Here is a 54,184-nt window from a genome sequence, read left to right as displayed (position 1 = left end):
CGAATCAAGAAATAAATGGAATAATTTTAGATATTACTGCTATATTTGTATCACAACTTACAAGATTCTATTTATTCATTTTGCATTTCTTAACACTGTCAAAACTATTTTGAGAAAAAGGCTTGTTTCAACTGGCTTTATTACTTAAAAAACTTCAATAATTGACGGCTATTATTCTGACTGTGGAGAGTTTCAACAGTAGAACCACAAATGGCATATTCAGCTAGAAACAAGAGCATTTAATCTGGATTAATTAATAATTTATTGCGCTTTGGTTTAACAAAATTTGAACAAATTGCTAGCCCAAACAGAGCATCAAATCGGCTATGTTTGGAGCAAATACACCCATCCCACTCCTCGGATCAATCAATTTAAAAAAATAGTAGAATTAACCACGCTTGCAGGGTTGATCGATGACAATAACTTTGAAGTTTTCATTGAACAGTTTTTAGTAGCCCAAGAATAAGCCATTGGGCTATATAAAACTGTCCGGGCCATTGCTCTATAATGGTGACAGATAATATGTTTTGATTTTAATTTTTATTCCAAGGTCTTCTTATGGCAATCGAACTTTCAGGTATAACTTTTCCCGAAAAGGGTGATTTGGTCGTCGGCGTGCCTGGGAAAGAAGAAATACTTAATAATGGCTTCACTAATACTCTTACTGGCAAGGACTTAACCCTTGGTAACAGTGAGAACAGTATCAATAGCACTCCCACAAGGATTAGCGGTTTCTACAACAGCGGGACGTTTAATGCCAGTGATAGTAACGGCTTAATCGTTGCTGCGGCAGACTACGACGACTCAATCCCTGATACTTACGAGTACACGGTTAGCGGCATCCACAACACGGGCACGCTCAATACGGGTGAGGGTAATGACTTAATCCTTGGCATCCGTTACCAACAAGGAAGATACAGGTCGAGAGATCGTGATAGTAATGGCATTTTCAACGAAGGGGGCACCATTGATACGGGTGGTGGTGATGACATAATCACGGGCATTGCCCAGGGGTTTTTGAGCGTAGGAATCGAGCATAACTCAAGCAACCCCAACTTGCAAAGCCCGATCGTCATAAAGACTGGCAACGGTAACGACACAATCGCGGGTACTGGCGAATACATGGGCTTACGTTTTGGTTCCATCAATGGTTCCATCATTGATACTGGGGAAGGGGATGACGTAATCACTGGCACTGGTGATTATTCTGGCACGGTTCTCTACTCCTCTTTTCTCAACACCGGCGAGGGTAACGATACAATCACTGGCATTTCAACTCAGGGCGACGCCCTTGCCAATTCCTCCACCATCAATACCGGGGATGGCAACGATATAATCACTGGCACTAGCACTTACAGCATCGCCATCTCCAATACCGGCACTATAAATACTGGTGACGGCGATGATATAATTCTTGGCATAAGGACTGATTTTCGCTTTGGCGCGACCATCGCCAACAGCGGTACCATTAATACTGGTAAGGGCGCGGACTCCATCATTACTGATAGCGGCTTTTCTAGCTTTGGCAGCATATTTTTAGGAAAAGGTACAGACTATATCAGGGGTTCTGGCTATGCTACTTTCTATGGCGGGAACGACGAAGACTCGCTCGAATTAACGTCAGGAAGTTATACCGTTGAAATATTGGGAACCGTGGTGAGTTTTACGAGTAGTAGCGGCACTATAAAAACTTCCGAATTTGAAAAACTCATAGCTGGTAACACAACCTATGACTTCAGCAGTCTAACTAACGGTCAAACAATTAGTATCGCCTAACAGTCTATTTGAGAAGTAGGGACAGCTAGCTAACAGAAAAGTTTTGCTGTCTGAAATACTCTTTATTCTTTACTGATAACTCTTTTATCAAAATCATCGATCGCCCTCAATCTCCTTCAACTTCCACCTGCAATTCATACACCCTCAAACTCGGATGTTCGCCAATCAGCCGCCAGCCATATCCTTCAACCGTTGGGGTAGGTCGCACTCCTTGGCGGTAGAGAAAGATTGGTTCGTTTCTCATCAATGCGGTGAATATTTCTCGTTCTCTCTCTTTGCCATCATCCCAGATGAGGTGAGCTTTACTGAAGTAGCCCACACCCATCAAACTAGCAAAGAGCCATTCCATGAGAGCTTGCTGCTCGTCTTGGTTAAGCGTGGATTCACCGTAGGTATCGATTATGGGTGTTTTGGATTTTGGCTTGAGTGATGCAATGAGGGCGGTGGCAAGGTTGATGTATTTTTTCATTGGTCGGTGGAGATGCGTATACCAAATATTATGCAATCACAGCGACTTGGAAAAAATCTGGCACCCGCTCAATCTCTACTAAGCATTGAGTTTACAGAAATTAAGTGTAGTGCGTAGATATTGTTGAGTAACATCTGAAACTTCTTTGTGGGGAATCCTAGTAGTTTTACTTCCCGAAAGGTTGTCCCCAATACTGCCAGCATTCTTTGTTGAAAGGCGATCGCCACTTGTAGATAAGCTTCGATTCTAGCTGTAACCGCTTTTTTCGATTGCTCGGCGCTCGTATCCGCTCAATAATTCGGGGTAGCAGAGAAAAAAAGTAAGCAGAGTGCACAAAGTGTCATAAAATAAGACACATGATGCCAAAGATTATTTCACCAGACAAGTCATCCTCCAATATACTGCAAACCATCGACCCCCCAGGGATTGCAGACGAATCCATGCGTCATAAAGTAGAGCTTTTACTGAACCTCATAGAAGAATTACAATTAAAAGTCAAAGACTTGGAGTCAGAGAATCAACGGTTGAAAGATGAAAACAACCGATTGAAGGGAGAACAAGGAAAACCAGACATCAAAGCCAAATCCCAAGGCTTCAAAAGTCAGCACTCATCAGAAAAAGAGCGAAAAACGCCCCTAAAGCACACAAAAGGCAGTAAGAACGCCACGATTAAAATAGATCGAGAACAAATACTAGAATATCCCACAGACCAACTGCCAGCAGACGCAGAATTTAAAGGATACGAACAAGTAATCATCCAAGATATCAGCTTGGCAACCGACAACATATTGTTCCGTAAACAGAAATATTACTCACCTTCACTCCGAAAAACCTATGTAGCAGAATTACCAATAGGCTACGAAGGAGAATTTGGACCAGGAATCAAATCCTTAATCATCAGTTTGTACTATGGCGGTAATATGACGCAAGGCAAACTACTAGATTTTTTAGCCGATCTAGGTATTTCCATGTCAGCCGGTTATTTATCCAACCTGTTAATCAAAAACCACTCGGGTTTTGAAACCGAGAAACAAGAAGTTTATGATTCAGGACTAGCGAGTAGCCCGTGGCAACACTTCGACCAAACAGGCGCATGTGTAGCTGGAGTCAACCATACCACCAATATCATCTGCAACCCTTTATATACAGTATACTTCACAACAGCCAATAAAGACAGACTGACTGTTCTCAAAGGGTTACAGCCGGGACGAGAACTGAAATTTATTCTAAATCCACTCTTCTTCTCACTAATTGAGGACTTCAAAATCCCGATTAAATGGCAAAACGCTCTCAAGCTATTACCTCAAGAAACAGTGTTGGGTGAGGAGGAGTTTAATCACCTACTTAATAAGTATGTACCTTCTCTGGGTTCCCAACAAGTTACCAGGATTAAAGAAGCAGCAGCTATTGTTTTCTATCATCAGCAAACAGATTGTCCAGTCGTACAAACTCTTTGTTGTGATGATGCTCCGCAATTCAAGTTAATCACTGCCGATAGAGCATTATGTTGGGTGCATGAGGGAAGGCATTACAAGAAGTTAAGCCCCGTATTCCATTGCCATCAAGCAATTTTAGGGAAATTTATCAAAGATTTTTGGGATTATTATCGGGAATTATTAGCTTACAAAGAGGCTCCAAGTCCTGAAGCTGCACTGCTTTTAAGGTCGAAATTTCGGCGGCTTTTTGAAACCCCAAGTGGTTATGAATTGTTGGATGAACGCAAACAATTAACTGCGACAAAAGTATCAGAGTTGCTGAGGGTTTTAGAGCATCCTGAATTACCTTTACACAATAATCCCGCTGAGTTAGCTGCCCGAACCATGGTGCAGCGACGTAATATTAGCTATGCAACTCAGACGATTGAGGGTACTCAGGCCTGGGATACTTTTATGTCTCTTGTTGCTACTACTCGTCAGTTGGGAATCAGTTTTTTTGACTATGTGCGTGACCGAATTTCTCAACTTGGAATTATTCCCTCTCTGTCCACTATTATTCGCGAAAAATCTGCTCTTTATCCTTTGGGATTATCTTGGCAACTAGATTAACTGCTACCCCTACTTATTGAGCCGATACCGGCGCTCCATACCAAAATGCTATGGCTACACTCACACCCAGAGAATAACGCCGATGCAATTCGATGTAGTTGGCAATGTACTTATGACAATCATGGTTCATCCATCTTTGTTTGGGAGTGCGGTCAGTTTCTCCTACATACAGCACCAATGGAAGTTCGTTGTCGATGACAAAGTAAAGACAAGTACGATCGCCCCAATCCGGTTTCTCACAGAATGAGAGATTGTGCAGCTCTAAGGTAAACGGGTCAATGCTGTTAGAGTCACAGGGATTGGGTGCGAGCTCGAATAAGTTTCCCTGTAGCGGTTGTTCGGAAGCAGCAGATTGTTGGTGTTCAAAAATGCGCTGTTTCCAACAATGCAGCGCCTCACAACTCATTGTTAACTGAGGAGATTTCGAGATTCTGGGTTTGGGTTTAAATTTAGGGAAAAGTTCGAGTTGCTCCACGGATTTAAAGATTGTTGGACGATCGCTGCTGTAAAGTTCAGCTCAAGGGAATTCTACCAAACACCACGCTTTTGGTAGTAACGTCTCCAAATATGGAACTGCTACTGCCACAATTATACCAAACTGATGACAGCGGTTGTTGAAAATCTCAGCACAATCTTGAGATGCTGTCACAGATTCCTTAGCTTTTCGACGTAAATGAAGGTTTATTTAATCAAGTTTCGGAAACCGTTGCCTTCACGTTGCCTATCTATTCGATCGATTCTTAGCCCTTCATAACAAATCGAACCAAATCACAGCAATTTATAAAGAAATGCTACGTCAGCTTTTGCACTTTTTACGAGCTAACAATCCAGGGCAAAAGAAAACCATTATGCTTCGCTTTGGGGTGATGATGTTTTTGCTCTTTAACTATGAGAATCTATCAGCATATAAAATTGCAGAATCTGTTTAACTACTGACCACTGACCTCTCATTCTACTGGGAGGTCAGAACTCATACTAACCCTAAAACACATGGCAAGAGATTTAAGTGCTTACAATGTACCAGCAAACTGCTGCTATTCCTGTCCGTTTGGTGGGAGAAAACCGATCGACCTCCCCCCAAACGACTTACATACTATTACGATCAACTCCTCAATGGCGGCTCCCAGCACTTATGCCACAGCGCGGAAAAAACTATTTGCCGAGGCGGACGAACTATTCAACTCCGATGGTTTTGTTCTCTCGGTATCATTGAAGAACCCACCGATGAAGCTTTCAATCAAGCTGTTGCAGAAGTTGAATCAAGGAAAAACGATAGAACCAGTGGAAACGATGGAAAAACAGAAAACATCTCAGAAACACATTGATTTGTTTCTGAAACCCAAAGATTGTTTCTTCTTGTACAATCCCTCTAATTGGTGCCCTGGGTGGGCGCTCGGTCAAATTGAGCTTCCTATCCCTACTAGCTATTCCCGTTGCTTGACCTTGGTTCGTGATGCTGAAGGTGGCTGCCATTGGGTTTCTGCTAAAAATGTTGCCATTCGAGGGGGCAATCATCGTCAGACTCATCTTTTCGAGACTTACGCAGCAAATGCTTTCGATTGGGAGAAAATCAACAGGTTTAAGCCAATTGTTTGGTAATTCTATGGAACCTTTAAAAATCACTCAAGAACACATTACTTGGTTTTCAGAACCAAAAGACTGTTTCTTTCACTATGGAAATGTTTGGTGTCCAGGCTGGGCGATTGGTCAAATTGAATTACCGATCGTCCCTTGCTATTCCCGTTCCTTTACCTTAGTTCGAGATTGTAGTGGCGAAAGTCATTGGTTTCCTGCCAACAAGGTTTTGTTTCGCGGTGACAGTCATTTGTTCGACAGTTACAGCGGAAACAGTTTCGATTGGACAAGAATCAACACTTTCAAGTCTCTTGTTTCCTAGTTTCTTACCTGACAGCAGCGGTTTACCAGTTCGCTACTGGTTTTTTTATGTTCAATTCCCCCGTTCCCAACACTAATGCTGATGCTCCTTCTTTGATTCAGTACAGATTTGTTATCTGTTACGCCTATTATTCGATCGGTGCTGCTACCGAATCTGGTACTATCTTGTTCCTAGCTGAACCTAACACTCCTGAATGGAATACTGATTTTGAGGAAGCCTATTTCTTTGATACTAAGGAAAAGGCAGAAAAAGTAGTTGCGACTCTACAAGACAACTTCAAAGTCAATAATTTTCCCAAAGATTCTGTTTCTGTTATTCTAGTCAATTGGTCAGAATCCGATTAACAATTTTGGCTTTTATCTCTATAACAAATGGGCATAAAAGTCAACTTTTTAGTTGATAAACTCAAAAGCAGAAAAGGGGGATAAGCTAAAAATAATTTATTAGTTGATTACTGACATGGTGTTAACAGCAGGACTCGCAACAAAACTACTGCGCCAAACGATCGCCGATTACAATTTCTGGCCTCAATCTGAAGGCGATTCATTGCTGTCCATCAAAAGGGCAAAACAGCCATTTGATGACGCAGCTATTCTCTCCAGAGATGCTTCAATGCGGAGAGCTGCAATCAAGGCGCTCAATCCCGAAGCCCCTACTTACAAACCTCCGGCAAATCGAACAATTTCTAATCAAACCCTTGATGAACTCTTCCAGCCTTTGATTAGAAATGCGCTGACCGAGTTAGCGACAGTTACCCAGAATCAAGGTTTGACGATGGACGGAACTGTTCCGGCAGAGGCGGTTTTTGGCATTTTAATGCCGATCGAAACTATCGAATATCTGACTGAACTTTACCAAGTTTTCAGCCAGTTACAGAATCCCAAAGTTATCCGGGTTTCTGATGATGCTAGTCCCACTCCCGACGCTTACACAAGTCTCATGATTGTGGGAGAGTCAATGGAACTTGAGTTGATTATTGCTCAGACTCTTTTGATTCAAACCTGATTCCCCACTAGACGCGGGATTCTTACGCGCGAAACCCAAACTCTTCTCTCTCAAAGCTAGTTTCAGCCTTGCTTCAGTAATCTCTTTCTTGGTACGCCGATGCCAAGAAAGGGATTGTTTGTCTATCAAATTTTAGGCGGTTTAGCTAATGCCAATTAGAATCACATCTCCCACTCAACCCAGCATTCAAGTCGGAGGATTGCCCTATTCTCTCCCCGTTACGGCAGTCACTGACACTAACACCAATACCGATGTTCGTTTCAAATTGAATGGTGTAGTTGTTGGGACAGATACCACAGCCACAAATGTAGGAACTACTGCTGCACCTATCTATCAATTTGGAATGTCGATTCCAATTAATACCGCAGGTGTTCACCTAATTGAAGTCGAGGATATTTCTGGAACAGCTCCAGTTACAGTTCGATCGACCGCTCAAATCAATTTTGAAGTCAAGGTCAATGCTCCAACAATTGCCTTACGCGCTCCTGTTCTTTACTCAGGACAAACTGTAGTAGTTGCTGATGTAGCATATCCGCCAACTAACTCTTTTGTCCGTTTCACTCTCAATGGCACAATTATCAAAGAATCTCCTTGGATTCCATTCGAGACAGCCATCACACAAAATGGAACTCTACGCGCTGATTTGATGGTTGGCACGAGTGTTGTTGCTACCGCTTCTCGGGATGTTACTCTTATTCCTCCAGAGCCGGCAATTGTAGGGCCACAAGGTCCGATCGGCTTAACCGGCCCGGCTGGCCCGATCGGACCTCAAGGCGTTCCCGGCGAAAAAGGCGATCGCGGTGATATTGGTCAGCCTGGAACTCCCGGCGCAACAGGCGCTCAAGGAGCAACCGGAGCTGCTGGTAGTCCTGGCGCTCAAGGAATTCAGGGAATTCAGGGAAATCCCGGCGCGAATGGTGCGGATGGTATGCCCGGTGCAGCAGGTACACCCGGTGCTACCGGCCCGGCTGGTGCTACCGGCCCGCAGGGTATTAAAGGTGATCCAGGAAATCCCGGCGCGGATGGTCAACCCGGTGCAGTAGGTGCGATCGGGCCGGCTGGTGAAACAGGAGCACCAGGTCAGAAAGGTGATCAAGGAATTGCCGGTGCTGCTGGCGCGACTGGTGCGATCGGTCCGATCGGCCCGAAAGGTGATCAAGGAAATCCCGGTGTTGATGGCTCCGCAGGTTCTCCCGGTGTAGCCGGTGAAAAAGGCGAACCAGGCAGTCAAGGAATTCAAGGCATTCAAGGTTTGACGGGCCCGGCTGGCAATCCTGGCCCTCAAGGAAATCCAGGCATTCAAGGTGAACCGGGCGAACGTGGTTTACCGGGAACTCCCGGTGCAACTGGTGCTGAAGGTTTACAGGGTCAGCCTGGGATTGCCGGCCCGCAAGGTGACAAAGGCGATATTGGTAATCCAGGAATGCAAGGCGTTCCCGGTGAGAAAGGCGATCGAGGCGATCAAGGTCTAGTTGGCGCTACTGGCTCTCAAGGAAATCCAGGCTTAACCGGCCCACAAGGCAGTCCCGGAATTCAAGGTGAACGTGGCGATCAAGGAATTCCCGGTGATATGGGCGCAACCGGCCCGGCAGGTTTAACCGGCCCGCAAGGCGCTCCCGGCATAAAAGGCGATCGAGGTGATCAAGGCATTCCCGGCACAGTCGGCCCTGCTGGTGATCAAGGTTTAACCGGCCCGCAGGGTGCTAAAGGCGATCGTGGTGATCAAGGTTTAGTTGGTGAAGCTGGCGCAACGGGCCCGATCGGTCTAACCGGTCCTCAAGGTTCTAAAGGTGATCGGGGCGATCAAGGTATCGCTGGCGATCTCGGCCCTGTTGGTCCGATCGGTTTAACCGGCCCGCAAGGTTCTAAAGGCGATCGTGGCGATCAAGGAATTCCAGGCGATATTGGCGCGATGGGCCCGATCGGCTTAACCGGTCCGCAAGGTGCTAAAGGTGATCGTGGCGATCAAGGAATTCCGGGCGATGTCGGCGCAACTGGCGCAACTGGCCTGATCGGCTTAACCGGCCCCGCAGGTCAAAAAGGCGATCGCGGTGATCAAGGAATTCCAGGCGAAATGGGTTCGCAAGGTTTGCAAGGTAATCCCGGCACTCCCGGCGAACGTGGAGAGCAAGGAATTCAAGGTACACCGGGTGATATCGGGCCGACTGGTCAAATGGGACCGGCTGGTGCAACAGGGCCACAAGGTGGAACAGGGCCACAAGGTCCTCAAGGGCGACCCGGCTTAATTTGGCGTGGAAATTGGAGCCCAACATTCCAATACGCCATGTTTGATGCGGTTGCCTACAACGGCAGCAGCTACATTGCCAACGCGCCAAGCATAAATTCTGTACCGCCGTCGGCATTCTGGACTTTGGGAGCTAAACAAGGCGATCCAGGTCTTCAAGGACTCCCCGGAGCTAAAGGAGATACTGGAGCTCCAGGCGCAACTGGTTCAACTGGCGCTCAAGGAATTCAAGGCGCAACTGGTTCCGCTGGAGCACAAGGGCCTCAAGGTTTGAAAGGTGATACTGGTTCAGCAGGTGCAACCGGAGCCACTGGTGCAACTGGTGCGATCGGTGCAACTGGAGCGCAAGGAAATCCAGGTGTCGCTGGTGCAACTGGTGCGATCGGTCCTAAAGGTGATGTTGGCGCGACTGGTGCGACTGGTGTTCAGGGAATCAAAGGTGATACTGGAGCGCAAGGAATTCCCGGCGCTGCGGGTGCAACTGGTGCTAGAGGTGAAGCCGGAGCTACTGGTGCAACTGGCGCTGCGGGAGCCACTGGTGCTCAGGGTGTTGCGGGCCCGAAAGGTGATACTGGTGCAGCGGGCGCTCAAGGAATTCAAGGTGTTGCCGGCGCTGTTGGTGCAACTGGTGCAACTGGCGCGATCGGACCGAAAGGAGATACTGGTGCTATTGGTCCAGCCGGGCCAGCCGGAATTGTTTGGTCAGCGCCAATTTCGTTGCCTTTATCGTGGAACGTCACAGGCAACGTAACTTATCAAACCTGTGGGAAATTGGTTCGTCTTAACGTAGATGTGCTGATAAATTATGCCAACATTTCTGGCATGATTATCTGTTCTAATATGCCAGCGACTGTGTTTAATACATGGTTCCATTCCACAGCACTGATTTTCAAACCTGACTTAACAATTGCTGCTACTGGTCAATGGGGATTGATGAGATTCCAACCAAATAACCGAGATTTGGCTCTTATGTTTGACAAAATCGTGAACGAACAAGTCCGATGCGTCAGCAATTTCATCATGGCAGTGAACTAAGAAAAACCATGACTTTTGTAGCAGAAGTACCAAATACTTACAATCCAGCTAAAGAATACATGGTTGGATTCTGGCTAAGCAGTCCTAAACTCAACGGAGTTCGCTGCATTTACACCCGGGACGGCATTTCACGCGGATTAAGAAGCCAGACTTTGACCACGCGATTTGTGGGATTCGATCGACTTGAGTTAGCTTGTCGCGCCATCTGTGACGCTAACAATTTGTCTTTCCTTGACGGTGAGCTGTTCATTCCTGGTAGAACTTTCGAGGAGCTTACGGTATTAATTCGCGATCGAGCCACATACAACCTTGATGAAAAATTTGCTGTTGAATTTCGAGTTTCTGCTGTTGGTGCGGCAACAAATCCCACCTTAACAGCCCAACAAAGGATGAATTTCATGCAACTAATCATTCCGGCACAGGGAATGATTAGTTTGATTCCTCAAAAACTAATTCGGAACACACCTCTAAGCGTTCTGGATGAAGCAACCACCGTTCTTAATTCTGGAGAAACTGAAGGAATCATCCTCAGAAATCTGGACTCAGTTTATTCTGGGGTGCGATCGGACAATCTTCTCAAAGTGAAGGGGATAACAAGCGGAATCTATACTGTAGTTGGGTTTACGCAAAATCCAATAGTGGGTTACGTGAGTTATATGTCCGTTGAAGGCATGGTGAATGGAGTTAATAAAGTTTCTCGTGTTTACGGCTTAAACGACGAAGAGGAACAGGATCTCTGGATGAACAGAGATTCTTATATCGGCAAACAAGTCCAAATAGTTTACATGGGAGTAACAGCTACTGGTAATCTCCGAAGCCCTGCTTTGGGTCGATTTGTTTAATGAGGAGCAACAAAGATGTTACTGCAATTAGCAAATACTTACAGTCCCACCAAAAACTATGGTGTAACTGAATGGCTCAGTAGCCCCAAACTGGATGGAGTGCGCTGTTTGTATGAAAACCCGACCAGTGGATTGAGGAGTCGATCGGGTTTGACTCGATATTCAGGTCTGACCGAAATTGAGCAAATCTGTGAAAGCATCCGGTTAGCCAACAATTTGTCATTTTTGGATGGTGAGCTGTACATCCCCGGAGAGCCTTTCGATAGAATTTCTGGGATTGCTCGATCAACTAAAACTACAGCAACCGTTGTCGAAGCGAAACAGAGGATGGAATTTCGCATTTTTGCGATCGGCTTCACTCAATATCCCAACATCGTGGCAGCAGACGAATATAGCCAGGTTCAGCAAATCTTCCCGGCAATGGCGAAGGTTAGCTACGTTCCTCAGAAGTTGATTGAAAATAAGCCTTTGGTTATCCAAGCTGAAGCTGACTCAATCAAGGCATCAGGACAGTCGGCTGAGGGGATAATGCTGCGGAACCCGAATTCTGTTTATTTCCAGGGTCGATCGATCGCACTTTTGAAGGTCAAGAATTTTGTGAAAGACCGCTTGCCAGTTACCGGGTTTACTAAAGGCTCAGGGAAATATTCTGCGTCGTTGGGCAATCTCTTAGTTGGCGGCACTCTCAACGAGCGAATTGTCAAGGCCAGAGTCGGTACTGGATTTACGGATGCCGAGCGATCGACTATTTGGGCTAACCAAGCTAATTATATGGGCAGAATAGTCGAAGTTATCCATCTCGGCATTACTGCTACTGGAGCTTTGAGACATCCCGTATTTTCTGCTTTTGTTTAAACTTGCTAAGAAATTCTTACAAGTTCTTAGAAATTGTAAGAAACAAGAAACATGAAAAAAACCTGAGCTTGGGTGCAGTCACTCAGGTTTTTTTTGTGCAGTTCGTCGTCAAGTTTAGCGAAAACTATTCTTATTGGACAAGCCCTACAAGTTCAGGAATGCTCCCTGCTAGTTTCCAACCAGTGGCAGCAGAGTAGATTGGAGTATTTGCACCAACTCCCCACTTGGATAGATCCTGGCTTGGAACTTCGATAAAGCTACCGTCTGGGGCTTTGATTTGCCAGATAATTGGTGGTGCCGAAGGAGTAAGCAATTCCACTGGAATTGGAGGAGGCAAAACAGGAGCTGTTGGAGCTGCTACCGGAGCTGCTATGGGAGATGCTGTCGAAGCTGGAGTCGGTGCGGGGCTTGCTACTGAAGCTGTTGCCGAACCTGTTTCAGTCGAAGTTTCCAAAGCACTTGAACCCGCATAAACTCTTTCCAGGAACTTCTTGTCAAACGTAATCTTCGGTCGGCGAGTAGGCTTGTAAATGGTGGGTTTGCCTGTTCTTGGGTTTCGTCCTTCCCGTTCTGGTTTTTCAATCAAAGAGAAAGTGCCAAACCCTTCGATTTTGATATCCTTTCCGCTTTCTAGAGAAGCTACGACACTGGAGATAACTTCTCCAAATGGGAGATTTTCAACAACTGAAGCCATAATTAAAATTTTGATTGAGATAGACGCTTGATTTGATTATGCCCTAGTTTTTTTAAAAGCACAATAAATCACAAACATTTTTCTCATTTTTAGGCATGAAACTGGCAGGAAGTTGGTGGTATTTACGACAAATGGTAAATACCACTCATCATTAATTAGGTGGTAAACCAAAATCTTCAGGGTTATAAAGACCTGCTGGCATTTTGCCATTTAAGAAATCAATCTGTTCTTGACTCAGAGATTGATTAAATAAACGAACTGTTTTGGTAATAGTTCTACCCGCTTCATCCATATATTTGCCATCGGTGTAAATTCTCATTTCACGAGTTTCACCGATCGCCACTTTACTTCGATATTTTTCACCAACCCATCCAAGGGGAAAATAGCCGATATTTTTGGTACTTTCGGGATACCTCATATCGATCGCCAACTCCATCCGCGCGGCTTGCTGACCAGCAGCAGGTTTCATCCGTTGAACAATGCGGATGAGTACATTCTGTCCAGTCCATTCACCTCGGCTCCAGACATTGGGTTCTTGTTTGTGAACGTTAAAGACACCGAAATAGGGCAAAGTATCGGGATTCTCTTGTAGTTCAGTCACGATTTCTTCTCGGAATAAGTTGAACGCTAGGGAGCCAGTGCTAAGTTCGCTAGCACTGGTGTGGACAGCGCGCCAATAAGCAGCAGCCCAAGATTTTTCGGTATAAGCCTGACCCTGGGCATCGGCAAATTGTTCAAGAGCGGAGTTTTTGAGAGCCTGGTATTTAGCGGAGACTTCTCGGAGTTTGGTAGTGTCACCCTCGTTTTCTTCCTTCCATTTAATGGCAGCATTCATCTCAGAGCCATATCCCTTGCGCTGTTCAAACGCAAAATCCATCTGTTCTTGGGCTACCTCAACTCCATCAAAAAGCGCATTGTGAAACGAGTTGATGTCGATGTTCGTTTCCAGAGCTGCGGGCCGCCAATAGCTGTTGACTACTTTGACGAGTCGGGAGATGGTATCGATCGCATCATTGGCAACGGCGCAGGGTCGAGTTAGAAAAGTATCCTTCTCCTTAAAATCTTTGAGCCAAGGAATTTTGCCCGCATCTCCCAAACCGTTGAGGTAGTCGGTAACAGCTTTGAGTCCCACATCATTATTGGGATATGCCGATTTGAGGGAATCAACCGCGATTTGAAGTTCCTGACTCAGAAAATTGATGATTGCCATCTCTTTTGGCTCTGTCTGCATTCCTCCTGGCGGGATGTTGAGGACTATTCCTTCTACTCCCGCTGCTCTGGCGCGACCCAACAAGGAGGCAACTACACCAGTGATGTCGTTCATGCTGTTGATGGCGACTTCTTGGAGTGTTCCCGTCAGCGCCATTTTAGGAAGCTTGTCAACTTCAGGAGGTTTGTCGAAGTTGGCGATCGCATCTCTCAACGCCGGATATTGATGAGAGGCGATGAGCTGAACAAAGTCGCCGTCAAAGTCTCTGCCCAGACTCAGCATGAGCTTGGTGGATGCTGCCATGAGGTTCGTCCCCCGAGTATAAGTGCCTTCAATTCTGTTAATCCACAGTTGGCAGTCTCCCCAATGCCTCATGGGATTGCAGAATACGATGTACTCACCGGGAGCCATACCAGGTGCACAGAAAACTTTCTCGCTAAAAGTGGTTTTTCCGTTATTGTCGGTGCTTTCGTATTTTTGAAAATACTCATCTGGTTGGGACATCAATGACCAGAAACGAACCCCCGCAGCCTTTGCTAAATTCAACCAAACTGCCTGAAGTCTTTCTGCTACCTTACCTGTGATGTAAGGATGAAGCAGAAGTCGTCCTTTGATATCGTATTTAATTATCTCCATTGCAGTATTGACATATTCAGCTTCTGACTGAATACTATCGCCTTGTTCGCGTTCTTGTTCTGCTTCTACTTGATGGATTCTCAACTCTTTAGCCAGAGCTTGAATCGAGTTAGTAGCTGCTGCTAATTTTTCACATTTCGTGCGGAGTCGGCTAATTATTTGGTCTTGTTCTAGTGTTTCAAATTTGAACCATTGGAATAGCATCCAACCAGCTTTAGCCATGCGTTTTTCTCCTTCAAATACCAACCCACAAAGCAGTTTTTCTTTGTAGTTTCCGAGTGCGGGTTTGTTGCCTTTTAGTGAACTCCACGGAATGACTAAATCATAGCCAGACCCATCTAATTCTGGATTGTAGGCGATCGTCCCCTTTGCAACCCACTTCTTAAATGAGGCTATCCGAAATTGGAGTGGAATTCCTTCGTCATTAGGTAAGTGAACATCACCTGTTCCAAGTATAGTAAGAAAATCCTTAGACCCCTTAGCATGGCTGTCTCCGCTGTTCCAGTGTCTACCATTAGTGGGGTCATCTTGGGGATTACCTTGAGCATCACGCCGGGTATCATCTACAATGACAAAGTTAAATTCTTTACCGACTAAGTGCTTGCATCCGGTGTGCATGATACTCCCGTAAATGATGCGTTTCCATTGCTCAGTTCCTTTGCTGCCATAGTAGTTTGAGCCGATTGGAGCCATATTAAAAGTGAATCTCCCGTGGTTACGAGAGCCACTAGCTAAGTCCAGGATATATCGATCGTTCTTATTAGCAATAAAGGGGTCGAGGAGAGCAGCAGTCTTGGTGTTTTCGGGGATTTGTCCAATACAAAATCGCTCTTTACCAGCGTCTTGATGCCAGCCAGAGAGAAGGATATTGCGGAGAGTTACTTTAGGAGTGTTTGACCATTGTTTAAGAACACAATCCCAAACTGACCAAACAGCAGTAGTAGCAATTTGTCCTAAGCTCTCATCAACCCAAGAATATTCAAGGTCGTAATCCGTAGGCATATTAGTCGCCAAAGTAAAATTTTCCTGTTGCTATTTTAGCAACTTTGTCCCCTCCTAATGTGGTAATAATATCGTCCTTGGGAATAAGAATTGGTTCATCGGGATTGGTTAAATCATAGCCAAGAATAAATTCGCGTTTGGCGTTTAATCCAACTCCGATAATTTTCTCGATCGGCACAAGAGCTTTATTTTTTAAACTTCTTGCATTACTCTTCAATTTCTCAAGAATTTCAACTTGATTCGTGTCGTACATATGCGATAACGACAAGTTAAACTTTCTTGGTGTTTTATCACCAATATCTGCGAAAACGTAAAGGAATTCAGCGAGATCGGTTCGGTTTCTCATGGCGGTGGCAATGATAACGGCTGCACCAATTATAGGAGCTGCCCAAGCCATCAAATAAGCCCAACCACTTGCTCGCATTCCTGTGGTTCCAAAGAGGCGAGGCAACAGACTTGCTCCAGCTTTCAAAGCAGATGCCGCTAAATATCTAACCGCTTCAGCACCGCCTGAACTACCTGATAATTTTAGGACGATCGACACCACAGTATTGGTCAACGCTGGTAACAAAACTGCGGGAATATTGAATGATTTCAGGAAAAAACTCCCTAGCAGCCAACTGGCAATGCTTGTGAGCACACCCACAGCCCCTGCAATCGTAGCTGCTCCCCCTACTGCGATCGGCACCAGTGCAGCATTGAGGACGGGCGGACGGCTGTAAATGGAACTGATGGAGTGATTGTAGGTTGAGCTGATGGAGTAAGGGTTGTGAGCAATGATGTTAGGAATCGTGTTCGTAGTCATAGCAATCCGTGCTGCCTCTGCCCGTCGGATACGTGCGCGAGCGTTCCGGCGTGGATTCCCGGTCAGAGATTCGATCGTTGCTAAAATCTCAGCCTTAAGCTGCTCGACTTTAGTAAGAGCTTGTAATTTCCATGTCTCTATTTGAGCTTCGGCTGTGGCTCCCCCTTGCTGAATTGCTCGAATGTCGGCCTCAATCGAGTCGATCGTTACTGATAAATTAGGTAAATTCAACGATTCGTTGTACGCCATCACCGATGCTTCATAAATTATCCTTTCTCTTGTTGATGGAAGGAGACTTGCTAATTCTTGCTGACCTTTGCCGGCTAAGTTTGTGAATGCTTTGCTGTTGTAGGCACGGTTGATACCATTAAGCGTCTCCAAAAATACCAAACTGCAATCAATGACCGTTGTTCCTACATTTTGGGATGCTACTAATAAATCTTTGACACCTGCCATCACTGGATTTGCCATAATAAATTGAATATGGGGCAGGCTAAAATACCAATCTTTCCCGCTACTTACCCCTTGATTGACAGCATCGGCTACTGTCAGAATGGATTTTCCTGCCCATACGTTATCGGCGAGCTGTGTTCGTAAATAATCAAATTGACTCATCGTTTTGCCCTAAATACTGCGCTGAAAGTTAGCTTATTTTAACATACCATAATTGGACATTGTAACTATTAACAATGCCCAATTTGCGATTAAGTTAAGCTAAAATTTAGCTCTCAAGAATTGACAACTTGTTCTTTGGCTAGTCGATCGCATTCACTCAACTCAGGAGTTGAATTCCTCGACAGCCACAGCCATGTGATGTCATGAACTTTTACTAACTTATCAAGTTCTTCCCACAAATCTTGGTTAGCATTACGTTTCCAACATTTAGCCATCGTGTTTACGACGTAGGTTGAATCCGAGAACAGTGTAACTTTGCAAGGTTTCTTGAGAGCTTTCAAAGCTTCAATCGCTGCTGTTAATTCCATACGATTGTTAGTAGTAGTTGTGTCAGATTTACCACTAATCGCTTTTTTATTGGACTTACCTGGAATTGTGAGGATTGCAGCCCAACCACCAGGTCCAGGATTTCCTGAACAAGCACCATCACAATGAATATTAACCACACTTTTTGTTTCAGTTACTGTTGCTGTCATTGACTTAATAAAAAGAACATCAAAACCTAAAAGCGAAGCTACCTGAAACCTTAATTCTTGCTATAATATAACAAATAATTGAGAGTTTTTATGTCAGATAACAGTGATTTATCCAAGGAAAATGAGCGTTTGTTGGCAGAGAATACGGAATTGTTGATCGAGAATACGGAATTAACAAAGTACAATACGGAACTGATAATAGAAAGTCTGAGGGTACAAGCAGAAAATCTGAGACTAACTAAGCGGTTGGAGCAAATGAACTACTTAGCAAAAGCAATGTATCAGGATTTTAAACTCGATCGACCTAATGGAACTTTGACTGAAAATAATAGAGAATCATTAGAGCTGGAGAGTGGCGGGACAATCTATTTAGTTCAGTATGTCGATCGAAAGGGGAAATCGTACATATCAACAGAAGGTCTAACACCAGAAGGTGATATATCTCCTAAGCTTTATTATTTCGGCTACGCTGTGTTTTTCATGGTAGAAGAACTGGTACGACAAGGATTTAGTGGTCTGCCTGACAGATTTTTAAAGTTGTTCGATCAGAATCCCAAGTTTTTAAAGTATGTCGTCAAAGAGTTTGACAGGGTGATGGCAATGGATTATTTATAAGCCCAGCGAAGAAGCTCATGAGCGGTCAAAGAATAGTTAACTCGATGTTTGGTTGAGGAAAAAGCTCTACGTGCTTCATGGACTAAGCGATCGATATCTGGCAGAACCAGAGAATCAAGCTGGTTTTCGTTCATGAAATCCGCAATATAAGCAGACATCAAGTAGGTATTTGCCAGAATTAACTTTTTGGGTTCTTCTTCCAGCATTAAAATTTCGGTTGCTGATGTACCAATCACGTAAACTCCATTAGCAAAGTCAGGATGTTTCGACTTAGTGCTAAAAGTTTTCCACTTGCTAGGAACTTCAATTTCGTTCAGTACAGAATCTGAAGAATAATCAAAGTAATCAGCAACGAGTGCAGCAACGAAAGTCTTAAGAATAAGTTCGTTGCTATGCTTATAACTATAACTGCTATTTTCTAAGATTCTTCTAGCTGCTACGGCTACACTCCAGGCTTTTATTACGGTAGAATGAAGAGAAACTACTGTTAGTTCAATTTCTCCATTTCGATCGATCGCTAAGTAAACTGCATGACCCTCAACACCTTCTAACTGGGCAATAAAACATCGCAGTATCACCTTTTGACACCTATTCATCTCCAGAAACAATTTACGTGTGTTTCTGTTTTTGTTTCTGTTTTTGATTTTCGTTTTCATGATTTTATTAAGCTACAAATTAAGGGACGTTTTACTTATGGACGATCGTAGCAAAGAACGGTTTGAAAAACACATTATTAGCAAGGATAATTGCTGGTTAACAGATTTATGGTGTAATCAGAGAGGTTATGGTCAATTCCATCTAAAAAGAAGCCGGATGAATGCTTCTCGTGCAAGTTTTCTGATATACAACGGGGAAATTCCTGAAGGTATGTTCGTATGTCACAAATGCGATAATCCACCTTGTGTAAATCCTGAGCATTTATTCCTCGGCACTCATACAGAAAATATGAGAGACATGGTAGAAAAAGGACGCTCTAATAGAGGTTCTAAAAACCCTCAGTCGAAATTGACCGAAAAAGAAGTCTTTCAAATCAAAGCTTTGTTAGTTGAAACTAACTTAACGGTTGAAAGAATCAGTATATTATTTGATGTTTCCCAACGAACTATCGCATACATCAAACAAAACGATATCTGGAAACACGTTAATTATATTGCTAACAGCAATTTTAGTAACACCAACACCGATGTAAACAAAAACAGTAACAGAAACAGAAACAAAAACAAACCTTTAGAATGGAAACAATTGAGTTTATTTGACTAACTAAAGCAATCCCATAATTTGCAAATGTCGATAAACTACAATTTCCTCAATCCCCACTTGGCGACCGATTGACTTCATGGATTGCTCATCCATTCTCAAGCTACGGATGCGCTCTCTCAGGGCTTCAATTTCCTCAGCCGATCGAGTAGGTTCTACTTGCTTAGGCTGCAAGTTCCATGCTCTGATACTGCGCTGTACCTTGGCTGCTGTCGTGTTGGTATATTTGGCTATCTGGGAATAAGACAGCCCTTGACGGTACAAACGGATTTGCTCTTCTACATTGCTCATCTCTTTGCAACAATTACTAATGTTGAGGAAGTAAAGAAGCTAGAAACTGGAGACGCATTAAGGGCACAGTGGCTTGGGGGACGCAGATCGACAGACCAGCTAGAGTTACTGCTTCTCGTCTTCCAGGCGTTCTAGGCTTTAATCCAGGACTGACTGGTGGTGGATTCATTCTCCACCAGTAGTCATAATGCACTCCAGCCAAGTATGAGGGAATCCGAGCATCCACAGACAAAGCTCTGGGTTTAGTTTCTGGGTAGCTGATAAACGACCTTGCGATCTCAATTTGCTTTCCAATGTTGTCAGACCAGCAGGTCCACCCTTGCCGTTGCTGGAGCTGTAAGTTGTTGGTGTGGGCAATGACAAACACTCTTTGTCTCTCGTGTGGCGCACCGCACTCCGACGCGCTGACAACTTCAACTTCTGTTTCAAATCCAGCCAGTCGCAAGGCTCCAAGGATTGTTCGCAAGCCTCTATGAATGACTCCTTTTGGGTTTTCAATAATGACAAAATCTGGCTGGGCTTCAACGATGACTCTGTACATTTCCCACCACAATCCTGATTCAGAGCCTGCCAATCCTTGTTTCTTTCCTGCATTTGATGTATTTGTGCAAGGAAATCCGCCAATGACGATCGTAGGAAAGCCGAGTTGTCTGAGCTTGGGTGGATGATACGTGTGGATATCTGACCAGATGGGGATATTAGGGAAGTGCGATTGCAGGACTTTTTGAGCATAAGGATTAATTTCGACAAATTGAAATGTTTGATATCGCTCGCCAAAAACTAATTGTGCTGCCAGTTCAAATCCTCCAATCCCTGAAAATAAACTAATTGCTTGCATAAGATTCACGAAAGTCTAATTATGCCCCTCCCAGTAAGTTTCTTTAGCTTGTGTTTTTTGCCACTTCCTAAGCTCCTATCCTCGCGAACAAGTCAATACATCTGAGCTTCATGTGAGTTTATTTTAATTGTATCATTTGAGCTTCGCTAGGGAGTAATGGTTTTAGCAGAATTAACAGGCTCATGACAAAAATTGTAATGGTTTCGGGCAGTCGATCGATAACAGACATCAGCCTTGGACTCGAATCTTTGAACCGCATAATGCAGCTAAACTTTTCCATAATTGTTGGTGATGCGGGAGGCGTAGACAAGCTAGTCCAAGAATATCTACGTCGATCGAATTACCTCAACGTTAAGGTTTACTTTGCTTTGTGGGACGGTAACGCAAAACCGAGAAACACCACAGGATATGAAACGGTGGGAGTTGCAGGAAGCTATGTCAATCGAGATATAGCAATGTGTTCAATTTGCGATTACGGTTTGGCTCTCTGGGACGGCAACAGTCGGGGAACTAAAGAGAACATCGATCGAACTGGAAAGAAAACCAAAATAATCAGAATTGGAGGTAGTTGAAGTCTGTTGGCAAGGGTCGCTTCGCGATAAGGAAGTGACCTTTCAGCAGTAGCTACTACCATGATTACCGTAGAAAAGTTTGACTTCGACAAATTCACGACTGAAAAAGTTAAGTTTGCGATCGATATTGACCGAGAAGTTTTCAATGTAAGTGAAGGTCTAAACGATCAGTATGACCAACTAGACAATTCTCCGCTTTGGCGAGGCAAGTTTTCTGTTGAGGAATATAGGCAAATGCTATGGCAACAAATCCAGAAGCATTTACCCAGATATTTCAAAGTCAGATTGAAAGGTTTCTATGAGCCTAATTTAGTGCCTGATTCAGATATCTTTCGATCGGTCATGGAATTAGCTCATGCTTATCGGGATACAGGTCGGCTCAAGTTGATTTATATTTCCGATCGTTCTCATGCTGAACTTATTGCTAGATGTGTTGATTATTTAGCAAATCAGATTCTTAATTAGTTCGGCTGTACCAGGAAAGTAGTTAATCACTGCTTTCCTGGTAAGAAGCCGATTTTATCCAGCGATACCAGAGATTATCTGATAAGAAGCTTGATTGAGTCATTGTATCCTACAAACTAACATAATATCAAGGTGAATCATGTCAGAAATTCACATCCATCCAATAAATCTTTTTCCTTACGATGTCAACAGACGGGAGGGAACCTACTTCGATCGTAATGGTAAGCGAGTTGACAAAGACCTTCTTAAAAGTCATTATGCTGTTGCGTATGAAGGCACAGACATTCGTTTAGGAACTTGGTCACGGAAACAGAGCAAACAATTGACCAATTTAGCAACTTACTTTGATGGAGCAACAGTCGAAGAAAAACGTCAAATCATTTGGCAGAAAATCGAAACTCAAACAGTTAATAGACATTTTCTTCGTTTCTGTAAGAGACATAGAAATGAGCCTTTATTTCTGTGGTATGTGAGTTCCTATGACTTGCCTACTGCTCAATTCATCAAAAGATTTCTGGAATGGTATTGGTCAGAATACCCGATAATCAATCATTAAAAGCTGCTATACTCTAGCTAATTTAGTTAGAGTATAGCCTCATGTTTGAAACAAAATCTCTTGATAATTCTGCAATCAAAGTAACAGACATAGCCCCGGATTATGAAGTAAACTATAAAACTGGGTACATAGGATTTCTCAACAAAGGAGCGGACGTAACATCTCTCGGTATCGCTTACTTTACAGGTTGGGACATGATCAGCGATATCCATGTAACTCATACTTTGATTGTCGTAGGTGAGGATCAATGTATTGAAGCAGACATGGTAAATAACACAGTCAAGCTTTGCACTCTCAGCAAATATTTCAATGACCCTAACTGTCAAATTTTCTTCCGCAAACCAATACTTTTCAACGATGCGGTAGGTTTTGCGATCGCACACAAAGCCAGTCTCGAACTCGGCAAGCACTACGATTTTGGCGCAATCTTAACCCAAGGACTCTCAGGCAGTTTCGCGGGGCGGATGCTCGATCGGCTGCTGACCGGAAAGTTGGAGGAACTCTTAAGCAATATGCTTGAGCATCCTGATAAATGGATTTGCAGCGAACTTGTTGCCTACGCTTTGGATGAGCAGTTATTCTACCGAGATAAAGGCATTCTGAAGCGTCCTAACTCTACCATCAGTCCTCAAGAGCTTTTTCAGGATACCGAAATCTTTGCTCCCTGGAAAAAATCTCCACCCTCAGAAACAAAAACAGTAACAGAAACAATCACAGAAACCAAACCAGAAACAGAAACAGGTACAGAAACAGACTTAATTTGCAAGTAACAGTAGCAGAGGTCAATCACAAAGGCGCTTTGCGGTAAGGACATGAGTTCTTACCCAGCGAGTTTTGACATGACGTTAGTTACAGTTACAGAAACAGGAAAGAAGGTAGTCGCCCCAATTTCCCGCCCACACTGGTCTGAGTTTGATTTGCCAATTGGTCAGGATTTGGTTTGGCGAGGCGGTGTCTATATTTGTGTGGATGGTAGGAAGGAATATTATTTTTCTTGCGAACTCCCGCTTTGTGTCAACGGCGATCGCATCCAGGTGGGTTTTGCTTATTTCACTGTCTGCGGGGTAGTTACAGTTAAGTCGCTCGTTCCTTCAGTTACCGTTGCTCAATATTTTGAGTATATTGTGGAAACTGAACAAGGAACTGAAGAAAAACTTCTGTCCTGGGAAATCGACAACCGTGATTTTCTTAATATTTTCTGGTAACTTCTAGCAGAAACAGGAACCCTTCAGCTATGCGGTTCCTGTTTTCCAATGCTCATGTAACGGTCATGTAACGGTCATGTGCGCTACAGGTACAGGTTATGTGTGAGTTGAAGTGAAGAAAGAGTAATAAGAATACTTCGTTTGGGGGAACTGATGTTATTCCCCAAACGAAATGGAAAACTTATTACTGTTTGACTGGATTGTGAAAAACAATTTCCCGGAAGCAGATTTCTGGCTGATTAATAAAAGTAGCAAACATAAATTAGGTGAGCCAGTTAAAGAATTTCAGCCTTACCTCACAGGCATCAAATGTCCAGTTTTAGTTTTGCCAGATTACGGTTTCTATCTGTGTCTGCATCTTCAACAGCAAGGAGTATGGCAAGCATATTCCCAAGGTTCAATCAATCTTCAGCATCTTCGCCTCAAGGATCTCAAAGAGGTTTTCCGATCGATCGGTAATCAGCATAGGATTCAACATCAAGCCCGTTTCAAGTCGTTTGTTCCATCCCCTGTGTCTGCTACTACAACAGACAAAGAAGAGGTGTATGCTTCGCTATAAAGCGTTGAATTGTTGAATTGTTGAATTGTTGAATTACAGGATTAGTGAAATGCAAAAAATCAATTTCGGTGGAATTCAAGCTGAAGTATTGGCGTTGTCCCCGCACCAAAGCTATTTTATCTTTCGGTTATCCGATCGAATTGCTCTCAAAGGCATTTACACAAGCCGATTTACTTGGGATCAAACAACGGACAATCTCGCAGGTTTTCTATCAGAACGGTTTGTCCTATATGTGGGTGTGCACAGCTACGACGAAGCCGAATTTATCAAAGACACAATCACCAAAGCTGGCGGAACTCCGAATGATGATGTCTCTTTTTCCAGGTTCGTCCGTGGCTATCCCCATGAAGTAAGAGCGATCGGGCTTTCTCCTGAATATCTTGTGCAGACTCTACAGCAATATCCTCATCCTCATTCTGCTTAGCTATACCTACCGAAATAGAAACATCAAAAACACTAGCAATCACAGAAACGGAATTAAAAACTGTTTCTAAGGTTGTTAGTGTTTGCTTCGCTTTGAAGTGTTGAGTTGTTTAGTTAGGGACTAAATCATGGACAAAATCAATTTCGCAGGCGTTGACGGTGAAGTTATTGAAACCTCGCCACACGGTAGTTACGTTGTAGTAAGATTGAGCGATCGAATCACGATTGTCGGCACGACCAATAATCAATACAATTGGCAAGAAATGCCGGATGCTGCTTCAGGATTTGAATCTTTCATCACGTACATAGGTCTACGATCGGCAACTGAGGCTACTAAATATCTGGCTGTTGTAGCTAAAGTTGGCGGTTACACAATCAAGAAAGAAGCAGAACCCAGAAAAGCTAAGCGTGTAAAAGCTTTCCCGTTGGAAATTAAAGTACGTGGCTTAACTCCTGAGTTTGTTGCTGAAGTAATTCGTTGTAAGCAAAAATAGCTGTCTACTAAACGTAAGTTTTTCCACTATTTGAGGAGAAACTTACACAATCCAACTCACAGGAATCAAAATGACTGACAGAATAGTTTACGACTTAATCCAACGATTTGAAGTTGTTGATGGTGTACCTCAATTGGTATCCAGCCAAATCCATTGCATCGAAGGCGGGACAAGTTTGTTTTCGATCGCAGAGTCTTGGATAGCAAAGAATACCAAATTAGAGCGATTCAACAAACAGCAGTACGTTGCTTACAAAAACAAAGGTGACAGAAGATATCAACTGGTGCTAACTCCTCGAATGAGTTTTCTTCAGGTATCGTTTGCACCATCAAGTCTCAGTGGCAAAGTGAAGTTTGAAACTGAATGCGATTTGCTATTTCCTTATGCAATCAGGGTGGCGATCGATAACAAAGAAACTCTCATCCAGCTTCTCAATGACCTTTTCTACACCAGTAACCACAAAAGTAACGAGAGGACAAAATAATGATGCAACCAGATGCACAAATTGAAACTGATCAAAAAACTCTACGCCTACGTGATGCCTTCCGGGTGCTCGCATGGGAGGTGTTTGAAACAAATCCTCAGATTCGTGAAGACTTAAACCAGCGTTACACCAGATTCTACAGTCGCTGGAGAAACAGCAAGATTCGATCGATGGATCTAACTGAACTTACTCTATTAGCAACAGAAAGAGGTTTCTCGATCGAACAACTCTTAGCCATCAGAGAATGCTACTACTCCATCGCACAACCTTATCCAGAAAAAAATGCTGATGATTAACGATTAACTTAGATTGATGATGGAGAGTTGATCTTTCCATCATCAATCGCTAGAATTGAAAGAGAAGAACCTACAGGAAGTTATTAGCAAGGGTCGCTTCGCGGTAAGGAAATGATCCCTACTGGTGACTAGCATGAAACGACTAAAGAAACAGATCCCAAACCTTGAGCTTTTTCGCGATTACTGCCGGAGCTTAATCCCACTAATGAAGCCTAGCCATTCAACTTTGACTACTCGGCGGCTAGAACTTTGGCTTTTTAACGAAGTACATCTAGGCAACGGCAAAGTAAAACCAGCTTACTTTGACGATCGGCTCTATAACTTCTGCCAACGAATCTACCCTGGCAGTAACATAGGCTTGCTCACCTACCACGGCTCTGAGAGAGGAGGCAGCAGTGGCTTAATCCGACCTCACAAAGATCACGGCTACGCAATGCCTCACACAGTAAGCATCAACCTTGGCGAAGCTGAATTTGCGATCGATGGCAAGCTTCATAAACTCAATGATGGCGACATCTGCGAATTTAACTGCAAGCTTACCCATTCAGTACCACGAATCCTTACCCCTGAACGCTTTTCCCTGGTACTTTGGACTTTGAACGAGAAGAAAGGCTACAAATCGCAAATGATAGAGCCGATCGAATGGTAGATAAAGGCTGGATAGAAACACATTCTATCCAGCCTTTGTTACTTTCAACAATCAATTCAATTGAAAGAACCTACAGTAGTTTTTCTGTTAGGGTCGCTTCGCGATAGGGAAATGAGATAGGCTTTCGGCTTATTTCCAAAATCACTGTACATTACACCAAAGGAATTTATCATGGCTATCGTTTTCATGTCCAAGACTGCCAAAAAGCGTTCTTTGTTGATTGATGCGCTTCGTATTCTTGCCTGGGAAGAATACAAGTCTACCAACAAAGAAGCACTCAAAGATCTCCAGTATGGCGGTTATGCAGTGTTTGATGCTGAATGGAAAGATGAGAAACTTCATGACATGACGTATGAAGAACTTATCGCTTTCGCCAAAAGTTTAGAGTTTACCGAGGTAGAATTGTTAAGCATTCGATCGACCTATTATGCAAAGAAGAACAATTCTTCTGGTGCTACTACGACTGCTACTACGACTACGGCTAGTGCTACTCCTACTCGGAAAGTCAACGATTCATCTGCTAATACTAATGTTCCTGTTCCTCCCGAAGAATTTGATGTTGGCGATTTGTTTTAGCGTGAGTTAGTTTATCAGCCAATGGTAATATTAAGTTAAATATTTTTGATTCTTTTCGATCGAAAGTATTTGACTTAATCTACTAATCGCTGAATGAACAAACAATGGTGAAATTAAGCATTTTGTAGGGCTTCGCTTTAAGGAATTGAGTTAGATTTTCTGTACTTTACTTTACTTAGAGGTTTATCATGGCTATCAATATCTTGACCAAATCAGAAAAAGAAGCATCCAATTTGAGAGATGCAATTCGTATCTTGGCTTGGAGTCAGTTCAAAGCTGAGAATGATACCGATCTCAAAGGCTTAGATTTGTATGACGTTTTCAAGCGTGACTGGGAAACTTACAAAATTCATACAATGCTTTTGCCAGAAATCCATACGTTTGTTAGTGACCTTGGATATACGCCAGATGAATTGATGCAGATTCGTACTGAATATTATGCAAACAAGAAAGAGTACAACAACAACAACAATAGAACTGATGAGTTCTAATCAAGTAAGTTAGTACCGATCGATACCAAAGAAAAGCCTCAATATCCGTCATGGATGTTGGGGCTTTCAAATTAAGAGAAATGGAAAGAGAAAGAGCGAGGTGAATTTTTTTAGTGAGGGCGCTTCGCGATGAGAGAGTGAGCTGTAGTTAATGCAGCTCACTGTCGTTATTTAGGTATTTCTCATGGCTAACTTAGTTGAAACAATGGTATCTATCGTTATTGCTGGTGAATTAGCAGCGCTTGGTTTGTTAGGCGCAACTGGATTGATTGGTTATGCCAAAGTCACAGCAGCCCATGTCCAGTTAGTTCAGACAGCGAAGCAAAGCAGATATGACGCAATTGTTAATTATGGCGAAGTTAGAAGTGTAGCCATCTATACGGGTAATAAGCCAGCAATTGCAGAGTGTTTGAGCGGAGTTTGTGGAGCTAAAGTTCCATTACCCAGCGGTTTAAACATCAAATCAACTTTTAGAGGTATTGATGCAAAAGTTGCAGGTAAAGCAGGTAGCAATGTAGCAACCTTGATTAGTTGGAGTAGTGAAACCAATAGCGGAATTGGTGGTAGTTACGGCCAGCATGGAACGATAACCATTAGCCATCCCTGGACTAGAAAGAAATTTTGTTTAGTTAGGGGTGGAGCTTATGGCAATCAAGGCGAAGTAGTAATCAAGCAAGATAAGGAGTGTAAATAGCAAAGTTGAAGTAAAAGAAAATCTCTAGCACCAGCTAGGGATTTTTTTTAAACCCTACAAAGATTTCTCATTAACCAAATTTGAATAAACTATGCTGCACCTCAAAAGCTATTTCTCCGTTTCTGAACAACAAGCTTTAGTTGAGCTTACCCGAAATATAGCCAGAGCCAACGGTGGAATAACAATTCCTGTAATGCCATCTGGTCTGAAATTCAACTGTAGCCAAACCAGTTGCGGGATAGTTGGCTGGCTATCCGATCGAAAAGGCTATCGTTACTCCTCCATCAATCCAGTAAATAATCAGCCATTCGCAGCAATGCCGGCAGAGTTGATAGACATTGCTCAAAGTTTAGCCAAATTAGTTGGTGAGTTTGATTACCAGCCCGAAACCTGTCTAATCAACTTTTATCCAGCCACCGCCAAAAGTAAGTTAGGTTTGCATCAAGATAATACCGAGCAGAATCTCAAACCCTGCATCATTTCAATATCTCTCGGTGACGATTGCAGTTTTGTTGTCGGCAGCAGTCGCAATCGCAAAGATCCACTCGACGGCATTCTCTTACGATCGGGCGATGTCCTTATCCTCCACGGTGACAGCCGTTTAGCTTATCACGGAGTCCAAAGAATTCTACCAAAAACGTCAGATTTACTCAAAAATAACGGTCGATTAAACTTGACAATTCGACAAGTTTATTAGCCACATAAATAAGTAATGCTTCGCCATGAGTTTTTGATTCTTTTTCAGATAAACACTCATGGCAGCAAGCAAAATTCCAGCGTTACTTCAACGTGTCGATCGAACTCTCAATCGCGAAAATCAATACACTTTTGAGGAACCATTTGAACCGAAAGAGTACCACACAGCAATGATAACCGGGCATCGTTGGTTTGAGTACGACATTAAAGTTGACAAACTTATCACAATGGCACTCAATCAAGGTGTGAGTAAATTCTTGTGTGGAATGGCACTCGGTACCGACCAAATTGCAGCCGAGATTTTAGTTCGGCGTAAACTGAAATGGACAGCCGTGATTCCTTGCGCTGATCAACACAAACTTTGGAAACCACATCAACAAAGCCGTTACAAAAGATTACTGGAACAAGCTACAGAACAGAGATGCCTTTACCAGACTTATAGCACTGGTGTTATGCACGCTCGAAATCAGTGGATGGTGAGCCGATCGGATATTTGCCTAGCAGTTTTTTCCGGCGACCCTCACGGCGTTGGAGGGGGAACTGCCACAACTTTTAAGATGGCCCGCAACCGCAATCTCCTCATTTATCAGTACATCCCTGCTGAATCTCGGTTCGTAATCATTGAACCCGCTTATCAACAATTGTCACTTTTCTAGCTATTGGGCCATATTCCCCTTAAAAAGGGGGATTGTTCAAAATCACACACTTACCAACGCAAAATCATGAAGAAAAAAGTAATCATGACCCACATTCATGCTCGAATCACGAAACTAGCGAAGGGTGCGATCGAACGTGGAGACATTCTCAGTTGCGATCGCATCTCCGACGGCTCTTACTTAATCAAGCGTTCTGTTCCCAATACAAATGACGGCAAACCACAAACCACCAAATATACTACCGTCGCTGCTGCTAGTCTCCTTTATCTTCTCAATTCCTATGCTTTAGCCAATCCCACATCAGAAACAGTAGCAGAAACAGAAACAGAAACAGTTTAAAAGCTCCAGAAATCAAAAACAAAAGTACCCCTCGTGAAGGCTTCGCCGGGGGGTACTGATTCTCTATCACTCTGTCAAGCAATCTGTCAAAGGTAACAAATATGTCCATCCAATCTTCCACTCTATCACAAACTGTTCAAGAATTAGCAATCGATTCTAATCTTGATTGTGAAACTGTTGAGACTCTAATTCCTAAAAAAGCAGCAGACCAGATGCTTCTAGAAGCGATCGGCAAACTTATCAATTTGAATGAAATCGTCGATCGGCTTCAGGCATTGGATCATCAGCAGTGTAGTTTATTCACTCCTGACCAAGTTAAGTTTGCTTTCCTCAAATGGATTGAGAATCATCTTGAGTCGATCGAAATGCAGCCTGAATGGTTCATTAACCACGATTTCAAGCATTTCGATCGACATCTGCCGTTTAATGATTTACAAGATGTAACAGAGTTACGAGAGTACGATGTTGAAGCTGCTTATGAAGAAATCGGCGCTGCTCATAAAGCTGGATTATTCGATAATTCTAGTCTTGAAGATCAGTTTACTGGTACTGCACAACAAGCAGCAGCAGATGCTTTAACTTGGTAGCTAAATAGTCAACAAAAAAAGCGGTTAGCGTAGGACTAGCCGCTTTTGATTCAGTTTCAGGTATTTTCCACACAACAATTCTATCATGGAACATCTCAAAAGACTTGCCGAAATTCGCAATCAAATTGAAAGATTAAAAGTTGAAGCCGAAGCGATCGAACCTTATGCAATCCTGGAAGGGTTTGACATAATTGAATCTAACAACTCTCGCAAGAACGTTGTCTATAACGACGACAATGCGAAAATCATTATCCAGCTACGAACTCGCTACGATGACAAAAACCTTAGTGTCGTTCGGTTAAATGAGGATATTGCCCGTGAATACGAAAAAGTCTGTCGATCGAACGCAACCGCCATCGAAAATAGCGAATCTTACATCAACGATATCAAAGAAATGCTTGCAGAAGCAGAAACAAAACATGAAGCGCTTCTCACTTCTGTGTACTTAGAAATGTTACGGAAACAGTGGGCGATAGCACTCAATAAAACTGAGCATAAAGTGCCAGGATTAGCGGTTTATGTTCACTACTTAAAACGCTAAAATAAACCTAAAGCGATAGTATTCATTAAAATGCTTCGCTTTAGGTTGTTGATTCTTTCGTAAATTGTAAAATGACAACAATCACAATCAATGAATCCAGTTTTTAGGTAGAACCCTTTGTCCGCTACAAAGAAAATCGAGTCAAGGGACACTTTACTTTAGAAGGTCAAGAATTCTCTTCCCTGAATATGGCGATCGTAAAGATAAATCATCTAACTTTGACGATCGATTCGGTACTTGCGCGGTTGCCAATAACAGAAATATGGGGATTTGTCCTTAATGATTCTGGGGGAACGCTTTCAACTTTCGTCACAGTAAAGCGTGATTTCCTACCGATCGAACCTGGCAAGATTTATGAATTAGGTTTTGTCCCATTTAAGACTGATGTAGGAAAAGGCTTCATGGTAAACGCTTTTCCTCGCAATTCTGTCAATGATATCGAAAAGTATGCTTTAGAAGCTGCTGACGATATCCTCAACTCTGAGATAATTTTTGCCATGATAAAACATTGAATCAGTTAATAATTTAACTTGGCAGTTTGCCATTGCTTTGCCAGTTAAAAGCAATGGTAAACTGCGATAAAGTTAATAGATATACCCAAAGCGATCGTAATGCTTCGCTTTGAGGTTTTGATTCTTTTTTACCATTGGTAGAAACAGAAACAGAAACAAAAACCAAAACAGAAACTCATCTCAAACTTAGTCAGAACTAAAATTATGAACGTAATAATGATGGACGGATTTGCATTCAGAATTCCTGGTATCGCTAGCCGATATCGCGCATCTTGCGGTAAAGATTTCGGTTGCTTCGTAACAGGCGATACCAAAGGCATGAATGTCAGTAAAGCTGAAAAAGCGGGATTGACCCGTGGTGACTTTGTTGAGATGGCAATTTGTGCGATCGATAACAAAACGCTGACATTTGAACCTCATTACATCAATGAGCAATTTACCGAAGTCTGGGGCATCCCAGTCGCGGGTGAAATGAAAACCTTCTTCCATGAGAAATGCAGTGAACTCTCAACTTTCTTGATTCATCGCCAGTCTCAGGACAGGATGAAGGGACTGATTGAGGTATTTAGTCGATCGGCTTTTAATTCCTGGGTTGAGGAGGGGATGCAGGGCGACCACAACGAATATGCGAGGAACAAAGCTTCGGAAGCTTATTTCTCCAATATTTTTCGATTTCAACTGACCCTTACAGAGGGTAAACATGGGCCGTTCCACTATGTGGCAACGACGCTTCGCCCTCCTTCCAGCGCTCTTGATGAAGCAGCTCTGAAAGTTGTCCGTCAGATTCACGAAATGAAACAATCCGGGATAGATTACTGTAGCGACCCTCGCTTAGTTGAAAATCAGCAGATGTGCTTGGGCGGTGCAACAGTTCCAGTTGCAGATATTGCTGTTCCAGTAGCAGAGACTAAGCAGCTCAAAGGTAAATAATTCTGAAAGTTGGGGAGAAATCCCCAGCTTTTTTTAATTCAGTCAAACCAACTAATCAAGGAAAAAATTATGCCTACTAAGATTTCCTGGACGAATGAGACGTGGAATCCAATCGTTGGTTGCGAACAAATTAGTCCTGGTTGCGACAGATGTTATGCAAAAATGCTGGCTCAATCAGCGAGACTGCAACAATTCCCCCAATATCAAGAAGCTGCTAAATGGGACGGTACAATCGTCTTTGTTCCGTCTGCATTACTCAAACCATTTGGATGGAAAAATCCTCAGCTAGTTTTCCCTTCAATGAGTGACCCCGGACATCATAATGTCAAACGAGATGAGCTTGACCAAATTTTTGCAGTAATGTCGATCGCAGCAGAGCATCAGTTTCAGATTTTGAGCAAGCGACCGAAAGCAATCAAGCATTACATCAAAAATCTAACAGCCGATCGTCTCTACTCAGGGGCCAAAAACTTCTGGGATGAAAAGAAAATCCCAAAGAGGATTTTTCGATCGATTCCAAACCTTCGTCACTACTTCGATACTTTGGAATTTCCACTGAAGAATGTTTGGATCGGAAGCAGTGTCGAAAATCAGGATGTAGCCGATCGCATTCTTGATGTCAGAGATACTTCCGCCCACATCCGATTCATTAGTTGCGAACCGTTGTTGGAGCGCGTTAACCTCCGTAAATATCTCGGGATTTGTGTCGGCTGTCAGAGCTGTGAATTTCGCGGTGATCATCGCATAAGCAAACCGATGGTGGATTGGGTGATTTGTGGCGGAGAATCAGCCCGAAAAGCCAGCGATGCCCGAGTTTGCCATTTGGATTGGCTACGATCGATCGTTCAGCAATGTCAAATGGCTGATGTTCCGGTCAGTGTCAAGCAACTAGGTTCAAATCCGATCGATTCTCAAATGTACATTTCTGGAGTTGCGATGACGAGTTTCCAAGTCAAAGTCAAAGACCACACAGATCTTAATGAATTCCCTGAAGAACTGAGATGGCGACAACATCCAGTTTTCTAGATTGATTTGGATGCAGGTTTTTACTCTGAACCTGCATTCATACTTTGGTGAGGGCGCTACGCGATGTGGTATTGATTTTTATAACTAAAACAGTCATGACTCAACCAAATCGACCCGAAATTAAAGTTCGAGAAACCCGTCCGTCTGATGGTCTTTTGTACGATCGCAACTACTTTATTGCTTACTGGATTGAAGAAGGAGATTTAGAAGAGTTTCCCGATTATCCACCAGATGCAATAAATGGGTGCTGCGGTGATACCGAACAAGAAGCTCTTCAAAATGCTGAAAACCATTGGAGAATTCGAGAAGAAAATCATCGAGAAAACCGTGAAAAATTCTATGCCAAATACGGACGCTACCCTGATTGATGCTTAAAGATTTTAGTTTGGGTGCAGCTTCCCAGGCTGCATCCATTACTTGAATTTGCTTCGCTGTCGGGTAGTGACTTTTGGGAATACTTATATGTCACTACCCTACCTCAAGCAAATTCACAATTCAGACTCAGAAACTTCCTCTGATTTGATACATCCTTCAGCTATTCCATAGAATCGACCAGCTCTGAGATTAGCTAACCGACTACACTGGGATAGACTCAATATCGCACCAGAGTTACAAGCATTATTTCGCTATTACCGTAACACCTGTTCTCTTGCAGACAGAACCCAGGGCTTTGAAGCTGCTAAGTCTCCCAAAACTTACGATAAAATAGGTCAATTGCTGGCTAATATGTGGTCAAAGGAACAACTTACAGAAGTCCGAAAACTTAATTATTACAGTCGTGAAGCTTCGCTGTAGAGTGGGAGTCTTTTAGCTAATCGTTGACGAATGAACACTCAAATGTTAGAGTTTTTTGGACAACATACCCAAAAACAATATGTAAATCTGACCTCGAAAGCTTTGTTTGAATCGGAATTTATGGAGCCATATATGGGCCCGATTTTGTTCCCTTACTACAACCATTACTGTCTTATCTCATTTTTCGACATTAACATCTCAGACAAACACTTTGGCATTTTTGATAGCGGTTGTCATGCTGATAATCGGTACGATCGAATTGCTATGCTTCTCAAAAGAATTTAAAAAAGTTCTCAGAAAAAGTGACTGTTGTAGCTCGTTTACAACAGTCAATTCTCTAATTAGTGAAAACACTAAATCAATTATACCCTCATTATGCAAGTATTTCTTACTGGAACCGAAAGACTTGATAAATGAACGCGGAAATGTAAACGCAAACCTGAAACGGATGCCAGTCGAGAAAACTCGAATCATTTTAGTTAAGATTTGAACACCATGAAACCACTAAGTTTTGACCAAAATAACCCTAGCAGAAATAGAAGCCTCAAAATTATCGAGGTAGTTAACAAAGGTTTAATCAAGAAAATTCGAGACGATCGAACTTACAAGATGCCTCCAAATTACATTAATTGGCAGACTTTGAGTGGAGTTATCTCGGTAGCTCTGTCAAGTTGCACTGTTGAATATGTCAAAGTTGATGTTTCTGCATTTATCCATAGTTACCGTACAGCTCTCTGGTTTATTAGCGATGCTCCTATTTATTGCCTTACTGAGGAATTGATAGAAGCATTTGACCAGACTGATGCTCTAAAGAAACCTGGCATCCTTGCAAGTTGGCAACCATCATTACCTACTTTTCTGCTAGTGATACCTAAAGGCTTAATTTACACACCGGACGGCGGTGAAGTGGATTATCTAACAATTTATTGTAGCGATTCTGAACATCCTGAATGGAATTCAGGCAAATGGGGAAGCATTCAAATTCAGCCATTTAACCTGAAACACGATCGGTATTTCCAGATTTGCACCGTAGATTCATTAGAAACTGTTTGGACTTCAGGAACTGCGGTTAAAAGTGACGGTACTTTGCTTTATGATGAAACTGAAAATCTTGGCAGACATATTATCTCAACTGAAGATAAAGCATTTCTTCAACGCATCAGAAATTTGGCAATCAATGTATTGTTGACTTTGGAATTTTTACCGTCATTATTGACGACTGTAACTGACTCTGAAACCAAAACTAAAAGCAAGGGCTTTCAGGTGCTCGATCGGAGTTCTTCTAATGTCAGATATCCCCGCTGGCTGGGTAAGAATTACAAAAATTTCTCGGTAGTATCCGCAGAAAAAAAAACTCATTTCTCTCCGTGTAGTCACTGGAGACAGAAACATTGGAGAGTGTTAGAATCAGGGGAAGGTAAGCGCTGGATAGATAGTAAACGGCTTTGGATTCAACCTGTTTGGGTCGATCCCCAATAGCGGTTAATGAGCCTTAAAAGTAAATTACAATAGATAAAATACTTCTGAGGCTTAACTAATGATTACTCCAGGGACTGCATATAACTGTTTTTCAAAATTTATATTTGATGGTGATACTTTAAATCTAGATTTTCGAGGTACTGATTTAGGAGTAAGACTGCGCTGGATAGATACTCCTGAAGCTCAACGATCGGGAGTAACTAGCACAGACCCCAGAGTTCTTAAACATTGGGAATGGGCGCAAACGGCAAAAACTGCATTGATGAATATGGTGGCAAATAAACCAATTATTGCCATTCCGATCGAGAAAGACCAGTTCGATCGCTGGATATGCGACTGTTACTTTGACAAAATTTCAGCAGCAACAAATATCCAGATTCTTCAATGCAAGAGCGGAATGGGGGTAAGTTTCCTCCCATATAACCGCTTTGCTTACAACACCAGAGAGTTGACTGTACTCCGAGGAATTATTACTGAAACTGCCAGTGCTAACCGTAAAAAATTAGGGCTTTGGTCAGAGCCTGACCTAATTCTTCCTAACGAGTTCAAAAAATTAACCTTATCCTGAAAAACTATGAAATTAGCTGAACGAATTGTCAGATACATGGAAGCCAAGAAATATAGCTTGGCTCGGAAAGAGGGAGAAAAAAACATTATTTATGTAGAAGGGATGAACCCGGACGGAACCCTTAACGCTGATACTCCCAACCATTTCAACGATGCCCGACTGATTTTAGGATTCCGGGATGGACTGCCGACGATCGAAGGCGCTTGGGAAGCGACAACCGAACCAGGCTATTACTACACCGACAATCCCATGAACCCTAATGGAGCTGCCAGAATTGCTTTTGGGCAGTATCGAGCATGGCAAGTCGGACTTCATGGCTACTCTAACCCCCACGAAGCTCTTGTCCAGGTCGGACTTGTCAAAGTGCACCGGGATTGGAACAGGGACATGATGAGAACTGGTGATGAAATCCATGAAGGTTACTTCGGCATTAATCAACATCATGGTTGGGATCATCCAGTCGATAATATTCATACTGCCGGGGCTGGGTGTTTCGTCGGTCGCGATTCTACTGAACACTTTGACTTTATGGATCGAGTCATGTCTGACCCAAGGTACAAACATGACCCTGAATTTATCTATCCAACAACTATTATTGCAGCGGATAAATTGTTTGCTCCTATCTAATTTATGCACAGATGAAACAAGAGACTCTTGACTATATTGCTGCTTCGATCGGAACTGTTGCTATCATTTCTACCTATATTTTTTGGCTAGCTTCTAGACAAATTAAGGATAGTTTAGTTCATAAAATTGAGCAATTTGCCTATGATTTGACTAAAAAGCAAGAGAGCGATCAAATTACTGCTGGATACAAAATGCGACGCTGGCAAGATGTGAACAAACTTCGATTTGTTACTATAGAGTGTAGACTCGAAGCCATTGAACATAAATTAGAAATGGCTGCTTGCAATATTATCCAATCGATCGAAGAACAGCTTGACGATACAGACTCACGATTTTAAACTCAGTCAAAAACGATGAAATTAAGATTTAGAAAACCTACCGTTGATCAGTTAGACCTTATTTCCAGTGTTTTAGGAGCCGTTGCAGGAATCGCTCAATTATGTGCTGCTCGCAAATATATTAGTCTGGAAGATGCTGAATTTGTTGGGGGATTAGCATTAATTGGATGGGGATTTTTCTGTAACAAACCGCCCCGTATTAGTAACAAACAACAACGTTTACTTCATCCTGACTTATTACTGAATGAGCTGAGAGAGTAATACTATCAGCAAAACTCCAATCAATCCGCACAAAATACCAACTAGAAAAATCGTTAACTGATTCATAAATTTCACTCAAAATCTCATAGTAAAATCAACTTAACATGATTTTACTATGAGATTTATTTTTTGGTTATGGATTACGGATTATTCATCTTTTCCGCGATAACCTTCAGAGTTACTGCTGAACCAGCTACTATACCGAGAATTGCTCCAGCGGTAAAACTATCTACTGGATGTACCAACTTTTGCTCGGCGTACAGTTGAGCTGTTTTCTGTGCATCTTCTGCTAATTCTTTGGCAACATCGGGAACAATTTCGACTGTTGCTAATACAGAGGCTGTCAATGTTCCTGCCAAGAATACCGATTCGCCTGGTGTTGGTTTACGCATTTTGTCTCCTAATTCTCTCTTAGTTTTGGTTGACTTATTGTTGAAATTGATTATCGATTGAATAAACGATCGATTCGAGTTAGCTCTTTTCCAAGTAATCCTTGAATTTAGCTATCAGAGAAGGTGTGCCATGTTTCACTACCAGGTATTGAAAACATCTTTTACCTACATCTGAATAACTTTTTGGCTTCCGCCTCCCTTGGGTGAAACCCAAACCAACCTGAATGAGTTTACTTGGACTTTTATATTTATCGGATAATTTCAAAATGCGCTCAAAAAGTGCTGTTTCTGACTCATTTGGTAGTAATCTTGCGAAATCTTCGGCATCCCAGATAACTGGATAATTCTCTCTGTGTAATGGTTCTGGAGTTATCTCAGGTTTGATAACGTTATCTAAAGCTGATAATTTATCACTTGAGTTATCTGCTGAATTATCTGGCAAATTATCTGCGTTAAGAATGCCTTGTGATCGATGTAATTCTATTTGTCGATCGAGTTCTTCAGTGGTTGATTCGGCTAACCAATAATCCCACGAGACAGACTGATTTAATGCCCGATTTAGTTTGTCTATATCCGATTCTATTTCAGGTTCTGTTTGAAATTCTGTTTGAGATTCTGTTTGAAATTCTGCTTCAGGTTCTGTATTTTGCAAGCTAAGATTTACATTTTGGTTAACTGCTGAATTACTAATAACTTTATTGTCAGGTTCTAAACTAAAGCCATTAAATAACTCGTAAACCCATTCAGGACGTATCCAGTTCGGCAGAATAGAAATAGGTAAATCTTTGATGCACTCTCCCTCTTCATCTTTGATACCCGAAATAGTTCCTTTGAAAAGTGGCTGATATTTACTGTCCGATCGTAATTGAAGTTTGATAACTCCTGAGTTGACAGATTTACTGAAACCGTCACCCCCGCCGAAAGCAGCGTTAGTATCATTGTGAGCAATGAAGATAGGCGCTTCTTTGCCTTTGCGAGGGTCGCCAACAACTTTTCGGGTTAGTTTGCTGGCAGGTTCCGCCGTACCTTCTTCAAAGCCATATTGTGTCATCTCATCAAAGATAGATGTCAGCCAATCGTCCTTCAAAGTTCTGACCTTGAATCGATCGTACATAGCGTTAAGTTGTGCGCCAACCTCCTCAAAGTTTTGATTTGCGCCGTAGCCGGGAACGCCTAACTTAACCAGAGTTTTCCAGCATTCATCATAATTTTGGTGAAAGTGAGGGTCAGCGATCGAAATGATTTTGTGACCATATAAATAATGCCGACACAGTGCTAAAAAAGCTGCAAAGTAACTTTTAAAGCTACCCATATCCCCATAAATTAGAATGGGTTTGTGCATCAGTTGTGCAATCCAGCCTCCCTCATGCTCCTCAATCAATTTCAACAGCTTCGATCGGGCAGCAGCTATATATTCCGCTCTCTTCTCTTCTGCTGTTTTCTCTCTGGCCACACCACCAGGCACACTATCAACAACAGAATCAAAAACGGAATCTGTTTCTGTTTCTGACTGAGAATCAGAAGCAGTTTTTGTTTCTGGTATTGGGGGTTGTGAAGTTTTGAGAAGATGATCAAGAATTTCAGGGTGATCGTGAGCCATGACCCGGACATAATTCTGCTGAGTCTCGGCTTTGTAGACCTCAACAGAGGCATTAGCCCGAAGCTTCTCTTTGACCACTACCTCCTCAACCAGGACATCGGTGAGGGCGGAGTTAACAGCAGCATCAAGAGCTAGTTGTTTCAGTCGCTGCTCAAATTGCCAGAGCTCTTCTTGTTCGAGCTGCTCCTTTTTTTTCTGGCTGTTGTGCCAGCCAAAATATCCGCAGCCGATCGCAGCGAGAGAGCTGGCTTGCCGAACTCCCACCCAGCGATCGAAAGGAAGCGGCATCAATGCCAGACCGAGACAACAAAATGCTCCGAAAAATGACCCGATCGTTACCCTGTTACCCATGACTCATGACTCCTATCCTTTACCCAATCCCCAATACCCAAAATCCAATGCCCAATGCCCGATGCCCGATGCGCGCGATTTCCGATCCGATGCGCGAGATACCCGCGCGATGCCCGATGCCCGATGCCCGATGCCCGATGACCGATGACCGATGACTAATGACTAATGACTGATGACTGATGACTGATGACTGATGACTGATGAGTGAGGAGTGATGCCAAGACTTAAATCTCCCTGCTGCTGACTCAAATCATTACAGCCGTAGCAACAGGGAGGTAAGTATTATTTACTACCAGCACCAATGATCCACATAGCGAAGATGATAAAGATTGCGATCGCCAAACCATGCTGCCAGGTCAGGAGATAATACAAATCCCAGAAGCAGAGAATGCCTCCGATCGCCAGTGCTGCACCGCCCGTCCGCCAGAGTCCGAGATAAGTGCGATCGGCTGGCAACATGAAAAACAGACTGAGAGAGCCGATGACGATCGCCACGATTCCTAAGAAAAGATGTGACGGAAAGAGCCGGAATAAATTTGCTATGCCGATGCCGATCGAGAACTTCACTACCAAAAATAGCCAATTGTTGACATTTTTGAGGTGTTTCAGTTGCGCTGACGGCTTAAAAACGAGTGCTTCTTTCGGTGGCTGTGGTTGTTGTACAGCAGGCTTCGGATTTTGTGGTAATTGTGGAGTTTGTAAAAACATGGTTGGTGCATTTATTGAAGGTTTTGCCGTAGAGGAGACAACAATTGGGGCAAATCTCGATATTCTGTATTGCCGAAGCTTCAGCAACTACCAAATATCCGTAACGGTTGGGTACTTTTATCCCCGGTTCATGGTCATCTGTCGTTAACCAGCCTGTGTTTGTCGTAGCAGCAGCACCCTTCTTGTAATCGATCGAGCTGACTACTTTCAAAATTTGACCTTTAGAAATAATCAACTTTCACCTCTCATGAATTTACTAAATCTTGAGAAACCACGATTTATCTGCGAAGCAACACCATTGACTTTGCCTGCCATGTCGCCTGACCAATTCACCGCTACATTGATTGAATCCTTCGCTTTGCCTGTTGCTGAGCGTTGTGTTGTGGTTAAACCTGAAGCTGAAACAAATTGAGGTTGAGAGTAATTGGACTGACTAATTTGGAGTGGAGAAGAAGTCGAACCGCCGAGAGATGGATGGCTCAAGCCATGAGTACCGTATTTCAAACCGTATGCAGCTTGCTTATAGATATTGGTTTCTTCTTCTTTCCATTTTTCTAATTCAGCAGCAAATTCTGGATTTCCTTGCATCCTTAGAGTGGCTGCATCAACTTCGGCAACTTTCTTGGCAAGGGCAGCAATTAACGTGTTGTCCCAGAAAATTTTATCTTGTTCAACTTCCCCTGTGAATTGTTCTTGCTTTTTGGTAAGTCGATAATCTTCGACTTCAACTGTTGCGCCATACTTGGCACGAGCAACGGCAACATCTATCTGAGCTTTCTTAATTTTCTCAGCGCCTTTATAGCCAGCTTCCATCAGCCAGCCTTGGAACTCACGGAAACAGATTTGTGCGTCAATGAGTAGCTTGAATTTCTCTTTGATTTCGGTGATGTGGTCAAGAAACCATTTTGCTTGGATTGCCCGATCGCCGATCGCAGCCCAGCCCTGGGGAGTAAGTTGGTTCAAGTTAGCAGTTGTGATGCCAAAAACCTCATCCAACATTTGCTCACCTTCAGCATCAAGAGCGCCACCGACTAGCGTTGAGAGAAGGTAAGTCAATACATCTTGTTCTTGGTCAAGTAGTTGTTGCATTATTTTTCCTCTTAATCAAATTGTGTTGGATCATTAGGATCTAGATTATCGATCCACTTTATTGCATTAGACAAAGCTGTTTTTGTGTTGTAAGAAACACCTTGTTTTAGTCGATCGTACACACACCAATTCACTTTTGTGTTCAACTCAACCGATTTAAGCTGAATTACTAAGCCTAAATGTTCATATTCTTCAGCATCAGAGTCAGATTCTACAATGCCTCTTCTTTGGAGATTAAGCAAGAGTTTCATAGCTAAGTTGCTGACAGTGCGAGCGGACAACAAATTCAAGAATTTATCTAACATTATTGCTTACCCCTTCTAATTATTCATCGTCATAGTTCATAAAATTGTTAATCCACTGTTTGGCGGCTTTGAGGGAAGAGGTGCAATCGTAGGTCATGCCTTGATCGAGAAACCGATACATACCGTCGTAGACATACCAAATCCATTGTTCGCTCCAGCGTTCATCCCCATCTATGTGAAAGCATCTCAAACGGATAATCAATCCACAATGATCATATTCATCCGATAGTGGAGGATCTATTACCCATTCTGTGATTGCACCTTTGAGTTTTAGGTAAATCAACAACTGTTTGGTGAACGACAGGACGATCGAATCAGGCAACAGATTCAGTATTGGTTTGAAATTTTTACGCATTATTCTGGTAAACCATTCGGTGTTAGGTAAGCTGTAATTTTGACCATTTCTCCCGGTTCTGCTTTAGGAAGTTGGCGCTCAACTTGTTTCATTGCCTGAATAACGCAAATTTCCGCGTCACCGTAAAATGTAAAAATTTGGGTTGGGTGACGGCTGCTGAAAACGTAAATGTTTCGAGAATATTGATTGATGGGTTGAGCTTTGCCTAATAACCAATCAAACATCTATTTCTTCCTCAGCTAAAGTATCAATATCATCGGCTAGAAAGGCATTCGCCCATTTCAGAGCTAGGGCAATGGCATCATTTTCGGTAGTAGCTGTTCCATTTCTTAGGATGTCGGCATTTTGACCATTACAAACGAACCAATACCAGTACCAGTAATTCAACCTTGCACAGGGAACGATTTTGATTTCTAGTCCCATATAATAAAAAGTTTCGCCAGCGGTTTCATTTGGTTCGGGTGTCCAGTGCCGTAACTCATCTCGATCGTGTAAGTTTTCTACGATCGAGCTACCAATACTTTGAAGAAGGTTGACTGGCAGAAAATTCAAAACTTGTTTAAGCATTTCAGTTTCTAGTTGATGAACGTTTGTGATGAATGAAGAAAAGGTCAATATCATCAATTTGTCTTTGAGCAATAAGGAGAGCATCATCTCGACTACCAGCACTTCCTTGTTGAATCACGGTTTCTCGACAATCCCGGATGTACCAGTAACAATGGAATTTATCGTTAATTTTCCAGCTTTGAATACTTATCCATAAACCTAAGTATTCATGGTCTTTGGATTGAATTTCAGTTACTTGAAAATATCCCGGTCTACTCTTCAAATGACTCGATAAAACTTCGGCAACGTGGCTGACGATCGACTCTGGAAACAAGCTCAGTATTTCGTCAAGCATGGCTTATTCCAAATAAGTTTTAATTTCTACTTCCTCTCCCAGTTCAGGTCTGGGTAGCTGGCGTTCGACTTCTTTCAGCGCCCGAATCGCGCAGACTTCAGTGTCGCCGTAAACTGTAAAAACTTTTGTTGGGTGACGGCTGGTTATAACGTAAACTTTTCGAGAATATCTATTGGCAACTTTCGCTGTTCCGAATAACCAATCAAGCATCTATTTGTTCCTTCTGTTTCTAATTAATCTCATCATCCTCGCTCATAAAGTTATTAGTCCATGCCATAGCTAAATCATAGGCATCATTTTCAGTTGTTGCTGTGCCAGTTTTGAGAATGTTGACACCTTCCCCGTCGTAGATAATCCAATCCCAATCCCAATAATCTAGTCGAGCTTTGGGAGTAATTTTGATTTGTACGCCTGAGTAGTAAGATGGTTCCCCTTGCTCTGATTTATTCCACCCAATCATTTCTCGTTGCTGTAAATTTTTTACGACTTCATTATGCAACTGACGAAGAATCTCTATTGGTACTAAGTTCAACATTTTTTGAATCATTGTTAATTTCCTACAACTATTTGAACGATCATCAAAATTATCACAACCACAACCACCAGATAAAGAAAATTGATAGCAATAGCTACCAAATACAGCGATGCCCGCATCTGAATAATTCTCAGGGAATTGACAGCGAACCATTCAGTATATCCATCCAACCCTTGTTTTCTTAAAACATTGTGTTTTTTTAATATTTGGTGCATGACAATTTCGGTCAGCCTCATATTCATTGTCGGTGCGATCGCCTTGATAATTAAATTGCTTTGGTATTCTTCTGAAAGATAGTATCTGCGTCGTTTCGGTGTCCCGCTTAAGCCGACTTTGCACATAGTGATACCCTCTGCTAGCACTGCCAACGGGTCATGGAAAATATAGACAAAACCCGGTCTGTAATAGTTCTGTTTCTTGATTTTCTTCGGTATCCTCTCCCCCCGTAATATTGGCTTTGGTTTGGGTTTTGGCTTTGGTTTCATAATTTTCCTTGCTTTAGTAGAGATATTTGATGATTCAGTAACGCAATCTTTTGCTGACCCAGTTTCGTTGTCCGATTGGCTAACGTTTTAATTTCGTTGTCAGCCTCAATTCGTGTATTAATGTCAGATGATTTTCTCGGTTTTTCTAGTTCCTCACAGCGGGCGTTGTTCGATTCAATTTCTGCTTGGAGTTCATCTATCGACATTTCGACCGCTTTCTTCAATTTGCCTTTTTTGGCTGTACTTTTTTTGCTTTCGTTTCAGGTTCAGGTTTAGGTTCAGGTTTTGGCTTAGAAATTTCATAAAGTTGACCTTTCATTAACACCAGTTGCTGTTTAACTAAGCGTTCATTCCGTCTGGCTAAAGAGAGAATTTGTCTAGTCAGTTCTAGCTGAATTTTGCTGTCAGTCTCTTTTTCCGACTGATTTGCGAGTCGTTGTTTAGCCAAGGTATTTTTTTGATGTTCCTTTTCTAATTCCTCATAAGTCATGTCGGGGATGCTTTTACGTCCCATCTCATCTCCTATTTGTTATGACTGTTGTTATTGTTACTACCGATTGATGGTGCAATTTGATAAATTTTCTGGTTATTAACTGTTTGGTTGCCGTGAACGATCGTCGGTCGCGCTTCATTCACAGCTTCTTTGTACCCAGTTTGATAGCAAACTGCACCGAAACCTACAATAAGGGCTGGAACGGCACCACAAATTAAAGAACCCACCCATATCGAGCCTTTTCCAGATTCTTCAGTAATTTCTGTAGAATCTGTAGAATCTGTGAGTGAATCGTTAGAAAATTGGTCATTCATGATTGTTTAATTCTTGCGACTGTGTGTTCTTGATCATTAGTTGACAGTTCGAGCCAACCTTCATCACCCATATCTTGGACATCGATTTCAACACGCCATTCTTGAATTAGAGTACAGAATGAAATTTCGGGTACACTACCTACTCCAAATTCTTTCAGAAACTCAAGAATGGTTTTCATATCATTCGTTGGCTCCATTCTTCCTCTTGCTGAACTTGATGAACACTAACATTTAGCAAACCCCCGTCATAAATACTGAAGCTGAACTCACAGGATAGGGATTGGCGGGAGCGGTAAAAATTGAAATCAACCACTGAATCATTGCTCTTTCCTCTTGTCTAGATTGAGGTGTAGATTTCTTGGTACAGGAACAGGAACAAGAACAGGAACAAGAACAGGAACAGGAACAGGAAGGGGAACGCAAGCTCGCATAGATAACTAAAGCAGTGAATAGTTTTTCTCTGTGAGCTTGCCTAGCTTGATGCTCCAGAACTAGGCGATCGTTATAAACTTCAGCTAGTTCTCTGCAAGATTCGATTAGCCCCAAAGTCCAGTAATCTGTTTCGATTCCTGTTTTTTTCCCGGTAAACTCCCGCCACGCAAATCTAAAGGAGTCGATCGAATAGAGTCAGTGATTGAACCAAAATTTGCTCGAACTTTAGTTGCTCTGTCTTGAAGTTTGCCCACTACATTTGCGCCCAGGGCAATGCAAAAAGTATCAACTATTTGCTCAGATGCTGCCTCAGCAACATCAGTCATTGCTAAGCTGGCTTCTTGAGTGAGCGATCGAATAGCAAGTACCATTCCATTGGTTTCTTCTTCCGCGTCGCGGTGTTCACTATGATCAACCGCAGTCTCGTCAATATCATCATTTTGAGCTTCCGCTGCGGTGCCTGTCCGTTTGCCAGCTATTTGTAACAGTGCGTCTGCTGGGGACATCATTTGTTCTCGTACCAGTCGGTAATATTCAGTCACTTCGAGAGCATCAGCCTCTAAAACCTGAGAGTTCTGCCAATCTTTCTGACCCAGGGCTTTACGGACATTGGTGATGTCGCTAACTTTGCCCAGGCCAAGTTGAGCTTTGAGTTCGATTCTTGAAATACTCATCTGTGTTGATTCCTATGTTTTGTAAGTAATTGCGGGTTTTGTCGATATCTCGATCGCAGCTCAAAAAGATTTCCTCTAGCTGAACCAGACACCATTTTGAAAAATCCGAGAATTTGCGACTATAGAGCGATCGGTCAATTTCTGGGCATTCTTCCTCAAGCAGCGCCAATCTTCGTTTAAAAGTTGCTTCTGCCATTGGCTTATTCGTTTTGTTGGAAATCTTGCCCAGTTCTGCCCTTAACTCCGATCGCGTCCAGAAATTGCGCCTACCCGATTCTTCTGTAACTTGCGCTGTTATTGTCTTTCGGCGTTTCATCTCTTTGTATGAGCTAATTTAGGGATAGCTGGCGCTGTCTTTCAAGTAGCTCACAGGCATTTAAAAAAAATTATCGTAGCTTGCGGGGCGCGAACGCGCCATCGTCCCGTCCGCTTCCTTTTGGGACTGCTGGTTCCGGGCTTTTAGCTTTGGGGTAAGTTTTCGTTGCGTCCCAGTAGCCATATTCCCGTGCTTGTTCCAAAACTTTGCGAGCTGCTTCTTGAGCCGTTTTGCCGAAACCTCTGACAATGCAGTTGGGGTTGAACGAACGTTCAACCACAACTAGATGCTGTTGCTGTAGTAACATAATGCTGTCTCCTAGTGCCGTGTACCGGCATTGGTAGAAAGTCTGGTGAACGTGTTGACGCACGTTTACCAGGCGTTTTTGCAAATGTAACACTAAATTAGTGTAACGTCAAGAAAAACTTATAAAGTTTCTAAGTTTTCCATTATCCTGATTTGAGTAGTCAAAGGATTTTATGGGATTTTATGGGATTTCATGGCAAAAAGTAGGGATAGTCGCGATCGGATCAGCGTTACATTCGACGTGGGGCAGTTGCGGGAGCGATTAAAAGCTCAGGCGATTGAGCCGAGCCAGTCACTGGCATCGATCGTCAGGATGGCTGTGCTCGAATGGCTTGAGCAACGGGAAGCTGTCCAATCTGAAGAATCTGAAAATTCTGAGAATTCTTAAAAAAAGGATTAAATTGATATATCAGTTATTGAAAATGCTAAAAATCTATATACAGTAAGTATTACAAGTAAAATGAAACTATTTTGAGGTGGCAACTTTGACCCCTCCCTTGCCAAGTACAAGCCCCAGAAACAAGAATCCATTTCTGTTTCTGACCTCTTTGACCACTTTGTCAAGTACAAACGCCTTAAAATCGAGCGTTCTAGTTTGGCTAAATATCTTGGGTTACAAAAACGTGTTTCTGTGTTTTTCAGAAACAAAACGTGTTTTTGTGTTTCTGAGAGAGTAGTATAGAAGTTTAGGGGGTCAGCCGAGACACCCAAAAACTTAAGCAGGGGAAGCCGCAGCCCTGAGATGGCGGCACTGTTCCAGCGAGTGCGTAGCACGGGCGATGCGCTATGCGCCTCGCTTTTCTGTCACCTGTGGGTTGGTGAGACTTTTAACTCTTCTGTAAGTGGGTATGGAGAAAAACGCAATCCGAAAGCTGCCAATAAAGCTTGCAAAAGAAACAGAGATCGAATTGTGCCGCTAATTCCTCGGTTACAACAACTACTTCTCGATCGCATACCTAAAAATTGGCAAACTGAACCGAAAAATAACCCAATTTTTTACCGACTAAATTTTTTACAGTATTTTTTACAGTGTCGAAAGAGGTCGTCGAAAGAAGTACGATCGACGGCAAGAATTTCTGCAATCCCTACTCTTATTTAAGTCACCTCACCTTTGCAATACAGAGTTATAGAGAACTTTTCCACCAGGATTGGGTTCCCAGTGAATGCCTTCTAAAATTTTACTTTGTTGTCTGTACCTGATTACGCTCCTTGTACTATGACCGAATAGGGTCGCCCAGGCGTGTCAAAACCTCTCTTAAAGCCCTTAACACCCTATTTAGAAATGGTGAACTTCGCCACCATGATGATTAATTAAATGTTTAATAACATTATCCTTAATCATGTTTCTCCGAACCATTTCAATGAGCAATATCTGCGCTTCTTCAGCCGAAAGTGATTGAGTCTCATCCGAATAAACTTTGAGTTTAAATTGCTGTTCAAGCGTAAGTTCAGTTGAAAGCTTATTCGATTGATCTTCATCTTCCCCTGTTCTTTCAGTGGTCATAGTCTCTACTGTTTTAAATGTCTGTTTCCTGGTTGTTTTTCGGGTATGTTAGAGAATCCGTGAATAGGGAATCGGTTGAAGAATTGTTATTTTTGAGGGTTATCAATTGATTGATTCGATCGCGAGTCTCCGCACTTTCCCCCTCCAGCCACTGAACTATCACAGCCACGTCGTACTTAGTCCCTGGTGTCTGCCAACCGTACATTTGTGTTAGCAGAGCTTGCATCCGTTCGGGATGGTATTCATTCCACCAAATCAGAGCTATATCTCGCAGTTTCTCTGCATCTTCTTCACTAATTAATTGGTTGGCTACGGGTTCAGGTGTGGTTGGTGTGGGCGCAGAATTTGGTGTTGATGTCGCTTCACTTATAGTTTCGGCTGGCGTGACCGGTATGGATTCCTCTGCGGGTTCCTCTACAGGTTCAGATGTGGGTTCAGATGTTGGTGTGGTTGGTTCGTCTATGGTTTCAGGGGTTTCGGGGGTTTCAGGGGTTTCGGGGGTTTCGGGGGTTTCGGGTTCAGGGGCTGCAAGTAATGCAGTGAAGGTGGCTTTTTCAGCTTCGGTCAGGCTTGCCCAGACTTTTTGGCGATCGGCTGCACCTGCTCCGCAAACTTCCTTCAAAACACTCTGGATATTTCTGGCTAATTCCGGGTCGCCGGCTTCGAGCACTGTCCGAATATATTCGAGTAGGCCAGCTTCTTCTCTTTGTTGCTGAGTTTGCTGATCAACCTCATTTTTTGAAAGATCAACCTCATTTTCGGTAGGTCGATCGGAATCAAAGCCTTGCTCTGTAAGGTTTTGATCGACCCGATCAACCTGATCAACCTTTTCACCCAAACTTTGCAAATCTTCTGCTGCCGTCGCCTCATTTTTCAACTCAGCGCTCGGATCGGAAATCGAATTACCGCTCGAGTTGGAAGTTGGTTCAGAGGTTAGCTCAGAGGTTAGCTCGGAGGTTGGCTCGGAGGTTGGATAAACAGTCTGCTCAGAAATTAGTAAAGTTTGAGAAACAGGATGATCAGGTTGATCAGGTTGATCAAATGCTTCTGTAGCAGGGTGATCAACCTTACGATCGACCTCGTTTTTTTGGTCGATTTTCAAAACTTGAGGTTGATCAGCAGCCTCAACAGGGATTGAATCAACCTCATTTTCACCAACAGCGACGGGTTCGGGAACGGGTTCGGGAACGGGTTCAGGAACGGGTTCGGGAATGGGTTCAGTTTTGCACCAAACTCGAACTCGTTTATTGGATATCGATCGGAACTCTCGCTCCCAGCCAAATTTCTTGAGGATAGCGGTACAGCGCATTTGGTGCGATCGCTCTTGTCTGCTCAGGTCAACTTGGAGATGAGTGAGCAGATCGCTAAGCTGAACATATCCCCGGTGCTCGATAAAATTTTCGATGACATCTTCCCAGGGATCTGATGACTGAAACTCTTGAGCAACGTGCTCGGCAGTCTCTTCATCTTCATAATCGAGGCAAGGTTCTTCGCCAGATTGGTAAGCCAGCATCGCAGCAGCCCAAATATCATCTCGTTCTCTCTTTAACCGTTTGGTATCGATCCGGTGTTGGACCGGGATTACCCAAAATCGCCGGTTGCCTGTTTCATCAGCCAGAAATTCTTGTTTGTTGGTGGTTGCGACAATGATGCTGGGTCGGTTGAAGTCTTCAATATCTCGGCAATATGGCGGTCGAATTTTGTCTGTCCCGGTGGATAAAAAAGCTTTGGTTGCGCTGACATCGCGCCGTCTGAAAATACTTTCTAGTTCTGCCCATTCAACAAACCAAGCTTGGTGCAATTTGAGTCTTTCATCTTTATCAGAGACAGTCCCCAGAGAATCGTCAAAGTATTTGTCTCCCGCAAGTATCTTAAAAAAAGTGGACTTTCTATAGCCCTGCTTCCCTTGCAAAATCAGAACTGTGTCTATTTTGCAGCCTGGCTCAAAAGTCCGCTTGACAGCGCCAATTAATGTTTTGCGGACGAACATTTCATAAATTGGATCGTTAACACCAAAGTATTTTGCAGCCAGACTATCTAAAATCGAAGTATCTGAAGCCACTGGCAGAGAATTTAGATACTCTTGAATAGGTGAATATTGATTTTCCACGGCTATTTCTGTGAGAATGTCTTGGACATCTTCTCTACTCGATCGAGCCAATACTCCGTGTCTGATTGCGAGTTGAAGACGGACTCGATCGAGAGATACTGGTTTCCCATCTATTTCGATTCGTTTGCTGAGTGTGTTTAGCCTGATCCGCTTCCCAAAATGTCTATTCAACTTTTTGTAATCCTGAATCATCTTGTCATCAGAATTGAAAATATTGAAACCCGATGACTTTTGATTTTCTAACTCAGCAACAGAATCAGCAACAGAATCAGGAACAGAATTAGGAAGAGAAGTAGAATCAGATTCCGGTGAGAAACCTAAATCAAAGGGTTGCTGAGCTTTGAGAAAGCGCCAGTATACGCCTTTGATGCAGCTTTCTACTCCATCAGGAATATAGTGTTTGATAGAAGATATGGGGTTGGATTTAAGAGCCGAATCCCACACCTGCTGCCATTCATCCTCATCCCATCCGCCACCGGGTGAACAACGGCGACAAGCATCCAGAAACAATGTATAAGCATCATCATCTGTAAGTTGTCCAAGTCGCTGGAACTCTGTCTGAACTCCAAGTAAATCTCTGGCGAGCATTGCCATTGATGTATTTCTTCGAGTTTCGACGCCATTCAAATAAACCTTAGCCTTGCCCAAAGCGGAATCCAAGGGTATGGCGATCGGCACCGGAACCTTAAGATCCTTAAATTTTATCTTTTTGGTTCCTGGCGCGGGGAGAGTTTCTGTCGGCTTTATAAGTGTTGCTGTTGACGTACTCGGACTTCCTGTACCGTTAGCGGTATTTTCAATACTTATCGGTCTAGAAGAATTGACTAATAAGTCGAGTAAGTTTTGCTGATTTCGCTCCTCCTTTCTTCTTTGCTCAAGTTCCCGGAATAATCTAATGAGACGTTCCCGCAAATCATTGTAATTGTATCGAATACCTGATTCACTGACAATTTCTGACTTGACTGGTTGGCGATCGGGTTTGACGTGCCAACCCCCTGCTAGGCGAAACACCCTACTAGGATTTTTATTACTTTCATCAGCTTCCATGATCTCGATGAGAAGCACTTGCAGTTCGCGCCACTGTTCCGATGTAATAGGCTCCTCAAACAGCCAATACGGCTGCATCGACTTATCACCGCTAAATATGGTGAACGTCGGCTCTACAAAGTTTACAGCACTCCATTTTTCAAATTGTTCAGCCAGCGGTATATCGTCCCATTCGCAGAAAATACCGCAACAACGGGTGATATCAGCATCGGTGTGACCAGTGCCACCAGCGCCGTTAACAACTACATAGACACCGCGATCATCTGTTTGGTATTGTTCAATTTGTTGCCAGTCTAAGCCAGAGAGTTTGCGCCCTTTATCTTTTTTCTTACGATCGTCTGTGGAATAAAAGAAAAATCTCAGAAAAGCTTCACCTGGTGCGTATCCCAGGTAAGTGAGATGTTTTTCTGCTAATTCACGATCGATCACGATTTTATTACTCACGTCTTTGCTACTCCTGATTTTATTCCTGATTTTTCAACTCCAGATTGATTCAAGGAGTTGATAAGAGTCTGCAATTTAAATTGCAAACGGTCTATTTCGGCAGTTAGATGGTTGCGTTCTACCTCCATATCAACAATTTGTTGTTGAAGACAAGTAATTTTCCTGCGATCGGCTGTTTCCTTCTTCTGTTGTGCAGTTTTTTGGAGTGTTTTTTTAGGTTCAGCGGCTGGTTCATTAAGTGATTCAGTAGTTGGTTGAGCAAGTTGGTCGGCTATACATTCACAGCACAAACCGCCAGTCAACTTCGCAAAACGACGTTTACCATCTTTGTGGTAATTGGTACGGCACCATCCGTTTATGGTCATCAGAACCTCTGCTCTATTACATTTCAGTATTTTGTTGAGAGAGATTCTGAGAAAAGTAAAGAACTAGAGCAGCTTCAACTAAAGAACCGACACTAATTCTTTTGTGCGCTGCAAAAACACGAACTTTGTGGTCAATTTCTTCAGAAATTAATAAAGTTCGCTTAGTTTTTTTTACTTTCTCTGGCAAATTGTTGGTATCCGCTAACACAGTTAGCACTGTTGAGCTTAGTGATTCTGTCATCATATAAAAGAAATAGTGAGTAAGAGATTGGTAGCCGTCCACGCTTAAAATTTCCTGACTGCGTGTTATGGTTGCCCGTGCATTGCAAGCAAAATATGCCAAGCTCGAAGAAGAATGATGGAGCTTTGCTAATGTACGGCTAAGTTGTTACGCTAAAGTAAGGCGGACGTAGTACCTGTTTCAATGTCAGGACAGGCTAAGACCGCAAAGCATTTAAGGGTGTGGTGATTGAGAATCCAGAACAGCTCAAAGCAAACTAAGGTTCCGAACAGCTCAGAATGTGATTAACTCAATGTCTCTATGTCTTAAGCTATTACTAGCTTGAGTTTGCTTACCTTTCCCTGTGCTCTGTGCCTTGTACCTGCGAATAGGATGCTTGGTAACTCTCTTACCATGCGTATTTACCACAATAATACCTTATTTACCAAATGGATACCCCATCTCATATCAAATTTCGTTTTTCGGAGGGCGACTATCCAGATGTGGAAAGTGAGTCTTCCCTCCATGTGCAACATCCTCCCAATCCTTCTCAAAATGATTCGGAAAACTCTGAAAGCGACAGCCAGAGAGAACCTCAGCGATATATGATGGATGATCGCGCCAGGAAAAAATTTGCTGAGCTGATCTATGAAATGCGTGCAAATCGGCCATACCGAGCATTTGGTCGCCTGTTGGGCGTAACTCATCCGACCCTAATATCTTGGGAGAAGCTAGAAGGGGTTCCCGACCTGGAAAATTTGGAACGTGTCGCTAAATTCAGAGGTGAAACTCTTGAAGAATTGAAGCTACTCCTTGCGGGGAAGCGCAAACCCACCCCATTGCAAGAACTCGTACAGCAAGTTCGTACTATTTCAAAAGAGGAGCTTGCTGTTGTACTCCAGGTTATTGCCGAGCGGATTGCCTCCTGAATTCTTCTATTTCCCTTATGACTTTTTAATAAATGTATTTACCACTATTGGTAAATGGTGTATATTGGTAAGTAAGTTACCAGCACTATTTACCAATGAGTAGCAATGGCAAAATTACCGACAACGTTTACCAGCCTTGACTTATCGGGTTTTGACTTAGATAATCACAAGAAGCAAAACCCCGGATACACAGGAATTAACCGAGAAATGGTGGATTTTGCCTGTGCTGCACTTCAAAAAAATCGTGTAGGGATTGCAGTCCGGTCAGTGAATGCAGCCCTCAAAGAAATCTACGGTTTTGGAGGCAGTACGGACGCCGTATGCAAACTGGTCAAGGAATGGCGATCAGATAATCTGTCACTCCTCAAGCAAGGAAAATCTGAAAAAGATTTAGCAAGTGCGTTGCTGGAAGCCGTAGATGACGGATTGCTTGATGAATCGGAAGTGCCTGAAGAAATCCTGGCAGTCATGAAGCAAATGGGATTTGCCATTTACCGTCTCGCTTACCAAAAAGCAGATACCGTTATTTCAGGCGATCGAATGAAATCTCTCGCTCAGGAGAACGAAATTCTTCGGCAACAACTCAAGGATTATCCTCAAAATCAGTACGAGTTGAATTTTTACAAAGCGGAGTACGAACGCCAGCGGAATGAGCTCAGGGAAGCGTACATGAATCTCAACAAGCAACAATTGGCAGATTCTGAAGAATTCCGTCAACAGTTAGATTTGATTCAAGCCGATCGCAGCGAATTACAAGCAAAACTTACAGTTTCCGAACAACGTTTGCTGGAAGTTGCTGAATTTGAAACCGCTTCTCGCGAT

74 protein-coding genes (1 of these 74 only partly in view) are annotated in these 54,184 nt (G+C 42.9%); 43 read left to right on the top strand and 31 right to left on the bottom strand.

Annotated elements, in window-relative coordinates; genetic code table 11:
- Window positions 1–286: 286 nt before the first annotated feature.
- Both QUA83_RS06925 and QUA83_RS06920 read left to right on the top strand, forming a co-directional pair.
- Window positions 287–466 carry a hypothetical protein gene (locus QUA83_RS06925; RefSeq protein WP_333292266.1) on the top strand — a complete coding sequence of 60 codons (180 nt, stop codon included), beginning with the start codon at window positions 287–289 and terminating at the stop codon, window positions 464–466.
- Window positions 467–558: 92 nt separating this feature from the next.
- The gene (locus QUA83_RS06920) at window positions 559–1,776 is read left to right on the top strand and encodes a hypothetical protein (protein WP_333292265.1); all 1,218 of its coding nucleotides are present in this window, start codon (window positions 559–561) and stop codon (window positions 1,774–1,776) included.
- A 106-nt stretch (window positions 1,777–1,882) separates the two neighbouring features.
- Here QUA83_RS06920 and QUA83_RS06915 read toward each other — a convergent pair whose 3' ends face one another.
- Window positions 1,883–2,245, bottom strand: coding sequence for a hypothetical protein (locus QUA83_RS06915; RefSeq protein WP_333292264.1), 363 nt, complete (start codon window positions 2,243–2,245; stop codon window positions 1,883–1,885).
- A 356-nt stretch (window positions 2,246–2,601) separates the two neighbouring features.
- Between QUA83_RS06915 and QUA83_RS06910 the strand changes: the two genes are divergently transcribed.
- Window positions 2,602–4,290 (top strand): IS66 family transposase, encoded by a 1,689-nt coding sequence (locus tag QUA83_RS06910; protein ID WP_333292263.1) that lies wholly within the window; start codon window positions 2,602–2,604, stop codon window positions 4,288–4,290.
- Between the two features lie 13 nt (window positions 4,291–4,303).
- On the opposite strand, the gene QUA83_RS06905 is transcribed toward QUA83_RS06910, so the two are convergent.
- Entirely contained in the window at window positions 4,304–4,696 is a 393-nt protein-coding gene (locus tag QUA83_RS06905) for a hypothetical protein (protein WP_333292262.1), read from the bottom strand.
- A 584-nt stretch (window positions 4,697–5,280) separates the two neighbouring features.
- Between QUA83_RS06905 and QUA83_RS06900 the strand changes: the two genes are divergently transcribed.
- From QUA83_RS06900 to QUA83_RS06875, 6 genes are all read left to right on the top strand, one after another.
- Window positions 5,281–5,889, top strand: coding sequence for a hypothetical protein (locus QUA83_RS06900; RefSeq protein WP_333292261.1), 609 nt, complete (start codon window positions 5,281–5,283; stop codon window positions 5,887–5,889).
- Window positions 5,890–6,147: 258 nt separating this feature from the next.
- Window positions 6,148–6,531, top strand: coding sequence for a hypothetical protein (locus tag QUA83_RS06895; protein ID WP_333292260.1), 384 nt, complete (start codon window positions 6,148–6,150; stop codon window positions 6,529–6,531).
- 115 nt (window positions 6,532–6,646) lie between these two features.
- Window positions 6,647–7,192: a hypothetical protein gene (locus QUA83_RS06890; RefSeq protein ID WP_333292259.1), complete on the top strand. Its 546-nt coding sequence runs from the start codon at window positions 6,647–6,649 to the stop codon at window positions 7,190–7,192.
- A gap of 148 nt (window positions 7,193–7,340) precedes the next feature.
- A complete protein-coding gene (locus QUA83_RS06885) occupies window positions 7,341–10,472 on the top strand; it encodes a hypothetical protein (RefSeq protein WP_333292258.1) in 3,132 nt (1,043 codons plus the stop codon).
- A gap of 8 nt (window positions 10,473–10,480) precedes the next feature.
- Window positions 10,481–11,314 carry a hypothetical protein gene (locus QUA83_RS06880; RefSeq protein ID WP_333292257.1) on the top strand — a complete coding sequence of 278 codons (834 nt, stop codon included), beginning with the start codon at window positions 10,481–10,483 and terminating at the stop codon, window positions 11,312–11,314.
- Between the two features lie 15 nt (window positions 11,315–11,329).
- The gene (locus tag QUA83_RS06875; protein WP_333292256.1) at window positions 11,330–12,169 is read left to right on the top strand and encodes an ATP-dependent DNA ligase; all 840 of its coding nucleotides are present in this window, start codon (window positions 11,330–11,332) and stop codon (window positions 12,167–12,169) included.
- Between the two features lie 130 nt (window positions 12,170–12,299).
- Here QUA83_RS06875 and QUA83_RS06870 read toward each other — a convergent pair whose 3' ends face one another.
- The 4 genes from QUA83_RS06870 to QUA83_RS06855 form a co-directional block, all read right to left on the bottom strand.
- A complete protein-coding gene (locus QUA83_RS06870) occupies window positions 12,300–12,863 on the bottom strand; it encodes an HU family DNA-binding protein (protein ID WP_333292255.1) in 564 nt (187 codons plus the stop codon).
- A gap of 151 nt (window positions 12,864–13,014) precedes the next feature.
- Entirely contained in the window at window positions 13,015–15,723 is a 2,709-nt protein-coding gene (locus tag QUA83_RS06865; protein ID WP_333292254.1) for a hypothetical protein, read from the bottom strand.
- Window positions 15,713–17,131 carry a hypothetical protein gene (locus tag QUA83_RS06860; protein ID WP_333292253.1) on the bottom strand — a complete coding sequence of 473 codons (1,419 nt, stop codon included), beginning with the start codon at window positions 17,129–17,131 and terminating at the stop codon, window positions 15,713–15,715. The genes QUA83_RS06865 and QUA83_RS06860 overlap by 11 nt, the downstream gene beginning before the upstream one ends.
- A gap of 113 nt (window positions 17,132–17,244) precedes the next feature.
- A complete protein-coding gene (locus QUA83_RS06855; protein ID WP_333292252.1) occupies window positions 17,245–17,667 on the bottom strand; it encodes an RNase H family protein in 423 nt (140 codons plus the stop codon).
- 90 nt (window positions 17,668–17,757) lie between these two features.
- Between QUA83_RS06855 and QUA83_RS06850 the strand changes: the two genes are divergently transcribed.
- Window positions 17,758–18,282 carry a hypothetical protein gene (locus tag QUA83_RS06850; protein WP_333292251.1) on the top strand — a complete coding sequence of 175 codons (525 nt, stop codon included), beginning with the start codon at window positions 17,758–17,760 and terminating at the stop codon, window positions 18,280–18,282.
- On the opposite strand, the gene QUA83_RS06845 is transcribed toward QUA83_RS06850, so the two are convergent.
- Window positions 18,273–18,878, bottom strand: a complete 606-nt coding sequence (locus tag QUA83_RS06845) for a hypothetical protein (RefSeq protein WP_333292250.1) — start codon at window positions 18,876–18,878, stop codon at window positions 18,273–18,275. The two genes, QUA83_RS06850 and QUA83_RS06845, sit on opposite strands and share 10 nt — an antisense overlap.
- Before the next feature lie 97 nt (window positions 18,879–18,975).
- Between QUA83_RS06845 and QUA83_RS06840 the strand changes: the two genes are divergently transcribed.
- On the top strand, window positions 18,976–19,542 hold the full coding sequence (locus tag QUA83_RS06840; protein ID WP_333174120.1) for an HNH endonuclease signature motif containing protein: 567 nt from the start codon (window positions 18,976–18,978) through the stop codon (window positions 19,540–19,542).
- Here QUA83_RS06840 and QUA83_RS06835 read toward each other — a convergent pair whose 3' ends face one another.
- Together QUA83_RS06835 and QUA83_RS06830 are read right to left on the bottom strand one after the other, a co-directional pair.
- Entirely contained in the window at window positions 19,543–19,830 is a 288-nt protein-coding gene (locus QUA83_RS06835) for a hypothetical protein (RefSeq protein ID WP_333292249.1), read from the bottom strand. It abuts the gene before it with no gap.
- Between the two features lie 16 nt (window positions 19,831–19,846).
- Window positions 19,847–20,668 (bottom strand): DNA cytosine methyltransferase, encoded by an 822-nt coding sequence (locus tag QUA83_RS06830; RefSeq protein WP_333292248.1) that lies wholly within the window; start codon window positions 20,666–20,668, stop codon window positions 19,847–19,849.
- 182 nt (window positions 20,669–20,850) lie between these two features.
- Between QUA83_RS06830 and QUA83_RS06825 the strand changes: the two genes are divergently transcribed.
- The 29 genes from QUA83_RS06825 (at window position 20,851) to QUA83_RS06685 (ending at window position 37,487) form a co-directional block, all read left to right on the top strand.
- Window positions 20,851–21,240 (top strand): hypothetical protein, encoded by a 390-nt coding sequence (locus QUA83_RS06825; RefSeq protein WP_333292247.1) that lies wholly within the window; start codon window positions 20,851–20,853, stop codon window positions 21,238–21,240.
- Between the two features lie 60 nt (window positions 21,241–21,300).
- The gene (locus tag QUA83_RS06820) at window positions 21,301–21,705 is read left to right on the top strand and encodes a hypothetical protein (protein WP_333292246.1); all 405 of its coding nucleotides are present in this window, start codon (window positions 21,301–21,303) and stop codon (window positions 21,703–21,705) included.
- 139 nt (window positions 21,706–21,844) lie between these two features.
- The gene (locus QUA83_RS06815) at window positions 21,845–22,261 is read left to right on the top strand and encodes a hypothetical protein (protein ID WP_333292245.1); all 417 of its coding nucleotides are present in this window, start codon (window positions 21,845–21,847) and stop codon (window positions 22,259–22,261) included.
- Window positions 22,262–22,302: 41 nt separating this feature from the next.
- Window positions 22,303–23,031 (top strand): hypothetical protein, encoded by a 729-nt coding sequence (locus tag QUA83_RS06810; RefSeq protein ID WP_333292244.1) that lies wholly within the window; start codon window positions 22,303–22,305, stop codon window positions 23,029–23,031.
- A gap of 42 nt (window positions 23,032–23,073) precedes the next feature.
- Window positions 23,074–23,466, top strand: a complete 393-nt coding sequence (locus QUA83_RS06805; protein ID WP_333292243.1) for a hypothetical protein — start codon at window positions 23,074–23,076, stop codon at window positions 23,464–23,466.
- Between the two features lie 172 nt (window positions 23,467–23,638).
- Window positions 23,639–24,025, top strand: coding sequence for a hypothetical protein (locus tag QUA83_RS06800; RefSeq protein ID WP_333292242.1), 387 nt, complete (start codon window positions 23,639–23,641; stop codon window positions 24,023–24,025).
- A 49-nt stretch (window positions 24,026–24,074) separates the two neighbouring features.
- A complete protein-coding gene (locus tag QUA83_RS06795) occupies window positions 24,075–24,449 on the top strand; it encodes a hypothetical protein (RefSeq protein WP_333292241.1) in 375 nt (124 codons plus the stop codon).
- A 127-nt stretch (window positions 24,450–24,576) separates the two neighbouring features.
- On the top strand, window positions 24,577–24,942 hold the full coding sequence (locus tag QUA83_RS06790; protein ID WP_333292240.1) for a hypothetical protein: 366 nt from the start codon (window positions 24,577–24,579) through the stop codon (window positions 24,940–24,942).
- A 70-nt stretch (window positions 24,943–25,012) separates the two neighbouring features.
- Window positions 25,013–25,426, top strand: a complete 414-nt coding sequence (locus QUA83_RS06785) for a hypothetical protein (RefSeq protein WP_333292239.1) — start codon at window positions 25,013–25,015, stop codon at window positions 25,424–25,426.
- Window positions 25,426–25,722, top strand: coding sequence for a hypothetical protein (locus tag QUA83_RS06780; protein ID WP_333292238.1), 297 nt, complete (start codon window positions 25,426–25,428; stop codon window positions 25,720–25,722). Before QUA83_RS06785 ends, QUA83_RS06780 begins: the two co-directional genes overlap by 1 nt.
- A 205-nt stretch (window positions 25,723–25,927) precedes the next feature.
- Window positions 25,928–26,371 (top strand): hypothetical protein, encoded by a 444-nt coding sequence (locus tag QUA83_RS06775; protein WP_333292237.1) that lies wholly within the window; start codon window positions 25,928–25,930, stop codon window positions 26,369–26,371.
- Window positions 26,372–26,542: 171 nt separating this feature from the next.
- The gene (locus QUA83_RS06770) at window positions 26,543–26,947 is read left to right on the top strand and encodes a hypothetical protein (RefSeq protein WP_333292236.1); all 405 of its coding nucleotides are present in this window, start codon (window positions 26,543–26,545) and stop codon (window positions 26,945–26,947) included.
- Between the two features lie 188 nt (window positions 26,948–27,135).
- Window positions 27,136–27,438, top strand: coding sequence for a hypothetical protein (locus QUA83_RS06765; RefSeq protein ID WP_333292235.1), 303 nt, complete (start codon window positions 27,136–27,138; stop codon window positions 27,436–27,438).
- Window positions 27,439–27,622: 184 nt separating this feature from the next.
- Complete coding sequence (locus QUA83_RS06760) at window positions 27,623–28,132, top strand: hypothetical protein (protein WP_333292234.1); 510 nt, start codon at window positions 27,623–27,625, stop codon at window positions 28,130–28,132.
- A gap of 91 nt (window positions 28,133–28,223) precedes the next feature.
- Window positions 28,224–28,829: an alpha-ketoglutarate-dependent dioxygenase AlkB gene (locus QUA83_RS06755; protein ID WP_333292233.1), complete on the top strand. Its 606-nt coding sequence runs from the start codon at window positions 28,224–28,226 to the stop codon at window positions 28,827–28,829.
- A gap of 58 nt (window positions 28,830–28,887) precedes the next feature.
- Window positions 28,888–29,484 (top strand): SLOG family protein, encoded by a 597-nt coding sequence (locus tag QUA83_RS06750; protein WP_333292232.1) that lies wholly within the window; start codon window positions 28,888–28,890, stop codon window positions 29,482–29,484.
- Window positions 29,485–29,550: 66 nt separating this feature from the next.
- The gene (locus QUA83_RS06745; protein WP_333292231.1) at window positions 29,551–29,823 is read left to right on the top strand and encodes a hypothetical protein; all 273 of its coding nucleotides are present in this window, start codon (window positions 29,551–29,553) and stop codon (window positions 29,821–29,823) included.
- 101 nt (window positions 29,824–29,924) lie between these two features.
- Entirely contained in the window at window positions 29,925–30,410 is a 486-nt protein-coding gene (locus QUA83_RS06740) for a hypothetical protein (protein WP_333292230.1), read from the top strand.
- Window positions 30,411–30,495: 85 nt separating this feature from the next.
- A complete protein-coding gene (locus QUA83_RS06735; RefSeq protein ID WP_333292229.1) occupies window positions 30,496–30,951 on the top strand; it encodes a hypothetical protein in 456 nt (151 codons plus the stop codon).
- A gap of 188 nt (window positions 30,952–31,139) precedes the next feature.
- Window positions 31,140–31,463: a hypothetical protein gene (locus QUA83_RS06730; RefSeq protein WP_333292228.1), complete on the top strand. Its 324-nt coding sequence runs from the start codon at window positions 31,140–31,142 to the stop codon at window positions 31,461–31,463.
- Between the two features lie 204 nt (window positions 31,464–31,667).
- A complete protein-coding gene (locus QUA83_RS06725) occupies window positions 31,668–32,393 on the top strand; it encodes a hypothetical protein (RefSeq protein ID WP_333292227.1) in 726 nt (241 codons plus the stop codon).
- A 69-nt stretch (window positions 32,394–32,462) separates the two neighbouring features.
- Window positions 32,463–33,419: a DUF5131 family protein gene (locus QUA83_RS06720; protein WP_333292226.1), complete on the top strand. Its 957-nt coding sequence runs from the start codon at window positions 32,463–32,465 to the stop codon at window positions 33,417–33,419.
- A gap of 95 nt (window positions 33,420–33,514) precedes the next feature.
- Window positions 33,515–33,787: a hypothetical protein gene (locus tag QUA83_RS06715; protein ID WP_333292225.1), complete on the top strand. Its 273-nt coding sequence runs from the start codon at window positions 33,515–33,517 to the stop codon at window positions 33,785–33,787.
- 457 nt (window positions 33,788–34,244) lie between these two features.
- Window positions 34,245–34,499: a hypothetical protein gene (locus tag QUA83_RS06710; RefSeq protein WP_333292224.1), complete on the top strand. Its 255-nt coding sequence runs from the start codon at window positions 34,245–34,247 to the stop codon at window positions 34,497–34,499.
- 210 nt (window positions 34,500–34,709) lie between these two features.
- Window positions 34,710–35,693, top strand: a complete 984-nt coding sequence (locus QUA83_RS06705) for a hypothetical protein (RefSeq protein WP_333292223.1) — start codon at window positions 34,710–34,712, stop codon at window positions 35,691–35,693.
- 58 nt (window positions 35,694–35,751) lie between these two features.
- Entirely contained in the window at window positions 35,752–36,261 is a 510-nt protein-coding gene (locus tag QUA83_RS06700) for a thermonuclease family protein (RefSeq protein ID WP_333292222.1), read from the top strand.
- A gap of 6 nt (window positions 36,262–36,267) precedes the next feature.
- Window positions 36,268–36,888: a hypothetical protein gene (locus tag QUA83_RS06695; RefSeq protein WP_333292221.1), complete on the top strand. Its 621-nt coding sequence runs from the start codon at window positions 36,268–36,270 to the stop codon at window positions 36,886–36,888.
- Between the two features lie 11 nt (window positions 36,889–36,899).
- Window positions 36,900–37,226 (top strand): hypothetical protein, encoded by a 327-nt coding sequence (locus QUA83_RS06690; RefSeq protein WP_333292220.1) that lies wholly within the window; start codon window positions 36,900–36,902, stop codon window positions 37,224–37,226.
- A 15-nt stretch (window positions 37,227–37,241) separates the two neighbouring features.
- Entirely contained in the window at window positions 37,242–37,487 is a 246-nt protein-coding gene (locus QUA83_RS06685; RefSeq protein WP_333292219.1) for a hypothetical protein, read from the top strand.
- A gap of 140 nt (window positions 37,488–37,627) precedes the next feature.
- On the opposite strand, the gene QUA83_RS06680 is transcribed toward QUA83_RS06685, so the two are convergent.
- From QUA83_RS06680 to QUA83_RS06595, 18 genes are all read right to left on the bottom strand, one after another.
- Complete coding sequence (locus QUA83_RS06680) at window positions 37,628–37,879, bottom strand: hypothetical protein (RefSeq protein ID WP_333292218.1); 252 nt, start codon at window positions 37,877–37,879, stop codon at window positions 37,628–37,630.
- Window positions 37,880–37,958: 79 nt separating this feature from the next.
- Window positions 37,959–39,830: a hypothetical protein gene (locus QUA83_RS06675; RefSeq protein WP_333292217.1), complete on the bottom strand. Its 1,872-nt coding sequence runs from the start codon at window positions 39,828–39,830 to the stop codon at window positions 37,959–37,961.
- A gap of 282 nt (window positions 39,831–40,112) precedes the next feature.
- Window positions 40,113–40,538: a hypothetical protein gene (locus QUA83_RS06670; protein WP_333292216.1), complete on the bottom strand. Its 426-nt coding sequence runs from the start codon at window positions 40,536–40,538 to the stop codon at window positions 40,113–40,115.
- A 231-nt stretch (window positions 40,539–40,769) separates the two neighbouring features.
- A complete protein-coding gene (locus tag QUA83_RS06665; protein ID WP_333292215.1) occupies window positions 40,770–41,627 on the bottom strand; it encodes a hypothetical protein in 858 nt (285 codons plus the stop codon).
- Between the two features lie 11 nt (window positions 41,628–41,638).
- Entirely contained in the window at window positions 41,639–41,932 is a 294-nt protein-coding gene (locus tag QUA83_RS06660) for a hypothetical protein (protein WP_333292214.1), read from the bottom strand.
- A gap of 19 nt (window positions 41,933–41,951) precedes the next feature.
- Window positions 41,952–42,287 (bottom strand): hypothetical protein, encoded by a 336-nt coding sequence (locus QUA83_RS06655; protein WP_333292213.1) that lies wholly within the window; start codon window positions 42,285–42,287, stop codon window positions 41,952–41,954.
- On the bottom strand, window positions 42,287–42,511 hold the full coding sequence (locus QUA83_RS06650) for a hypothetical protein (protein ID WP_333292212.1): 225 nt from the start codon (window positions 42,509–42,511) through the stop codon (window positions 42,287–42,289). Before QUA83_RS06650 ends, QUA83_RS06655 begins: the two co-directional genes overlap by 1 nt.
- Window positions 42,504–42,854: a hypothetical protein gene (locus QUA83_RS06645; RefSeq protein WP_333292211.1), complete on the bottom strand. Its 351-nt coding sequence runs from the start codon at window positions 42,852–42,854 to the stop codon at window positions 42,504–42,506. The genes QUA83_RS06650 and QUA83_RS06645 overlap by 8 nt, the downstream gene beginning before the upstream one ends.
- A gap of 1 nt (window position 42,855) precedes the next feature.
- Complete coding sequence (locus QUA83_RS06640; RefSeq protein WP_333292210.1) at window positions 42,856–43,188, bottom strand: hypothetical protein; 333 nt, start codon at window positions 43,186–43,188, stop codon at window positions 42,856–42,858.
- Window positions 43,189–43,191: 3 nt separating this feature from the next.
- A complete protein-coding gene (locus QUA83_RS06635; protein ID WP_333292209.1) occupies window positions 43,192–43,398 on the bottom strand; it encodes a hypothetical protein in 207 nt (68 codons plus the stop codon).
- A gap of 19 nt (window positions 43,399–43,417) precedes the next feature.
- A complete protein-coding gene (locus QUA83_RS06630) occupies window positions 43,418–43,723 on the bottom strand; it encodes a hypothetical protein (RefSeq protein WP_333292208.1) in 306 nt (101 codons plus the stop codon).
- A 14-nt stretch (window positions 43,724–43,737) separates the two neighbouring features.
- Entirely contained in the window at window positions 43,738–44,208 is a 471-nt protein-coding gene (locus QUA83_RS06625) for a GIY-YIG nuclease family protein (protein WP_333292207.1), read from the bottom strand.
- Window positions 44,209–44,428: 220 nt separating this feature from the next.
- On the bottom strand, window positions 44,429–44,722 hold the full coding sequence (locus tag QUA83_RS06620) for a hypothetical protein (protein WP_333292206.1): 294 nt from the start codon (window positions 44,720–44,722) through the stop codon (window positions 44,429–44,431).
- Between the two features lie 8 nt (window positions 44,723–44,730).
- Complete coding sequence (locus QUA83_RS06615; RefSeq protein WP_333174002.1) at window positions 44,731–45,015, bottom strand: hypothetical protein; 285 nt, start codon at window positions 45,013–45,015, stop codon at window positions 44,731–44,733.
- The gene (locus QUA83_RS06610) at window positions 45,012–45,194 is read right to left on the bottom strand and encodes a hypothetical protein (protein ID WP_333292205.1); all 183 of its coding nucleotides are present in this window, start codon (window positions 45,192–45,194) and stop codon (window positions 45,012–45,014) included. Before QUA83_RS06610 ends, QUA83_RS06615 begins: the two co-directional genes overlap by 4 nt.
- Window positions 45,195–45,551: 357 nt before the next feature.
- A complete protein-coding gene (locus tag QUA83_RS06605; RefSeq protein ID WP_333173998.1) occupies window positions 45,552–46,121 on the bottom strand; it encodes a hypothetical protein in 570 nt (189 codons plus the stop codon).
- Complete coding sequence (locus tag QUA83_RS06600; protein ID WP_333173995.1) at window positions 46,069–46,437, bottom strand: hypothetical protein; 369 nt, start codon at window positions 46,435–46,437, stop codon at window positions 46,069–46,071. The genes QUA83_RS06605 and QUA83_RS06600 overlap by 53 nt, the downstream gene beginning before the upstream one ends.
- A gap of 70 nt (window positions 46,438–46,507) precedes the next feature.
- Window positions 46,508–46,744, bottom strand: a complete 237-nt coding sequence (locus QUA83_RS06595; RefSeq protein ID WP_333292204.1) for a hypothetical protein — start codon at window positions 46,742–46,744, stop codon at window positions 46,508–46,510.
- A 192-nt stretch (window positions 46,745–46,936) separates the two neighbouring features.
- On the opposite strand from QUA83_RS06595, the gene QUA83_RS06590 reads away from it, so the two are divergent.
- The gene (locus tag QUA83_RS06590; protein WP_333173991.1) at window positions 46,937–47,131 is read left to right on the top strand and encodes a hypothetical protein; all 195 of its coding nucleotides are present in this window, start codon (window positions 46,937–46,939) and stop codon (window positions 47,129–47,131) included.
- 888 nt (window positions 47,132–48,019) lie between these two features.
- Here the strand turns inward: QUA83_RS06590 and QUA83_RS06585 are convergent.
- Genes QUA83_RS06585 through QUA83_RS06570 form a run of 4 tightly spaced genes read right to left on the bottom strand, consistent with a single transcriptional unit; the run spans window position 48,020 to window position 52,496 of the window.
- Window positions 48,020–48,247 (bottom strand): NblA/ycf18 family protein, encoded by a 228-nt coding sequence (locus tag QUA83_RS06585; protein ID WP_333292203.1) that lies wholly within the window; start codon window positions 48,245–48,247, stop codon window positions 48,020–48,022.
- Between the two features lie 13 nt (window positions 48,248–48,260).
- On the bottom strand, window positions 48,261–51,848 hold the full coding sequence (locus tag QUA83_RS06580) for a virulence-associated E family protein (RefSeq protein WP_333292202.1): 3,588 nt from the start codon (window positions 51,846–51,848) through the stop codon (window positions 48,261–48,263).
- Window positions 51,845–52,213 (bottom strand): hypothetical protein, encoded by a 369-nt coding sequence (locus QUA83_RS06575; protein WP_333292201.1) that lies wholly within the window; start codon window positions 52,211–52,213, stop codon window positions 51,845–51,847. Before QUA83_RS06575 ends, QUA83_RS06580 begins: the two co-directional genes overlap by 4 nt.
- Window positions 52,214–52,229: 16 nt before the next feature.
- Window positions 52,230–52,496, bottom strand: coding sequence for a hypothetical protein (locus QUA83_RS06570; protein ID WP_333292200.1), 267 nt, complete (start codon window positions 52,494–52,496; stop codon window positions 52,230–52,232).
- A 386-nt stretch (window positions 52,497–52,882) separates the two neighbouring features.
- On the opposite strand from QUA83_RS06570, the gene QUA83_RS06565 reads away from it, so the two are divergent.
- Both QUA83_RS06565 and QUA83_RS06560 read left to right on the top strand, forming a co-directional pair.
- The gene (locus tag QUA83_RS06565; RefSeq protein WP_333173980.1) at window positions 52,883–53,362 is read left to right on the top strand and encodes a hypothetical protein; all 480 of its coding nucleotides are present in this window, start codon (window positions 52,883–52,885) and stop codon (window positions 53,360–53,362) included.
- Window positions 53,363–53,467: 105 nt separating this feature from the next.
- On the top strand, window positions 53,468–54,184 hold the 5' portion of the coding sequence (locus QUA83_RS06560; protein ID WP_333292199.1) for a hypothetical protein. It continues 603 nt past the right edge of the window; 717 of the gene's 1,320 nt are visible here — the first part of the coding sequence; its start codon is at window positions 53,468–53,470; its stop codon lies beyond the right edge, outside the window.

Source organism: Microcoleus sp. K1-B1 (assembly GCF_036704705.1).
Classification (GTDB): Bacteria; Cyanobacteriota; Cyanobacteriia; order Cyanobacteriales; family Microcoleaceae; genus Microcoleus.
This window is presented reverse-complemented; position numbering and strand designations above follow the sequence as displayed.

Bases quoted from the DNA above. Each gene is read 5' to 3' on its own strand.
- QUA83_RS06835 (WP_333292249.1), bottom strand. From the start codon at position 19,830: ATGAGCAATGTAGAAGAGCAAATCCGTTTGTACCGTCAAGGGCTGTCT.
- QUA83_RS06605 (WP_333173998.1), bottom strand. From the start codon at position 46,121: ATGAGTATTTCAAGAATCGAACTCAAAGCTCAACTTGGCCTGGGCAAA.
- QUA83_RS06800 (WP_333292242.1), top strand. From the start codon at position 23,639: ATGGAAAACTTATTACTGTTTGACTGGATTGTGAAAAACAATTTCCCG.
- QUA83_RS06650 (WP_333292212.1), bottom strand. From the start codon at position 42,511: ATGTTTGATTGGTTATTAGGCAAAGCTCAACCCATCAATCAATATTCT.
- QUA83_RS06745 (WP_333292231.1), top strand. From the start codon at position 29,551: ATGAAGAAAAAAGTAATCATGACCCACATTCATGCTCGAATCACGAAA.
- QUA83_RS06660 (WP_333292214.1), bottom strand. From the start codon at position 41,932: ATGTTAGATAAATTCTTGAATTTGTTGTCCGCTCGCACTGTCAGCAAC.
- QUA83_RS06615 (WP_333174002.1), bottom strand. From the start codon at position 45,015: ATGAATGACCAATTTTCTAACGATTCACTCACAGATTCTACAGATTCT.
- QUA83_RS06915 (WP_333292264.1), bottom strand. From the start codon at position 2,245: ATGAAAAAATACATCAACCTTGCCACCGCCCTCATTGCATCACTCAAG.
- QUA83_RS06845 (WP_333292250.1), bottom strand. From the start codon at position 18,878: ATGAATAGGTGTCAAAAGGTGATACTGCGATGTTTTATTGCCCAGTTA.
- QUA83_RS06600 (WP_333173995.1), bottom strand. From the start codon at position 46,437: ATGAAACGCCGAAAGACAATAACAGCGCAAGTTACAGAAGAATCGGGT.
- QUA83_RS06630 (WP_333292208.1), bottom strand. From the start codon at position 43,723: ATGTTGAACTTAGTACCAATAGAGATTCTTCGTCAGTTGCATAATGAA.
- QUA83_RS06820 (WP_333292246.1), top strand. From the start codon at position 21,301: ATGATTACCGTAGAAAAGTTTGACTTCGACAAATTCACGACTGAAAAA.
- QUA83_RS06760 (WP_333292234.1), top strand. From the start codon at position 27,623: ATGGCTAACTTAGTTGAAACAATGGTATCTATCGTTATTGCTGGTGAA.
- QUA83_RS06855 (WP_333292252.1), bottom strand. From the start codon at position 17,667: ATGACAGCAACAGTAACTGAAACAAAAAGTGTGGTTAATATTCATTGT.
- QUA83_RS06655 (WP_333292213.1), bottom strand. From the start codon at position 42,287: ATGCGTAAAAATTTCAAACCAATACTGAATCTGTTGCCTGATTCGATC.
- QUA83_RS06805 (WP_333292243.1), top strand. From the start codon at position 23,074: ATGAGTTCTTACCCAGCGAGTTTTGACATGACGTTAGTTACAGTTACA.
- QUA83_RS06700 (WP_333292222.1), top strand. From the start codon at position 35,752: ATGATTACTCCAGGGACTGCATATAACTGTTTTTCAAAATTTATATTT.
- QUA83_RS06720 (WP_333292226.1), top strand. From the start codon at position 32,463: ATGCCTACTAAGATTTCCTGGACGAATGAGACGTGGAATCCAATCGTT.
- QUA83_RS06810 (WP_333292244.1), top strand. From the start codon at position 22,303: ATGTTTGAAACAAAATCTCTTGATAATTCTGCAATCAAAGTAACAGAC.
- QUA83_RS06840 (WP_333174120.1), top strand. From the start codon at position 18,976: ATGGACGATCGTAGCAAAGAACGGTTTGAAAAACACATTATTAGCAAG.
- QUA83_RS06610 (WP_333292205.1), bottom strand. From the start codon at position 45,194: ATGAAAACCATTCTTGAGTTTCTGAAAGAATTTGGAGTAGGTAGTGTA.
- QUA83_RS06880 (WP_333292257.1), top strand. From the start codon at position 10,481: ATGACTTTTGTAGCAGAAGTACCAAATACTTACAATCCAGCTAAAGAA.
- QUA83_RS06705 (WP_333292223.1), top strand. From the start codon at position 34,710: ATGAAACCACTAAGTTTTGACCAAAATAACCCTAGCAGAAATAGAAGC.
- QUA83_RS06850 (WP_333292251.1), top strand. From the start codon at position 17,758: ATGTCAGATAACAGTGATTTATCCAAGGAAAATGAGCGTTTGTTGGCA.
- QUA83_RS06715 (WP_333292225.1), top strand. From the start codon at position 33,515: ATGACTCAACCAAATCGACCCGAAATTAAAGTTCGAGAAACCCGTCCG.
- QUA83_RS06625 (WP_333292207.1), bottom strand. From the start codon at position 44,208: ATGAAACCAAAGCCAAAACCCAAACCAAAGCCAATATTACGGGGGGAG.
- QUA83_RS06710 (WP_333292224.1), top strand. From the start codon at position 34,245: ATGAACACTCAAATGTTAGAGTTTTTTGGACAACATACCCAAAAACAA.
- QUA83_RS06815 (WP_333292245.1), top strand. From the start codon at position 21,845: ATGTCAGAAATTCACATCCATCCAATAAATCTTTTTCCTTACGATGTC.
- QUA83_RS06730 (WP_333292228.1), top strand. From the start codon at position 31,140: ATGGCGATCGTAAAGATAAATCATCTAACTTTGACGATCGATTCGGTA.
- QUA83_RS06595 (WP_333292204.1), bottom strand. From the start codon at position 46,744: ATGTTACTACAGCAACAGCATCTAGTTGTGGTTGAACGTTCGTTCAAC.
- QUA83_RS06875 (WP_333292256.1), top strand. From the start codon at position 11,330: ATGTTACTGCAATTAGCAAATACTTACAGTCCCACCAAAAACTATGGT.
- QUA83_RS06750 (WP_333292232.1), top strand. From the start codon at position 28,888: ATGGCAGCAAGCAAAATTCCAGCGTTACTTCAACGTGTCGATCGAACT.
- QUA83_RS06620 (WP_333292206.1), bottom strand. From the start codon at position 44,722: ATGGGACGTAAAAGCATCCCCGACATGACTTATGAGGAATTAGAAAAG.
- QUA83_RS06665 (WP_333292215.1), bottom strand. From the start codon at position 41,627: ATGCAACAACTACTTGACCAAGAACAAGATGTATTGACTTACCTTCTC.
- QUA83_RS06725 (WP_333292227.1), top strand. From the start codon at position 31,668: ATGAACGTAATAATGATGGACGGATTTGCATTCAGAATTCCTGGTATC.
- QUA83_RS06590 (WP_333173991.1), top strand. From the start codon at position 46,937: ATGGCAAAAAGTAGGGATAGTCGCGATCGGATCAGCGTTACATTCGAC.
- QUA83_RS06885 (WP_333292258.1), top strand. From the start codon at position 7,341: ATGCCAATTAGAATCACATCTCCCACTCAACCCAGCATTCAAGTCGGA.
- QUA83_RS06765 (WP_333292235.1), top strand. From the start codon at position 27,136: ATGGCTATCAATATCTTGACCAAATCAGAAAAAGAAGCATCCAATTTG.
- QUA83_RS06565 (WP_333173980.1), top strand. From the start codon at position 52,883: ATGGATACCCCATCTCATATCAAATTTCGTTTTTCGGAGGGCGACTAT.
- QUA83_RS06920 (WP_333292265.1), top strand. From the start codon at position 559: ATGGCAATCGAACTTTCAGGTATAACTTTTCCCGAAAAGGGTGATTTG.
- QUA83_RS06685 (WP_333292219.1), top strand. From the start codon at position 37,242: ATGAAATTAAGATTTAGAAAACCTACCGTTGATCAGTTAGACCTTATT.
- QUA83_RS06905 (WP_333292262.1), bottom strand. From the start codon at position 4,696: ATGAGTTGTGAGGCGCTGCATTGTTGGAAACAGCGCATTTTTGAACAC.
- QUA83_RS06795 (WP_333292241.1), top strand. From the start codon at position 24,075: ATGCAAAAAATCAATTTCGGTGGAATTCAAGCTGAAGTATTGGCGTTG.
- QUA83_RS06785 (WP_333292239.1), top strand. From the start codon at position 25,013: ATGACTGACAGAATAGTTTACGACTTAATCCAACGATTTGAAGTTGTT.
- QUA83_RS06830 (WP_333292248.1), bottom strand. From the start codon at position 20,668: ATGCAAGCAATTAGTTTATTTTCAGGGATTGGAGGATTTGAACTGGCA.
- QUA83_RS06695 (WP_333292221.1), top strand. From the start codon at position 36,268: ATGAAATTAGCTGAACGAATTGTCAGATACATGGAAGCCAAGAAATAT.
- QUA83_RS06640 (WP_333292210.1), bottom strand. From the start codon at position 43,188: ATGCTTGACGAAATACTGAGCTTGTTTCCAGAGTCGATCGTCAGCCAC.
- QUA83_RS06870 (WP_333292255.1), bottom strand. From the start codon at position 12,863: ATGGCTTCAGTTGTTGAAAATCTCCCATTTGGAGAAGTTATCTCCAGT.
- QUA83_RS06690 (WP_333292220.1), top strand. From the start codon at position 36,900: ATGAAACAAGAGACTCTTGACTATATTGCTGCTTCGATCGGAACTGTT.
- QUA83_RS06775 (WP_333292237.1), top strand. From the start codon at position 25,928: ATGAAGCCTAGCCATTCAACTTTGACTACTCGGCGGCTAGAACTTTGG.
- QUA83_RS06770 (WP_333292236.1), top strand. From the start codon at position 26,543: ATGGCTATCGTTTTCATGTCCAAGACTGCCAAAAAGCGTTCTTTGTTG.
- QUA83_RS06575 (WP_333292201.1), bottom strand. From the start codon at position 52,213: ATGACCATAAACGGATGGTGCCGTACCAATTACCACAAAGATGGTAAA.
- QUA83_RS06780 (WP_333292238.1), top strand. From the start codon at position 25,426: ATGATGCAACCAGATGCACAAATTGAAACTGATCAAAAAACTCTACGC.
- QUA83_RS06740 (WP_333292230.1), top strand. From the start codon at position 29,925: ATGTCCATCCAATCTTCCACTCTATCACAAACTGTTCAAGAATTAGCA.
- QUA83_RS06680 (WP_333292218.1), bottom strand. From the start codon at position 37,879: ATGCGTAAACCAACACCAGGCGAATCGGTATTCTTGGCAGGAACATTG.
- QUA83_RS06900 (WP_333292261.1), top strand. From the start codon at position 5,281: ATGGCAAGAGATTTAAGTGCTTACAATGTACCAGCAAACTGCTGCTAT.
- QUA83_RS06755 (WP_333292233.1), top strand. From the start codon at position 28,224: ATGCTGCACCTCAAAAGCTATTTCTCCGTTTCTGAACAACAAGCTTTA.
- QUA83_RS06735 (WP_333292229.1), top strand. From the start codon at position 30,496: ATGGAACATCTCAAAAGACTTGCCGAAATTCGCAATCAAATTGAAAGA.
- QUA83_RS06860 (WP_333292253.1), bottom strand. From the start codon at position 17,131: ATGAGTCAATTTGATTATTTACGAACACAGCTCGCCGATAACGTATGG.
- QUA83_RS06635 (WP_333292209.1), bottom strand. From the start codon at position 43,398: ATGCTTGATTGGTTATTCGGAACAGCGAAAGTTGCCAATAGATATTCT.
- QUA83_RS06585 (WP_333292203.1), bottom strand. From the start codon at position 48,247: ATGACCACTGAAAGAACAGGGGAAGATGAAGATCAATCGAATAAGCTT.
- QUA83_RS06670 (WP_333292216.1), bottom strand. From the start codon at position 40,538: ATGTTTTTACAAACTCCACAATTACCACAAAATCCGAAGCCTGCTGTA.
- QUA83_RS06825 (WP_333292247.1), top strand. From the start codon at position 20,851: ATGACAAAAATTGTAATGGTTTCGGGCAGTCGATCGATAACAGACATC.
- QUA83_RS06645 (WP_333292211.1), bottom strand. From the start codon at position 42,854: ATGCTTAAACAAGTTTTGAATTTTCTGCCAGTCAACCTTCTTCAAAGT.
- QUA83_RS06675 (WP_333292217.1), bottom strand. From the start codon at position 39,830: ATGGGTAACAGGGTAACGATCGGGTCATTTTTCGGAGCATTTTGTTGT.
- QUA83_RS06910 (WP_333292263.1), top strand. From the start codon at position 2,602: ATGATGCCAAAGATTATTTCACCAGACAAGTCATCCTCCAATATACTG.
- QUA83_RS06890 (WP_333292259.1), top strand. From the start codon at position 6,647: ATGGTGTTAACAGCAGGACTCGCAACAAAACTACTGCGCCAAACGATC.
- QUA83_RS06790 (WP_333292240.1), top strand. From the start codon at position 24,577: ATGGACAAAATCAATTTCGCAGGCGTTGACGGTGAAGTTATTGAAACC.